Origin of the sequence: Lacinutrix gracilariae (genome assembly GCF_042684485.1) — a bacterium.
Taxonomy (GTDB): domain Bacteria; phylum Bacteroidota; class Bacteroidia; order Flavobacteriales; family Flavobacteriaceae; genus Oceanihabitans; species Oceanihabitans gracilariae.
In genome coordinates this window covers 115344-173014 of the sequence record NZ_JBHULM010000004.1, presented here as the reverse complement: position 1 = coordinate 173014, position 57671 = coordinate 115344, and the positions used below count along the sequence as shown (strand labels likewise).

Genomic DNA, 57671 nt, shown 5'->3' with positions numbered 1-57671 from the left:
ACTAATAGCCTTAAAAAAGAGCTATTTAAGCCTGCTTTACAAACAAAAATTCACAGAATACAAGCAGACAACTATTTATCCATGTATGTTGCTTTAGAATATTTCTATGCAGAAATATTAAAAACAGATTTTACTAATGTAGATTTTAACAGAACAGAAACTGCTAAAACGCAAACAAAAATCAATGTAGATAATAATAAAAAAGTAGATTTTAATAAGCGTCCAAGAAAACAATAAACTCGATTCATGCGCAAGAACATTCAACATATTACGTTAAAAAAGGAAGCTAAAAGCCAAAAGCCAGAAGCTAATACCCTTTTTAAAACAGCCGAAGATATTATTGTAAAATCTAATTACAGTAAAGAAGATATACAAGATGTAGAACACCTTAATTTTGTTGCTGGTCTTGCACCAAATCTTCGCGGACCATATTCTACAATGTATGTAAGAAGACCATGGACTATTAGGCAATATGCAGGATTTTCTACCGCAGAAGAAAGTAACGCTTTTTACAGACGTAATTTAAAAGCAGGACAAAAAGGACTCTCTGTAGCTTTTGATTTAGCAACACATAGAGGCTATGACTCAGACCATGAACGCGTTGTTGGTGACGTTGGTAAAGCAGGAGTAGCTATTGACTCTGTTGAAGATATGAAAGTACTCTTTAACCAGATTCCTTTAGATAAAATGAGTGTTTCTATGACTATGAATGGTGCTGTTTTACCCATCATGGCATTTTATATTGTTGCTGCTGAAGAACAAGGAGTACAACCAGAACAACTTGCAGGTACCATTCAAAATGATATCTTAAAAGAGTTTATGGTGCGTAACACCTATATCTTTCCTCCTACACCATCCATGAAAATTATTTCAGATATTTTTGAATACACAAGTAAGAACATGCCTAAGTTTAATAGCATTAGTATTTCTGGATACCACATGCAAGAAGCAGGAGCCACTTGTGATATTGAATTAGCATATACTTTGGCAGATGGTTTAGAATACATACGTAAAGGCTTAGCTGCAGGAATGGATATTGACACCTTTGCTCCTAGACTTTCATTCTTTTGGGCTATTGGTATGAACCACTTTATGGAAATTGCCAAAATGCGAGCTGCAAGAATGCTTTGGGCTAAATTAGTAAAACAATTCAATCCTAAAAACGAAAAATCTTTAGCCTTACGTACACATTGCCAAACTTCTGGATGGAGCTTAACAGAACAAGATCCTTTTAACAACGTAGCTAGAACAACCATAGAAGCTGCTGCTGCTGCTTTTGGTGGTACGCAATCTCTACATACCAATGCTTTAGATGAAGCCATTGCATTACCAACAGATTTTTCTGCTCGTATTGCAAGAAATACCCAAATATTTTTACAAGAAGAAACCAACATAACAAAAACAGTAGACCCCTGGGCAGGAAGTTATTATGTTGAAAAACTAACTCAAGATATTGCACAAAAAGCATGGTCTTTAATTGAAGAAGTAGAAGAACTTGGTGGTATGACAAAAGCTATTGAAGCTGGAATACCAAAAATACGTATTGAAGAAGCTGCTGCACGTAAACAAGCACGTATAGACTCTGGTCAAGATATTATTGTTGGTGTAAATCAATACAGACTGGAAGAAGAAGATGCCATTGCAACTTTAGAGGTAGACAACCAAACCGTACGTTTACAACAAATAGAAGGTTTAAATAAAATTAAAGCCGAAAGAAATACAGAAAAAGTAAACCAAGCTTTAGCTAATTTAACTAAAGCAGCTAAAACAGGTGAAAATAATTTACTAGCTTTAGCAGTAATTGCAGCTCGAGAAAGAGCTACTTTAGGTGAAATTAGCGATGCTTTAGAAGCCGAATTTGGCAGATATAAAGCACAAATAAAATCCTTTTCTGGCGTGTATAGTAAAGAAATTAAAGACGATAAATCTTTTGCAAAAGCAAAAGAACTTGCAGATAAGTTTGCAGAACAAGATGGTAGACGTCCACGAATTATGATTGCAAAAATGGGACAAGATGGTCATGATCGTGGTGCAAAAGTAGTTGCTACAGGTTATGCAGATGTTGGTTTTGATGTAGATATAGGACCACTTTTTCAAACACCACAAGAAGCTGCAAAACAAGCAGTAGAAAATGATGTACACATTCTTGGTGTATCTTCGTTAGCAGCAGGACATAAAACACTTGTTCCGCAAGTTATTGAAGAACTTAAAAAATATGGTCGTGAAGACATCATGGTTATTGTTGGTGGTGTAATTCCTAAACAAGACTATCAATATTTATTTGATGCTGGTGCAGTAGCTGTATTTGGTCCTGGTACTAAAATTAGTGACGCTGCTATTCAAATATTAGAGATATTGATTGATTAATACTACAAACTCTAAACAAAATTTCATTTACTTCCTATAACAATTCGTATAGCACAGGTTTAAATACTTCCTTACGATTATCTGTAGTAAAAAAACGATGCTATTGGTATGTAAATAATTTTGATGCTAATACAAATAAGACACACCTAGTTTATGGTAAAATAAAAAATCATAAACAAGTGTTTTTTTTTTTTTAAATAACGCAACAATTAAAACCATTAAAACCAGTGGTTTCACAAACATTTTGTCCTTTTTTTCTTACTATTTATTTTGTGTATTTAAAATAAAAAAAATACATTTGGCTTCTTAAAAAAAACAATCAAACCCCTTATTATGAAACAATTATTATTCGCTTTTCTTTTATTTTTTGCAACACAATCTTTTAGTCAAAATTTAAAAATCACCTATACAAATGGTACTACTACTAGTATAGAAGGTAAATTAAAAGCAGATAAGTATGGGTTTTATAATGAAATCATTACAAAAGACAACAATAACATTAACGTAAACACTTTAACTACTATTATTAGTAAAAAGAAAAAATATGTAGTTAAAAGATTTGGTCTTAAGTATTTTGCTTTTGAAAGCATTATAGAAAATGATAACATGTCTTTATATAAAAGTAAAAACAAATACTTTATAGAAAGCTTAGATTATGAGCTATCAGAAATACCTTTTAAAGAAAAAAACGGTTATACTTTTAGTGTTTTTGATGCTGGAATTTTAGGAGTGTATGTAAATAAATGTCAAGCTACACAAAATTACATTCATGATAACTTTTACACCATGAGAGTTTCTAATCTAAAAAAAGTAATAAAAAGCTACAACGCATGTAACCTTGAAACTACATCTACGGTTTCTGAAAAAGCCATAATAGAAGCCAACAAACCAGGTGAGATCGTTGATTTAGGTATTACTATAGGAAATTCATTTTTAAGCATGGATTATAATGGAGCTTATGTAAACCATAAAGAAAATTATAGTTTGTTCCAGCTTGGTGCAATAATAACTTTTAAACCAAATATTTTAAAAAGAAAACTAAACTATAGCTTTACATTAAACTACATGTTTAGTAAAGAAAATGATTTTTTTGCAGATAATAAAAACACAAGTGTTAAACATGGATATATAGAAACTCTTCTTGGTGTAAATTATTTGTTTTTAGATCCAGAAAGTAAAACAAACCCTTACATTGGTGTAGCTGGAGGTTTATTAATCAACAATGGTAGTTTTATAAATATTAAACCAGAAACCTCAGGAGCTTCAGGTGTAAATTATAAAGGATATACAGAACTTATGTTCAATATTAATGCTGGTGTTTTAGTTAATATCTTAGATGAAAAATTTAATGTTAACCTTTCTTATATTCCTAAAACAAAATTAGGATTAGAATCTTATCGTAATTTAGAAGAAGATTATCCCAACTACAATTTATCAGGAATTAACTTAAGAGTATCCTATTATTTTTAAGAAATAATTACAAGTATTTACTTTTAACCAACTGTTAACAACTTCCATTTTATAAACCCATAAATAATCGTATTTTTACGGTGAATCAATTTTGGTTTTTAGGATAAAATTAAAAGCAAAAATTTTGTTTTAAAAAGAGGGCTTTTTGCGTTTTATAATAAAATTAGAAACAAATAAAAGACTAAAAATTAAAGCAAAACCAAGCATTACAGCCTATGCCAAAAAATTAAAACGGTTTCACAAACAAATAACCAAATTAAATTAATGGGTAAAATAATAGCAATTGCTAATCAAAAAGGTGGTGTAGGTAAAACAACAACCTCTATAAATTTAGCAGCTTCACTAGGTGTACTTGAAAAAAAAGTACTCCTTATAGATGCAGATCCACAAGCCAATGCGACTTCTGGTCTTGGTATTGATGTAGAAACGGTAGAAATTGGTACATACCAACTTTTAGAACATACAAACACTGCTAAAGAAGCCATTGTTAAAACAGAAACTCCTAATCTTGATATTATTCCTGCACATATTGATCTTGTTGCAATTGAAATTGAGCTTGTAGATAAAGAGTCTAGAGAGTATATGCTTAAAAACGCAATACAGGAAATAAAAGACGATTACGATTATATATTAATTGACTGTGCTCCTTCTCTTGGTTTATTAACTTTAAATGCACTTACCACTGCAGATGCTGTTATTATTCCTATTCAATGCGAATATTTTGCATTAGAAGGTTTAGGTAAATTATTAAACACTATAAAAAGTGTACAAAAAATTCATAACCCAGAACTAGATATTGAAGGCTTACTACTTACCATGTATGATTCGCGTTTAAGATTATCTAATCAAGTGGTAGAAGAAGTGCAAAAGCATTTTAACGATATGGTTTTTAAAACCATTATACAACGTAACGTGCGTTTAAGTGAAGCTCCTAGTTATGGAGAGAGCATCATTAATTATGATGCTGCTAGTAAAGGAGCGAGTAATTATTTAAGTTTAGCAAAAGAAATTATTACAAAAAACTCTTAGTTTATGGCGAAGGCAACCAAGAAACAAGCTTTAGGTAGAGGGCTTTCTGCTCTTTTAAAAGATCCTACCAACGATATACAAAATGCAGAAGATAAAAATGCAGATAAAGTAATTGGTAATATTGTAGAATTAGAATTGGAATTCATTGAAATGAATCCCTTTCAACCACGTACTAATTTTAATGAAGAATCACTTCGTGAACTTGCTTCTTCTATTAAAGAGTTAGGTGTAATACAACCAATAACAGTTAGAAAACTAGGCTTTGAAAAATACCAACTGGTTTCTGGTGAACGTCGTTTTCGCGCTTCTAAACTAATAGGATTAGAAACAGTTCCTGCATACATACGTATTGCTAACGACCAAGAAAGCCTTGAAATGGCCTTGGTAGAAAACATTCAACGTCAAGATTTAGACCCAATAGAAATTGCATTGTCTTACCAACGTCTTATTGATGAAATTCAATTAACGCAAGAACAAATGAGTGAGCGTGTTGGTAAAAAAAGATCTACTATTGCTAATTATTTACGTTTATTAAAACTAGATCCTATCATTCAAACAGGAATGCGTGACGGATTTATATCTATGGGTCATGGTCGTGCAATTATTAATATTGAAGACCAATCTATTCAATTAGATATTTACGAAAAAATATTACAAAATAAACTATCTGTTAGAGATACAGAAACTCTTGTAAGAAACTATAATTCTACCCAAGAAGTAAACGTTCCTAAAAAAACAAAAGCAGAAATGCCAAAGTTTGTTAAAAAAGGAATTCAAGATTTCTCTGAATACTTTGGTAATAAAATAGACGTTAAAGTTTCTAGTAATGGTAAAGGAAAAATTACAATTCCTTTTCATTCTGAAGAAGATTTTAATAGAATTAAAAAGTTAGTACAACGTGAAAAATAAACTTTTCATATCTATAGTATTAAGCATTTGTTTTAGTTTTCTTACTGTAGCTCAAGAAAAAGAGCTCAATAAAGAACAACAACAAGCTGCAGATGAAGGGATCATTATTGATGGTGAAATAAACCAAAGTAAAACCATAGACCCTTTAACTCCTGCTCGCGCTGCCTTTTACTCTGCCATTTTACCTGGTTTAGGGCATATACACCTTAAGCAATACTGGAAAGTTCCTGTTATTTATGCAGGATTAGGTGCTGGAATGTATTTTTATCTAGACAACCAAAATACCTACAATCGCTATCGTGATGCCTACAAACGCAGATTAGCAGGTTATACAGATGATGAGTTTTATGGCTCAATTTCAGATGATGGTTTACAAGAAGCACAAAGTACACTACAAAGAAATAAAGAATTATCGCTTTTAGTTACTGCTGGAATTTATATACTTAATATTGTTTGGGCGAATGTAGATGCCCATTTATTACAATTTAATGTAGATGAAAACCTAACTTTTATGCCACATTATAAAATTAACGAATTTGACAATACAGGAGATTTAGGTCTCACTCTTAATTTTAAATTTTAACTAATGAAGATTGCACTTCTTGGCTACGGAAAAATGGGAAAAACCATTGAGCAAATAGCTTTACAACGCGGCCACACTATTGTTATAAAAGCAAAAAACAATAATTATACTATTACCGAAGCAGATATTGCTATAGATTTTAGTACTCCTTCTGCTGCTTATAATAATATTTCTAATTGTATAGAAAATAACGTTCCTGTTATTTCTGGAACCACTGGTTGGTTAGAAGATTATGATAAAACGGTAGCTTTATGCCAAGAAAAAAAAGGAGCATTTATCTATGCTTCTAATTTTAGTTTAGGGGTTAATGTTTTTTTTGAACTAAATAGCTACTTAGCCAAAATGATGAATACTTTAAAAGACTATAAAGTGTCTATGGAAGAAATTCATCATACCCAAAAACTAGATGCTCCTAGCGGAACAGCAATTACATTAGCTAATGATATTATTAAAGAACATACTAGCTATAATTCTTGGAGTCTAGAGCAGGAAAAAGAAAAAGCATTGCCTATTACTGCCAAAAGAACAGAAGATGTTCCTGGTACACACAGCATTACCTACAAAAGTGATGTAGACACTATAGATATAACACATACAGCACACAACAGACAAGGTTTTGCGCTTGGAGCTGTAATAGCAGCAGAATGGCTTTATGGCAAAACAGGCGTTTTTACCATGAAAGACGTGTTAAATATTAGTTAACCAATTATTTAATTGTAACATTTAAACGCTAGTAACAACTAACTAAAAAACAATAAATTGCTATAGGCAATTAGCACCTTACAGATTATGACGTTTACGCAACTATTTATATTATTCTTTATAATTCAAATTATTCACGGATTAGGAACTTGGAAACTATATATAAAAGCTGGAAGGCAAGCCTGGGAAGCTTTTATACCTGTTTACAACGCAGTTGTTTTAATGAAAATTATTAACAGACCTTGGTACTATACCATACTGCTGTTTTTACCTATTGTTAATCTTATCATGTTTCCTGTAATTTGGGTAGAAACTTCTAGAAGCTTTGGTAAAAACCAATATTTAGACACTTTTTTAGCCATTGCTTCTTTAGGATTTTACAATTATTATCTTAATTATTTTACAGATGTAACCTATGTAACAGACAGAAGTTTACATCCTAAATCTGCTTCAGGAGACTGGGTAAGTTCTATATTATTTGCTATTGTTGCTGCAACCGTTGTACACACGTATTTTATGCAACCTTATACCATTCCTACTTCATCTTTAGAAAAATCCCTTTTAGTTGGTGACTTTCTATTTGTTAGTAAGTTTCACTATGGAGCAAGAGTACCAATGACTACTGTTGCTGCTCCTATGGTTCATGATACAATTCCTTTTATAAATAAGAAATCGTATTTATATGATGATAAGGTAGAAAACAAAAACACTTCGTTTATTAACAAATTATCTTTACCATATCTTAGACTTCCAGGTTTACAAAAGGTAAAACGCAATGATATTGTAGTATTTAACTGGCCTATAGATACCTCTTACAGCATGACTGTTCCTAAACCAGACAGAAACTACTACAAGCCAATTGATAAGAAAACAAACTACGTAAAACGTTGTGTTGGTTTACCAGGAGATTCCTTATCTGTTCGTGATGGTTATGTTTATATTAACGGAAAACAAAACGAATTACCTGATAGAGCTAAACTGCAGTTCTCTTATTTAGTAAAAACCAAAAACAATCAAGATTTTAACCTACAATATCTACATGATAGATATGATATGAACCCAAATAGAGTTGGTAAAGTAGATCATGATGTGTATAAATTTATGGGAATTTATAAAGGGGATTTAGAAAAATTTAAAAACAATCCTAAAATAGCGCAAATTATACCTGTAAAAGCCCAAGAAGGAGAGCGTGACCCAAGTGTTTTTCCGCATGACTCTAACTACAACTGGAATAACGATTATTTTGGTGATTTATACATTCCAGAAAAAGGAGCTACTGTAGATATTAATTTAGAAGTATTACCTATTTACAAACGTATTATTACAGAATACGAAAACAACACCTTACAAGTAAAAGGAAACCAAATATTTATTAATGGTGCTCTTGCTACAAACTATACGTTTAAACAAGATTATTATTGGTTAATGGGAGACAACAGACATGACTCTCAAGACTCTAGAACATGGGGATTTGTTCCTTTTGATCACGTAGTTGGTAAACCTGTTTTTATATGGTTTAGTTGGGATGCTAATGGTCAAGGCCTAAAAAATAAAATACGTTTTGATCGTTTATTTACTACTGTAGGTGGTAGCGGAGAACGTGTTTCTTATCTAATTCCTTTTTTAATTGTACTACTTGGTTGGTATGGTTATGGTAAATTTAAAAAGAGAAAAGAAGCAAATAGCTAATTGCGAATTTATTTGTTTGTCATTCCTGAAAGAGCTGGAATTTTCCAACAATTAACTTTTAATAACTAGAATAGATTCCTGCTTTTTACAGGTTTACATAACAACTAATGAACATTCTTATTCATCCTACATACTTCCCAAACATAGCACACTTTGCTGCCATGCTTCAAGGTAAAGAAGTAGTATTTGAAATGCATGATAATTACCAAAAGCAAACCTATAGAAATAGAACATTTATTTATGGTGCCAATGGTAAATTACAATTAAGCGTACCTGTAGTTTATTCGCAAAAAGAAAGACAAAAGTATCAGGATATTAAAATTCATAATACCGAAAAATGGCAATCTCTACATTGGAAATCTTTAGAATCTGCCTACAGAACTTCGCCTTATTTTGAATTTTATGAATACGAACTTCAACCCTTATTTTCACAAAAAACAGAATACCTTTTAGATTTTAATTTAAAATGTTTTGAAACTATTCTAGAGTGCTTACAGCTAGACTTAAACATCTCTGAAACCAAAGAGTTTCAAAAAGAAACTACAGATATAACAGACTTTAGATATTTGGTAAATTCCAGAAAGGAGCCCAACTTTAACTTAGATACATACACACAAGTATTTGGTGAAAAACATGGCTTTATAGGCAACCTAAGTATTTTAGATTTACTTTTTAATGAAGGTACAAATGCTTTAAGCTATTTAGAAAATCAGTTTAAACATTTATAATGCTACAAAATATTCTTCATTATGGCATTCACTTTGGATTACCTTTACTAGTAGCACTACTCTTTTTTAAAAATAATTGGAAAATAGCCTATGTAATCATGGCTTCTGCTATTTTAATAGATATAGACCATCTTCTTGCTACACCAATGTTTGATGCTTCAAGATGCAGTATTAACTTTCATCCTTTACATACCTATTATGCCATGGTGGTTTATGTGTTATTATTACTTCCTAAAAAAACAAGATTAATAGGTCTTGGTTTATGCATACACATGCTTGCAGATTATACAGATTGTGCTTTTATGTAAAAAAAAACACAAAATACACGCAACCAATCCGCATATTTCACATCTAAAAAATAAATAACCAACACATTAAACATGAAACTCCACAAGCTAATTGTATTTATTTTTAGTTGTTTTACTTTGGTAAATTGTTGTAATGATGAAGATAATAGCACACAAGAAACTACACAAAACCATGCTATTCATGGCTCTTGGAATCTTACAAATGTAAGTGGTGGTTTTGTAGGAATAGATATAGATTATACGCTTGGTGAAGTTATTTATACTTTTAATGACACCAACCAACAATTACATATTGAAAATAATATACTAACAACAGGACCAGAAGATATTTATGCTGGTTTAGATAGCGGAACCTACACCTATAAAATTGAAAATAATGGAGAAACAGAAATGCTTTACATTAACCAAACATTAAAAGGTACTATACTAATCTTTGAGAATACCTTATCTATAGATGAAGACATAAGTGCTGATGGCTTTTTATACACGTTTAATAGATAAAAAAACGAGAAACCATGAAAATCAAAGCTTTAATCCTTGTACTATCTATCTTGACCTTTAATTGCAATTCAGATAATACCACTACAAATAGCGAAGAAGAAGTTGCGTCAACATTAATTTCTAAAGACAATCTTTATGGTAATGGAGATGAAGGAATTGCAGAACAAAACATGGTAATACAAAACCAAACCGATTGGAATAATTTACTAACACAAATAGATGCTGTAAACACCACATCACACACTTTTACCGAAACAGATATTGATTTTTCAGAATACACTATAATAGCTGTATTTGATCAAATAAGAGGTAATGGAGGTCATAGCATAGATTTAAATATAACTTCTAATCAAGAAGTTATTACAGTTACTGTAACGCATATAAATCCTGCAGGAAATGCAGCCACTGTAATTACGCAACCGTATCATATTGTTAAAATAGAAAAAAGTAATCTACCTATATATTTTGAATAATATAAGGGTTAATTTTCTAAAAAGGAAAGTGTAGCCATTACAGGAAAATGATCTGAATAATGCACATCAAAGGTTTTAAAAGCTTCTACAACAAAACTTTTATCTACTAGAATAAAGTCTATTCGTGTAGGGAAAAATTTAAAATCAAAGGTTCTACCAAAACCATTACCTGCTACTTTAAAAGCATCTTGTAAGCCTTCTTTTATTTCTTTATAAACATAAGAAAATGCAGTATTATTAAAATCGCCAGTAACTACCACTTTATACTTACATTCTTTTTTATGCTTTAAAAACAACTCGGTTTGTTTTTGCTGCATGATAAAAGACTTACCAATACGTTTTACCAATCGTTCTGATTCTTCTTGTGAAATAGTTTCTACTTTGGTATCTAATTTTAAAGATTGTAAATGCACGTTATAAATACGAATAGTATCTTTTTGCTTTACAATATCTACAAAAATGGCATTGTTTGAAGTGTTTGGAAAAGCAACCGATCCTGAATTTATTATTGGATATTGAGAAAAAATTGCTTGTCCGAATTTAATTTTATTCCCTGTTAGCTTTTCAAATTTGTATTTAAAAAAAGATAAATCTATATTTTTATTTGGATGATATTCTTGAAAACTCACAACATCTGGTGCTTTTTCTTTAATAAAATCAATGAGTTTTATATTGGTATTAGCTTCTTCAATCCAATTATATAAATTAAAAAGTCTAACATTATAATTCATAACAGTTAGACTATTCGCTTTGCTTACCTCTTTTTTACTTGAAAACTTATATAAAGAACCAAAAGACAAATAACCAATGGTTAAAACAACAAAAGATAAAAAAAACTGCTTTTTAATTTTTAATAGCCAATACAGAAAAAACAATACGTTTATTATAATTAAAAACGGAACGCCTAAACTTAAAACCGATAAAATAGAGAAGTTTTTTGGAGCAACAAATGGCAATATATAAGAAAGCAATAAAATAGTAGCTGCAATAGAATTGAAGAAGAATACTATTTTATTTAAAAAACTTAATTTTTTCATGCTTTGTGCTAGATGACTAATTACAGAAGACTACATACAATGTCTACTATGTACTATAACCACGCTTTACTTACTTTTATTAATATTTTATTCAACCTACTACCTACTCCTACTTCCCTGCTCTAAACAACAATTCTTTTTCTTCTTTGGTTAAACTTTCATAACCGCTTTTACTTATTTTATCAAGAATAATATCAATTTGTTTTTGATTGTTAAACTCTTTAAATTCTTCTTTAGTATAACCAGCAACTTTACTTTTTCTTTTATGTACTGTTTTTAAGTTAGATGGTTTCTTTTTAAAAAGTGTGGTTAAGCTATCCATAAAACGCTCAAAACCTTTACCAATATCTGTTCCTTTAGTTAATTGTGTTGCGTAAAAATAACCAAGAAGAGCGCCTCCTAAATGCGCAAGGTTTCCACCTGCATTTCCGCCAAAAAGACCTATAAAATCAATAATTACAATAGCAATACCAATATGTTTTAGTTTAATATTAAAGGTAAAAAAACGCAAATCCATATTAGGCATATAAGCACACATAAAAATTAGTAGCGCTCTAACAGCTGCAGAAGCACCAACTAGTCTATGGCCAGAACTAAAAATATTTGGCAGCAATGCATAGCATAATAAAAAAACCAATGCACCAGAAATAGCACCTAGAAAATATACATTTAATGCCAACTTGGTATTAAATAAATTAATAAACATTCTACCTATAAAGTATAGCCAAAGCATATTAAAAAGCATATGTATAAAATCATAATGCACAAACGCATAGCTAATAATACTCCAAGGTTGCATAATAAATGCAAAAAAATCACTAGGCAATTCTAACCAAGATAAACTAGAACTTGTTTTTAGAACAAACCTTAATATTTGTGCTATTATAAAAACAAGCACATTAACAGCAATAAGCTTTTCAAACACATTAAGCTGTGTTAGTTTTTGTTTAATATCTTGATTTAGATTTGTCATTAATCCCAACGGTTTTGATTAAACTGATTTCTTTTCCAATACCACATGATTATAAACCCTGTAATTGCACCACCTACGTGTGCCATATACGCTGTATTACTTGGACTAAAGAAAGATTGACCAGATAACGCAGAAATAACATCTAATAATATAATTCCTGGTATAAAATACTTCGCCTTTATAGGAATTGGTAAAAAGATCATCATCAATTTAGCTTCTGGATTCATCATACCAAATGCAGCTAAAATACCCATAATGCAACCGGAAGCTCCAACCATAGATGCATTATATATAGGAAAAGCTTCTTTAAGGTTTATTAATTGTGCTTCTGTAATACCTGAAATCGTTTGATTAGAGGTAAACATATGTACCAATTGCTCATTAGTTAAACCAGAACTTATAAGCTCATCATATAAAGGTATATAATTAAAATAATAATAACCAAGCTGAAATAATACAGCACCTAAACCTGCAGAAATATAGATAAACAAAAACTTTTTACTCCCTAAAACCTGTTCTACAGAGGTACCAAACATCCATAAGGCAAACATATTAAAAAGTATATGTGTAACACTTCCATGCATAAACATATGCGTAATAATTTGCCAAGGTTGAAATGCTTCGTTTTTAGGAAAATACAAAGCAAACCATTCATAAAAAGATTGTCCGCCTCCAATAGTTAAAGTACCAATAAACATAATCACGTTTATAATGATTAAATGTTTTACTGTGTCTGTTATTCTATTCATTGAGAAACTTATTTTTTCATTCCCTAAAAAAGGGAATCTTTATTTATATTTTTTATAAAAATTTTCTATCCAATTCATCCATTGTCATAGTAACAAAAGTAGGTCTGTTAGTTGGTGAAACATTAGGTTCTTTACAAGCAAAAAGCTTATTTACCAAATGCTCTTGTTCTTGTAAACTTAAGCTTTGCCCTGTTTTAATGGCTAAACTTTTAGACATAGATTTTGCTAATAAATCGGTAGCACTAAAATTGCTGTCAGGCACTTCATTTTCAACATCGCTAATCAATTGTTCTAAAATAATAGAAACCTCACTTTCTGGCACACTAACAGGAACTCCTGTAATTTCAATACTATCATTATTAATAGAAGCAAACATAAAACCTGTATGTTCTAAATCTTCTTTAACTTGATGTATGATAGTAATTTCTTGTGATGAAAAATGCAATTGTAACGGAAACAGTAATTGTTGGCTCATGGCTTCTTTTACTGTTAGGTTTTTCAAGAAATCTTCGTATAAAATACGTTGGTGTGCTCTATGTTGATCTATAAGCAGCATTCCTGATTTTACCTTACTAATAATATATTTATTATTTAATTGGTAGGTAGATTGCTGCTGTTCAATTTCGTTTTCATTAGTAAATATAGAAGCTGTTTCTTCATCACTTTCAAATTGTACTTCGCTATAATCTTGTTGGGTTTTGGTGCTTTTAGACTCTAAACCTACATACAGACTTTCCCAACTTCCTGCTGGTTCTTTTTTATAACTAGTACTTTGTGGTTTTGCTACAGGTATTTTTTCTTCTTCAAAAGGATTAAAACTTCTATCTACTTCAATAGTTGGTGTGCTTGCACCTTTATTTTTAAATCCATAAGGCGTATCAAGATTAGCGTCACGATCAAAATCTATAACAGGAGCTATATTAAATTGCCCTAAACTGTGTTTTACCGCAGAACGTAAAATGGCATACAAGGTATGCTCATCATCAAATTTAATTTCGGTTTTTGTTGGATGAATGTTAATATCAATAGTTTGCGGATCTACTTGTAAGTTTAAAAAGTAACTAGGATGTGCTCCATCTTTTAACAACCCTTCAAAAGCAGAAGCTATAGCATGATTTAAATAGGCACTTTTAATAAACCTATCGTTTACAAAAAAGAATTGCTCTCCTCTAGATTTTTTAGCGTATTCTGGCTTACCTACAAATCCTGAAATTTTTAATACTTCGGTATCTTCATCAACAGGAACTAGTTTTTCATTGGTTTTATTACCAAATATATTAACTATACGTTGTCTGTAATTACTTTCTGGTAACTGAAAAGATTCTGAACCATTGTGATACATAGCAAAAGAAATATTAGGATGCGCTAATGTTACACGATGAAACTCATCAATAATATGACGTAGTTCTACAGCATTTGATTTTAAAAAATTGCGTCTTGCAGGTATATTAAAAAATAAATTTTTAACTGCAATAGAGGTTCCTTTAGGGGTTACAACAACCTCTTGCGATACAATTTCACTACCTTCTATAACAATACTAGTACCAACTTCTTCTTGCTCTTGTTTGGTTTTTAACTCTACATGAGCAATAGCCGCAATACTTGCTAAAGCTTCACCACGAAAGCCTTTAGTATTTAATTTAAAAAGGTCATCTGCACTTTTAATTTTTGAAGTTGCATGACGTTCAAAGCTTAAACGAGCATCTGTTGTGCTCATTCCTTTTCCGTCATCAATAACCTGAATTAAGGTTTTACCAGCCTCTTTTACTAGTAGTTTAATGCTTGTTGCTTGTGCATCAATAGCATTTTCTAATAACTCTTTTACTACAGAAGCAGGGCGTTGCACTACCTCACCAGCTGCTATCTGGTTAGCAACATGATCTGGTAAAAGTTGAATAATGTCTGCCATAAATTATTTTGAAAAGAAAATAGATAAATCAAAATCTATAATAAACAAAAATACAAAGATGAGTATAGCAAGAATAATTAAAACGCGTTTATTTGCGGTTCTATCTTGATTATTTTTATAGTCATTTAATGCCGAAACTAGCTTGGTTTTTATTCCTCCTTGACTACCAACAGTTTGTCTGTGTTCATCAAATTTATGTTTAATTTCAAAAGGGTTTCCTTCTCCTTTATAAAAACGAGGTTCATAACCAAACTTTTTATTTTTTCTTGTTTTAAAAATGCCCATAATCTCTTGCTTTATTGATAACTACCTAAAATATATAACAGTACTAATACAGCTATCAAAAATAACACCATTATAGGTAAGCTTGAAAAAATACTTGCTTTTCGTTTAGAGGTACCTCTTATTTCATCCCATTTTGAAGACAAGTCTTCTTTTTTAGGTTGCTCCTGATCTTTTTGGTGTCTAGGAGTGTAATTAAACGATTTGTTTTTGCGCTGTTTAAATAAATTCACTGTAAATATTAAAAGTGTGTGTTACCCTCAAATTTACTTAATTTACGAGGAAATACAGGCTTTTAAGTGCTAAAAATTGTTAACATTTTGCTTGTAAAGCCTAAAGACTAAAACCTTTGTTATAAAGTCTTACCAATTAAGTTTGGGTAAAAAAAATATCCTCTTAGTACAAATTTGAACTAAAAGGATACTGTAGATTGTTTATTAGAAACAAAAAACGCTTACACCTACGTAAAAACGTAAGGTTGTACTACTTGAAAGTAACTAGATATTCCTGAAGAGTCTAGCTTACAAAAAATTAAAGCGTATTTAAGTGTGCCATTTTAATTGCAGCAACAGCTGCTTCGGTTCCTTTATTACCATGAATACCTCCAGAACGCTCAATACCTTGTTGCATATTCATATCTGTAAGCACACAAAAAATAACAGGAACATCATGTAAAACATTTAAATCCTTAATTCCTTGTGAAACTGCTTCGCAAACAAAGTCAAAATGTTTGGTTTCTCCTTGAATAACACTACCTATTGCAATTACAGCATCTACTTTGTATTGCTGCATTTTTTTGCTTCCAAAAATAAGTTCGTAACTACCAGGAACATTCCAACGTAGAATGTTGTCTTCTTCTACACCATTTTCAATAAGTGTATCAAAAGCGCCTTTAAATAAGCCTTCGGTAATATTATCGTTCCATTCAGAAACAACAATCCCAAACCGAAAGTTTTTCGCGTTTGGGATTGTGTCTTTATCGTAATGTGATAAATTTTTATTTACTGTTGCCATATTTCTTTCCGCGAAAGCGGTAATTTATTTATTAGCCAGTACTTCTGCTTTTCCTATAAATACATCAATATTTGTAGCTTCTGTTGCAGAAGGGTATTCTTCTTTAATTGTAGTAAAATATTTTAACGCTTCACCTGCTTTACCTAAATCTAAAGCTATAATTCCTGCTTTGTATAAGTACATTGGTGTAGTTAATTCATTTTTACGCATTTCTGCTGCTTGCACATAATAACCTAAAGCATCTTCTTTTTGGTTTAATTGTACAAAAGCATCACCTATAGCACCTTTAGCTATTGGTCCTGTAGCTTCATCTTCACCTGTATAATCACTTAAATACGAAACTGCATTTTTGTAATCTTTCATGTTTAAGTAAGCCATTCCTGTATAATAGTTTGCAAGGTTGGCAGCTTCAGTTCCGCTGTGTTCAGATATAATATCTAACATACCATACTTACCTTCTCCTCCATTTAATGCTAGATTAAATAAAGAATCTTTATCTGTTCCTGTTACCGCTTCGTTGTAGTACTTTTGCGCTTGAAACATATCGTTCATTGCTTCTGTTTGTGCTGGTTTAGCTACAAATTCTTTGTATCCTAAATATCCTAAAACACCAACAGCTACTACTCCAATAATTACAAAAATGTATTTTTGGTTCTTAACAACCCAGTCTTCTGTTTTGGAAGCTGTTTCGTCTAATGTATTAAAAACTTCTGCAGTTGTTGAGTTTTCATCTTCAACATGCTCTACTTCTTCTTTCGTTTTCGGTTTATATCCTCTTTTTTTGTACGTTGCCATATATTCTTGATTATTGCGTGGCAAAAATAAAATTTTTCTTCAGAAATAAGGATTATTTATTTGTTATTTTTCAATATTTTGCAAGACAATTTAAGAAAACAACTTCTAGAATTACGTTTATCTCACTTTTTTATGATTTTAAAATCACTTTCTTTACTCAATTACAAGAATTTTGACAGCATTTCTTTCACTTTTAATGAAAAGATTAATTGTATTGTTGGTAATAATGGTATAGGAAAAACCAATGTGCTTGATGCTATTTATCATCTATCTTTTGGTAAAAGCTACTTTAATCCTGTGGCTTCTCAAAATATAAAGCACAACGAAGAATTTTTTGTAATTAATGGCGATTATGAAAAGGAAAATAACACCGAAAAAATTGCTATTAGCTTAAAAAGAGGTCAAAAAAAGGTTATTAAACGAAATAATAAGGCTTACGAAAAATTTAGCGAGCATATTGGCTTTTTACCTTTGGTAATTATTTCGCCAGCAGATAGAGATTTAATTACCGAAGGAAGCGACACTAGACGTAAATTTATTGATAGTGTGATCTCGCAAAGCAATAAAACCTATTTAGACGATTTAATTAAATACAATAAAATTTTAGCGCAACGTAACTCGCTATTAAAGTATTTTGCGCTTAACAATACTTTTAATAAAGATACTCTTGAAATTTACAACAACCAATTAACCGAATACGGAACGCGAATTTTTAAATCTAGAGACGCTTTTTTACAAGAGTTTATTCCTATTTTTAAATCGCGTTATGAAGCCATTAGTAACAATAATGAAGCTGTAAATTTAGTTTATAAAAGTGATTTATTTCAAGCAGACCTCAACACCCTTTTAATGCAAGCCATTAATAAAGATAAGGCTTTACAATACACGAGCACAGGAATTCATAAAGACGATTTAATTTTTAATATTGAAGAGCATCCTATTAAAAAGTTTGGAAGCCAAGGACAGCAAAAATCTTTTTTAATAGCCTTAAAATTAGCACAGTTTGATTTTATAAAAAAACAAAGTGGTGTAAACCCTATTTTACTTTTAGATGATATTTTTGATAAGCTAGATGAACAACGTGTTGCACAGATTATTAAGTTGGTAGATGATGAAAACTTTGGGCAACTATTTATTAGTGATACACATGCAGAACGTACAGAAAATGCTGTAAAACAAGTACACCAATCTTTTGAAATTTTTAAGCTATGATTTTTACAAACAACACCTCTTATAACAAGAAACAAAACAAATCCTTAATGCGCTTTTTTCCTTTTAAAAAGCTAAACTTATCTGTTGCGCTATTAAGCCTTTTTGTCTTTAGCTGTTCTCCAAATCCTGAAACGTTTATAACACATATAAATGGGTATTGGGAAATTGATGAAGTAACCCTTCATGACGGAAACAAAAAAGACTATAACTACAATGACACTATTGATTATTTTGAAATAAAGGATAGCCTTACTGGTTTTAGAACAAAGTTAAAACCTAATTTTTCTGGTACTTTTGAAACCTCTAAAGACACCGAAACGATTAAATTAGCGATAGAAAATGACACGCTAAACATATACTACACAACCGCATTTAATACCTGGAAAGAAAGTATTTTGTTAGCAACTAAAGAGCAACTTAAAATAATAAACCAAAATAAGGACGTATATTTATACAAACGCTATCAACCTTTAGACTTAGAAGGATTAAAATAAAAAATAATTAAAAAGAGATTTTCGCTTTCGCGGAATACGAAACATGGCAAAACGTAATAATGAAAATTTAAGCATTTCTGATGCTTTAAAAGAATTTGTAGAAACCAACAAATTAGAACGTGGCTTAGACAAGGTTAATGTAGAAGATGCTTGGGCTAAATTAATGGGAAACGGAGTAAACAACTATACAACAGCAGTACAATTAGACAGAGAAACTTTATATATACAATTAAGTTCTAGCGTTTTAAGAGAAGAACTAAGCTATGGTAAAGAAAAAATCATTAAAATGCTTAATGAAAGCCTAGGAAAAGAGGTTATTAAAAAACTAATTTTAAGATAAAACTCAAATAAATACAACTTATTCAATTAATTGGCACTATATTTGTCCTAACATAAATAATTAATATTTAATATTTTAACAATGAGTAAAGGAACAGTTAAGTTCTTCAACGATACCAAAGGATTTGGTTTTATCACAGAAGAAGGTTCAAACAAAGAACATTTTGTACACATTTCGGGATTAATCGATGAAATTCGTGAAGGCGATGAAGTTGAGTTCGAATTAACAGAAGGTAAAAAAGGATTAAACGCAATAAACGTAAAAGTTATCTAATATATACGCTTATCTTTTTAGGACAAAAACGCAACCAATTTGGTTGCGTTTTTTTGTTATAACCCTTTTGCTTTAACCCTTTTGCTTTAACCCTTTTGCTTTAACCACTATTTAGCATAAAATATAAAGCAAAGTAAATACAGAAATAAACACCCATAATATTACAGCAAACAAAAAAGGTTTAGCTCCTGAGGCTTTTATATCTTTTACAGATATGCTAGAACCAACAAGAAATAGCGTAAGTACTAATAAACGTTTAGCTAAAAGCACAATAAGACTTGTAACCGAAACAGGAAACACAGCATAACTATTTATAATAATGGCTATTATAAACAAAATAATAAAATAAGGAATCTTTATTTTTTCACCTTTTGTTTTAAATAAAAACATTGAAAAAATAGACAAAGGTATAATCCATAAAGTTCTAGAAAGCTTAACTGTAGTTGCAATTCTTAAAGCCTCGTCTCCATAACCTAAAGCTGCTCCTACTACAGAACTTGTATCATGTATTGCAATAGCACACCACAAACCAAATTGTTGTTGTGTTAAATGTAACAAATGACCCACTGTAGGAAAAACAAACAAAGCAATAGCATTTAATAAAAACACAATACCTAAGGCAATACTTATAGTTTTACTTTTTGCTTTAATTACTGGTGATATTGCTGCTATAGCACTACCACCACAAATAGCTGTTCCCGAAGTAATAAGATGTCCTAACTTTAAATCTAATTTTAAAATTCTTGCTAAAAAATAGCCTAAAGTTAGCGTTAAAAAAATAGAAAGCATGGTTAGCACCAAACCATCTTTACTGGTTTCAATGGTTTCATTTATGTACATACCAAAACCCAAACCAACAACCGATATTTTTAAGAATAACTGAAACGCTTTCTGACTATAAGCTACATAAGGATTCTTAAAAAGTAATGTAAATACAAAACCCAACACCAATGCTGTTGGACTATTTATTACACCTAAAAGCGCAATAGCAATTATAAAGAAGTAAGTGATTTTTGAAAAAAGGGCTTTCATATCATGTATTATTATGAATACAAAAGTAATCTTAAGAAATAACCTTTAAGCAAACCAATTTGTTATCTGTAATAACTATAAGTTATAACTAGTGCGAATGAATTTTTCTAAATAATCTATAGTTTTAGATTGGTAACCCGTTCTTTTTATAAAGTAAAACCATCTTTCTATACTTAAATCTTTAATATCAATAATCTTTAATTTATTATTAATTAAATCATTCTGTATAGCATGAATAGACAATAAAGCATAATGGTCTGAGTGGTACAGATAGTTTTTAATAGCTTCTGTACTATTTAAAGAAACTACGCTATTTAATGCTTTAATATTATTTTTTAACAAAAACCTGTCTATAATCTCCTTGGTACCAGAGCCTTTTTCACGTTCTATTATTGGTATTTCTTGTAGTGTTTGTATATCTATACTTCCTTTTTTAAAAAGCTGGTTATGCACGTTGGTTACCAATACAATTTCATCTTTTATAAATTTATCAAAATGTAATTTAGGATTAGATACACTACCTTCTGTTATACCAAAATCAAGCTCTTCATTTAATATAAAATCTTCAATATGCTCAGAATTATCACTAATAATATTGAATTTTATTTTTGGATATTGCTCTCTAAATTTTGCAATAATTTTAGGTATAATATAATTAGATAATGTGGTACTAACACCCAAGTTAATTACTTCTGGAAAAACATCTTTTTTATGTAAAAACTGTTCATCCATTTCAGAAAAGACCGCTAGTATTCTGTTGGTATATAATAGAAAAGCCTTTCCTTCTTGAGTAAGTTCTATAGAGTTTCGTTTTCTTGTAAAGAAGGTTGTTTTATATTCTTCTTCTAATTTTTTTATAGATTTAGATATTGCTGGTTGCGAAATAAACAATTGCTCAGCAGCTTTAGTAAAACTTAAATGCTTAGCAACAACTTTAAATATCTGTAACTTGGTTTTCATTATCTATAGAATCTATAAAACATAAAAGCACAACTAGTTTCTGTTGTGCTTTTATATCTTATTTTATTTATACTTACTCTTTAATAAGTTTTATAACGGTTTTACTCTCAGCTGAAGTAATCGTCATAAAATAAATACCTGAAGCAAAACTAGTAATATCTAACTGTTTTTTTGCTTGCATTGTTTTTAAATCCATTTGCTTAATAAACCTTCCATTAATATCATGAATACGCGCTGTTTGTAAATCTATATTTTCAGTTTTTAAGATAGTAAACAAACCGTTTGAAGGATTAGGATATACTTTTATGCTGCTATTTAAAGTTTCAAAAGCAGTAACAGATAAAACTCTTGAGCAGTTATAAATTACAACATCATCTAAATACCAACCATCTAAACCATTACAGCCATCTGTACCAATTTCCCATTTAAACTTTACAGTACTATTGGCTCCTAGACCAATGACAGATAAATCAATAACACTTTTTCCCCAACTACCAGTAACAGCACCACCATCTGATCCTGTAAAAGCTTCTTCTCCTTGCATAGGATTATCATTACCATCTGCACTCGTGTTTAAGGTATTATTATAAGCATTATAGGTAAACGCAGAGCTAGGTACTATATTCCAGAAAAGACCATTGGTAACACTGTACTTTAAGTTACCTCCATCCCATTGAGACTCTGTTGCCACATAATGATCAAAAGCCATTTCAAAAACACCTTCTGTAAAATCTGGTAATGTAATTAACGGACTTTCTAAACTAATGATTCCGTTTTGTAAATCGGTAATACAATCTCCATTAACAGGATCTGTACCAAAAACTCCTTGTCCTTCTCTACCATCTGGCAGATTTGCTTCTATAGCCCAAGGTCTAGACTCCCAAGTACTAGCATTGCTTGGTGTTTCAGTAACAATCCAATTTCCTAAACCAGATTCCCAATCTTCTAAAAACACAGGATTATTACTAGCTGCTTCACATAAAACTGGCGTTTCATTTAAAATAGCTACAAAATTACATTGATCTGGAGAAATACGTAATTCTACTGCTAAAAGCGCTTTTACCAACTCATTGTAATCTGAGTTTGTAATAATCTCACCTGAAACTCCTGCAGGAGTACTAGTAGTAGTAATTCCTTCAAGGTTCATTCCTATTAAATCGGTACAAGAAGTTTCTAAAGCATCTGCTAAATCTGCAAAATCACTTGTAGCTGTAAGGTATGTACTTTGTGCTCTCCAAAAAATATGAGCCGCTTTGGTAAAGCCAATTCCGCTGATGGTTTGTCCATTATAAGTACCTCCATCTACCAATAAAGCATAGGCATGATTTGGTATTCCAGAATTTACGTGTACACCACCAGAATCTCCATCACTGCAATAAAACTCGTTATCTGTAAGTTTTCCAGGATGACCATTACAAGTAGGATCCCAAAGGTCACGAATTGGCGCACTAAAAAAAGTAGCGTCTTCTCCCATTCGCCATCTATCAGAACTTCCACAACTAGTTCTTAAAGAAAAATCTTCGCCTGCATCTTCATAACTATTGATTAAATCAACGGTTTCTCCCCAAATATCAGAATAAGACTCATTAATTGCTCCTGGTTGCCATGCATAAACCAAACCACTAGTATACTCTGTATACGCGTGTCCCCATTCATGAGCAATAACATCATCTGCAGCAGTACCATCTCTATAATTTGTAGTGCTTCCGTTCCAGCTAGCATTTGCAACATTAGGATCATTATTAACCGTTCGCATTTGTGCTCCTGCTCCATCATAAGAGTCAAAGCCAAAAGTATTATTAAACATATGGTATACTTGTGCAGAAGTTTCTACTTCGTTTATTTGCCAACTGGTTAATGTTCCTGGCAAGGCATCACCTTCTTCCCAAACAATATTACTAGTATCATTTTCATACACAATTCTATGAAGCGCATGTGCAATACCTGTAAACTGTTCTACAATTTCTTGTGTGTGTGCATCTACAAAAACAAATTCTCTAACATCTTTATCGTTACGTACCTCAACTTCATACACGAGGTGTTTAGATGTAAAATCTCCTTGCACTAATCCTTTTTGAAAAACATACAAGGTACTTTTATTAACTTTTAAAGGCTTTCCTGAAACATTAATGTTTTGGCTAGCTACAACTTGCGTAGCTATACTATTTGCTTTTGAGACCGAAATACTTGGTGTAGCTGGCAGTTTAATAAAAGGAATATAGTTTCCGTTAATTGCAGTTAATTTATTATCTCTATTAAAATGAAATTTTAATTTACCATCATACACTGCAACACCATTATACACTTGATTTAAGGTAAGATGTTTAAATCCATAGGTATCTATTTGTAATCCTTCTACCTCAAAAGAGGTACTTACAACATGCATATTAAATAGATCTTTATACTTTTCTAGAAAAGAAAATGCTTTATCCTCTAAAGTCAGTCCGTCTACAGCTAAGGCATTATTAGCAGGAAATTTTATAAAATCAGGGATTTTAGTATTGGTATTAAGAGAAACAGTAGCACTAGTTTCTTTAATAAAAGAAGTTACTTTTTGCTGAGATTCTTGCGCATAAGTAGTAAGGGCAAACAAGAACATAACAAAGAAGATTTTGGTAGAATTTTTCATTATATTTTTTCTATAAATATACTACAGTTATTTTAATTGTGTTGCACCTTAGCAATAGAAACAAAAAAAGCCTGCAAATAGCAGGCTTTTAATATTTGATATTTTAGATGTTCTAGAACATTTCTCTTCCAGAAAAATGAAAAGCACCTTCAATAGCTGCATTTTCATCACTATCACTTCCGTGAACAGCATTTTCACCTATAGAAGCTGCATACAATTTACGTATAGTACCTTCTGCTGCATCTGCAGGATTAGTAGCGCCAATTAAAGTTCTAAAGTCTTCTACGGCATTGTCTTTTTCTAAGATTGCAGCTACAATTGGTCCACGTGTCATATACTCTACTAACTCCCCAAAGAAAGGACGTTCGCTGTGTATTGCATAAAATGCTTGCGCATCTGCAGTGGTCATTTGTGTTAATTTCATAGCTACAATTCTAAATCCTGAAGCTGTAATTTTTTCTAAAATTGCACCAATATTCCCTTTTTCAACAGAATCTGGTTTAAGCATTGTAAATGTTCTATTTGTTGCCATTTTTTTATTTTAAATTTTTGGCAAAAGTAATGTATTTCTTCTTAAAAACCATATAATCCAATATTAAAAAATTGTATCTTCGCTTCCTATGAAAAAACAAGATATTACCAACATAAAAACACTTTTACAATCGCCTAAAAAAATTGTGATTGTTCCACATAAAAATCCTGATGGAGATGCTATTGGCTCTACTTTAGGTTTATATTTTTATCTTTTAAAATATAAGCACCAAGTACGCGTTATTGCTCCTAATGATTATCCCGAATTTTTAAAATGGATGCCAAGCGAAGACACGGTTTTAAAATATGACATGCAAACCGAAGAAAGCGAAAGTTTAATTAATGCGGCTGAAATTATTTTTACTTTAGATTTTAATGCTTTAAATAGAACTGGAAACATGGAAACCATTCTAGAAAAAAGTGAAGCTGTAAAAATAATGATAGACCATCACCAGCAACCAGACGATTATGCATTATATACGTATAGCGATGTAAGCATGAGTTCTACCTGCGAAATGGTATATAATTTTATTGCTATGTTAAATGATGTAGATAAAATAGACGCTAATATAGCTACATGTTTATATACAGGAATCATGACAGACACAGGCTCTTTTAGGTTTTCTTCAACTACCTCTACAACGCATAAAGTAATTGCAGACTTAATAGATAAAGGTGCAGAAAACGATAAAATACATAATGCTGTACATGACACCAATAGCTACAACCGACTACAACTATTAGGCTGTGCCTTGAGTAATTTAAAAGTTTTACCAGAATACAGAACAGCATATATAACACTTACTCAAGAAGAATTAAATCGTTTTGATTTTAAAAAAGGAGATACCGAAGGCTTTGTTAACTATGCACTTTCTTTAGAAAATATCATCTTTGCCGCTATTTTTATTGAAGACCATAAACAAAATATCATTAAAATATCGCTTCGTTCTAAAGGTGATTTTTCTGTAAATGAATTTTCAAGAGCACATTTTTCTGGAGGAGGACATACAAATGCAGCTGGAGGAAAAAGTGATTTCGATTTAAATAAAACCGTTGAAAATTTTATTAGTATATTACCAAGCTATAAAAAAGCTTTAAACAATGAATAAGTTTTTAATTATACCTTGTACCTTATTATTACTAGCTTCTTGTAAATCACCAGAGGCAAGAAAACCTGTTTCTGCTACATCAGGATCTTTTATTAAAAAGTCTGTAGAACGAAACAAAGAACTTTATGCTAGAGAACAAACTAGTATTGAAGCTATAATGAACAAAAACCCAGAAAGAAACTACATCACTTCTCAAAGTGGTTTTTGGTATTATTACAACACAAAAATAGAAGACAGTTTAACAAAGCCTAATTTTGGTGACATTGTAAACTTTAATTACAATGTAAAATCGTTAAACGGAAACCTTATCTATTCTAAAAAAGAATTAAAAACCCAAAACTACGCTATGGATAAGCAAGAACTATTCACAGGATTACGTGAAGGTTTAAAACTTATGAAATCTGGTGAAACGGTTACCTTTCTTTTTCCTTCTCCTAAAGCCTATGGTTATTATGGAGACAACAATAAAATAGGTACAAACGTACCGCTAATATGCGAAGTTACCGTAAATTCAATAACTCAAAACCAATCTAATTAAAATGAATTTTTTAAAACAAACTATGAAAATTTTTATTCTAGCTCTTTTGTTAAGTGCTACTTCTTGTCAAGACAAATATCCTGACCTTGAAGATGGCCTTTATGCAGAATTTATAACCAACAAAGGTACTATGGTTGCTAAGTTATATTTTGAAAAAGCACCTGTTACTGTTGCAAATTTTGTAGCTCTTGCAGAAGGAACACACCCAAATGTTACAGACTCTTTAAAAGGAAAAAGATACTATAATGGTATTATTTTTCACAGAGTTATAGACAAGTTTATGATTCAAGGAGGAGACCCTACAGGAACAGGAACTGGTGATCCTGGTTATAAATTTACAGATGAGTTTAATGTAGAATTAAGACACAACAAACCAGGAATTTTATCTATGGCTAATTCTGGTGCTAACACAAATGGTAGTCAGTTTTTTATTACAGAAGTTGCTACTCCTAATTTAGATGCTTTTGATGCACAAGGAAACCTAAAAAAATGTGACAACCCTAGAATTGGTTGCCATGCTGTTTTTGGTGAAATTGTTTTAGGTTTAGACGTACAAGACACTATCTCTAACGTTGAAACACAAAAACCAAGCAACAAACCTGTAGAAGATGTAGTTATTAACGAACTAAATATTATTAGAAAAGGAAAAGCTGCAAAAGCGTTTAATGCTCCTAAAGTTTACACGGAAGAATTGCCTAAAATAGCTGAAAGAAATAAAGAATTAAAAGAAGAAGCAGAAGCAAAACTTAAAGAAGAAGCAAAACTTGCTACTAAAAATTTCTTAGATAAAAATAAAGATTTAGAAGGTACTGTTAAAGAATCACCTACTGGTCTAGTTATGATTATTAATGAAGCTAAAAACGGAGTAAAACCAACTTCTACAGATAAAGTATTAATTAATTACGCTGGTTATTTTGAAGATGGCAGATTGTTTGATACTAGTTGGGCTAGTGTTGCTAAAGAAAACGACCAATACAACGAGTCTCGTGACAAACAAAATGGCTACAAACCATTTGCAATGATTTATAACGAAACTGCTACTCTTGTTCCAGGATTTAGAGAAGCAATGCTTAATATGAATGTTGGAGATAAAGCACACGTTTTTATACCTAGTTACTTAGGATATGGTGCTAACGGAATGGGACCAATACCACCAAACACCAACTTAATTTTTGATTTAGAAATCATGGAAATTCAAAAGTAATTTTACATTACTTTGTATAAAAAAAGCAGCTCTAAGAGCTGCTTTTTTTATTTCTATTATAAGGTTTACTTTTTAGGTATCTCTTTTAAAATCTCTAAAACAAACTTCCAGTATTTTTGAGCAGAAGAAATACTTGCTCTCTCATCTGGAGAATGTGCTCCTTTAATGGTAGGTCCAAAACTAATCATTTCCATACCTGGATAATTACTTCCTAAAATACCACATTCTAATCCTGCATGACAAGCAGCAACATGTGCTTTTTCACCATTCAGTTTTTCATATAAACCATCTAATACTTTTAGTATAGAAGAATCCATATTAGGTGCCCAACCAGGATAATCTCCAGAAAGCTCTACCTCACAACCTGTAAGTTCAAAAGTTGCACGAAGCGTATTTGCTAAATCTATTTTAGAACTTTCAACAGAGCTACGTGTTAAACATCCTATTTTAATAGCACCATCTTTTATAATTACTCTTGCAATATTGTTTGATGTTTCTACTAAACCTTCAATATCTGCACTCATTCTGTATACACCATTACAAGCAGCATAAATAGCACGAGTTACTCCTTCTTGCACACCAAGATCCATTATCGTTTCTGGTGTATCTATTTTAGAAACCGTAATCTTTAAATCCGGTTCCATAGTTTTTAATTCGGTTTTAATGGTTTTTTCCATTTCTTCCATTTCAGCTATAAAAGCAGCTTCATGAACAGCATCAATAGCAACTATAGCTTTACTTTCTCTTGGTATTGCATTACGTAAGCTACCTCCATCAATTTCAGAAATACGTAAACCAAAGTTTTCAAAACCATCAAACAATACACGATTCATGATTTTGTTGGCATTACCTAAACCTTCATGAATTTGCATTCCAGAGTGACCTCCTTGCAAACCATTAACTGTAACAGCAAAACCTATTTTAAATTCTGGAGTTTCTTCTTCTGCATAAGTTCTTGTTGCAGTAATATCAATTCCTCCTGCACAACCAACACCAATTTCATCATCTTCTTCGGTATCTAGGTTTAATAAGATTCCGCCTTCTAGCAAACCTCCTTTTAATCCCATAGCACCTGTCATTCCTGTTTCTTCATCAATAGTAAACAAAGCTTCAATTGCAGGATGTGCAATATCGGTACTTTCTAAAATAGCCATAATAGTAGCAACACCTAAACCATTATCTGCTCCTAATGTGGTTCCTTTTGCTCTAACCCAATCACCATCAACATACATTTCAATTCCTTGTGTATCAAAATCAAAATCTGTATCGTTGTTTTTTTGGTGTACCATATCTAAATGCGACTGCATTACAATGGTTACTCTGTCTTCCATTCCTGCAGTTGCAGGTTTTTTTATAATTACATTACCAACTTCATCTTCTATAGTTTCTAAACCTAATTTGCTACCAAAGTCTTTCATAAACGCTATAACACGTTCTTCTTTTTTTGATGCTCGTGGCACTGCATTTAGGTCTGCAAACTTGTTCCAAAGTTGTTTTGGCTCTAATTGTCTTATTTCTGAATTCATTTGTATGTTTTATTTAAAGTGCAAAGATACAAATAGTCTTACTAGAAACCTTGCCAGTTTTTAAAACCTATACATAAAGTATTACAAACATTTGTTTACTTTTGAAATATGCTAAAAAACCCAAAACCTTATATTGCTTTTGCTATACTTCCGCTATACTTCATCGTTAGAATACTTTCTAAGTATCCTGAATTTGTAGAGCAATATTATAGTAATGGTTTGTATCCTATAATTTCAAATATTTTTAGATTCACTTTAGGATGGATTCCTTTTTCTTTTGGCGATTTATTTTATGCTTTTTCTATTATCTATATCATTAGATGGTTACTTAAAAACAGAAGAAGAATTATTAAAGACACTAAAAATTGGTTGATAGATATTTTAGCTGCTGTATCTATTATCTATTTTGCTTTTCATTTATTTTGGGGAATGAATTACCACAGGTTGCCTTTACACCATAACTTAAACTTACAAGCAGATTATACTACGCAACAACTTATTAAGGTAACAAAACAATTAATTGAAAAATCGAATACATTACATTTTCAAATTACAAAAAACGACACGCTAAAAGTGGTTATACCTTATGGTAAAACACAAATATTAAAGCAAGTACCTGATGGATATACTGCTTTAGAAAAAGACTTTCCACATTTAGCTTATCACACAAAAAGCATTAAAAAATCACTTTTTAGTATACCACTTACATATATGGGCTTTTCGGGTTATTTAAACCCAATGACTAATGAAGCACAAGTAGATGGATTAATCCCTAAATACAAGTTTCCTACAACAGCATCACATGAAGTAGCGCATCAATTAGGCTATGCAGCAGAAAACGAAGCCAATTTTATAGGTTTTTTAGCTGCTACAAACAATAAAGATATTTATTTTAACTATTCCGGATTCACCTTTGGCTTAAAGCATTGCCTCTTGGAGGTTTATAGAAGAGATCCTTTGCTTTACCAAGAATTATTAGTTAGTATAAATCCTGGTATTTTAAAAAACTACCAAGAAACACAAGCGTTCTGGAAAAGCTACGAAAACATTACAGAGCCTATTTTTGAAACCGTATATTCTAATTATTTAAAAGCCAATAAGCAAGAAGGAGGCATGGAAAGCTATAGTTACGTAGTTGCCTTATTGGTAAACTATTACAACAGTAAAACACTTTAAACCAATAAAAAGAGACACCAGAATCTATTTTAATCTAAAATATTCAGGGGATTAAATTTTACGTATAAAAAAAGCGAGCAAGAATTAATTCCTGCTCGCTTTTTTTTAATTATAATAGGTATTAATTTACAAATTCTCCTTTTTCAGGTTTTGCAAATGTACTAGATGGTAAAGCTGTTTTTGTAATTTGAACATCTATAAAATCGGTGCTCTTTGTAACTTCTGTTGGTTTGTCGTCTTTAAAACCATAATTTACACTTGTTTTAGGTAATAATAGACCGTTTACTTTTTGCCAATTACTATATCTTCTAAAGTGTAATTCTTTTTTATCTATTCCTGGTACAAAAGAAACGGTATAGCCTAACCATTCCATTTGGTAGGTTGTTGGGTTGTAATATAACACGTAACGATCTTCTGGTGTTTCACCAACTCCTGCATCATAAGTTACCTGTATTCCTGGGTAAGTAACACCTTCAAAAACTAAAGGTTCTGCTTCTGCATAGTTAATTCCGTCATCCGACAAGATAAAAGGCATTGCATAGAAATAAAACATTAAGTTGTATTTAAATTTTGCCATTTTCCCGTTGTATTCTCCTTCGGTTTTATTTAAAAACCATGCTTTTTCACCATCAAAACCTATGCTCTCTTTTGAGTTATCTACTAAGGCTTCTCTAGACATTAAGTTGGTGGTAATCACTTCTTTTCCGTCAGGCTTTTCCATTGTAAAAATTAAGGATTTCATGGATTTCCAAGTATCAATTCCACCATGTGCATCAAATACTTTAGTAAGGTTTTCTGGATAGCTAACTGCTGGAGTTTCAACTATTACTTCTTCTACACTTTCTGTAGCTTCTTCTGTTTTTGTGTTTTGTTTACATGCCGAAAAAGCAAATAATAACGTAATGGCAAAAATGTAATTTTTCATTAATTGATTTTTTTTGGTTTTTGGTTTTTGGTTTTGTCGAAATGTAAACATAGTCATTACATAAAAAGCTTCCGAAAAATAAAAGTTTTTATAACTTAATTTTAACGTCTACCTCTATTCGTTAACAATTTTACTATACTTTTTGGTTTTACTAAGCTTTTACTTAGAAACCTATAGATAGCTCCACGTCATTTTTCAGCTACAGCTGTATTAAACTAGCTATTTACTTTAATTTTTGTTTCATAATAACGTAACTTTGCATCTATAAACACAGGTAATTTAATGGCGTTCAAACAAATAACAAGCACACAAAATTCTTACATAAAAGAGCTGGTACTTTTAAAAGATAAATCTAAAAACAGAAAGAAGTCTGGGTTGTTTTTAATTGAAGGCGAACGTGAAATTTCTTTAGCGTTAAAAGGAAAGTATACCTTAGAAACCATACTTTTTTATCCAGATCTTTTCACTAAAGAACAACTAAACGAATTACCAATTTCTAATACTGAAATTATTGAAGTATCTAAAGAAGTCTACCAGAAATTAGCCTACAGAAGCACTACAGAAGGCATTATTGCAATAGCAAAAGCCAAACAGCATAGTATGGATAACCTAAAATTCAACATACCAAATCCGTTGCTTTTAATTGCTGAAGCTCCTGAAAAACCAGGAAATATTGGTGCTATTTTACGTACTGCAGATGCTGCCAATGTAGATGCTGTAATAATTGCAAACCCTAAAACAGACTTGTATAACCCTAATATTATTCGCTCTAGTGTTGGCTGTGTTTTTACCAATAAAATAGGCACAGGAACTACCGAAGAAATTATTAGTTTCTTAAAGCAAAACAATATTGCTATTTATAGTGCTATTTTACAAGAAGCGGTTAACTATCATGAGCAAGATTACACAAAAGCTTCGGCTATTGTGGTTGGCACAGAAGCCGTTGGTTTAAGTGAAGCCTGGAGAAAAGCCTCTAAACAAAACATTAAAATACCAATGCAAGGCGAAATTGACTCTATGAATGTTTCTGTTGCCGCAGGAATACTAATTTTTGAAGCGAAAAGACAACGAAATTTCCTTTAAAATTTTGCAAAAATCAAAACACAAATAACAAAATCCAATAACGTACTTTTGGTTTTTAGTTTTTTAATTTTTTAGAAAAATGTCAGCCTGAGCGCAGTCGAAGGCCATCTAAATCTAAATTAAAAATGTATTTCTACTATGTTTACATTCTAAAATGCTCTGATAATTCCTATTATACTGGAATAACAAATAATTTAGACAAACGCTATAAAGAGCATGTTTTTGGTAAATATCGCGATTGCTACACTTTTAAAAGAAGGCCTTTAGAAATTCAATTCCATGAATCTTTTAATGATGTTTTACAAGCAATTTATTTTGAAAAGAAAATTAAAAAATGGACTCGAGCTAAAAAAGAAGCATTAATAAATGGGGATTATAACAGGCTACAAATCTTATCCGAATGTAGAAATGCTACACATTACAAATACAAAGGTAAATAAGCACTTCGACTGCGCTCAGTATGACAAATAGTTACTATTTTTACAGAAATTATTAATTTGAAATTTCCTTTCATTTTTTATATGACACCTACTACACTATTCTACATTATATTAACCATTTTAATACTAGATTTTATAGTAGATAAAATTTTAGATGCACTAAACGCTAAACACTTTAAAGACAAAGTACCTCAAGAACTACAGGATGTTTATGATGCTACCGAATATAAAAAATCACAAGAGTACAAAACAACCAATTACAAGTTTGGTATTTTAACTTCCTCCTTCTCTATGATATTAACCCTTGGTTTTTTAATTTTTGATGGTTTTGAAGCAATAGACAACATAGCTAGAAGCTATACCGAAAACTCCATTATAATTGCATTAATTTTCTTTGGTATTATAATGATAGGTAGTGATATTCTTACCACACCTTTTAACTATTACAAAACATTTGTTATTGAAGAAAAATTCGGGTTCAACAAAACCACAAAAAAAACTTTTTGGTTAGACAAACTAAAAGGATGGTTTATGATGGCTTTTCTGGGTAGTATCATTCTTGCTGCAATTATTTGGTTTTATCAAACCACAGGAAAACACTTTTGGTTGTATACTTGGGCTTTGGTTACTGTATTTACAGTTTTTATAAATATGTTTTACGCCAAACTAATTGTACCCTTATTTAACAAACAAACACCTTTAGAAAACGGCACATTACGTGAAAAAATTTCGGCCTACGCCAAAACCGTTGGCTTTACTTTAGACAAAATTTTTGTTATTGATGGCTCTAAAAGAAGCACCAAAGCAAATGCCTATTTCTCCGGATTTGGTAGTGAAAAACGCGTTACACTTTATGATACTTTAATAAACGATTTAGAAGAAGAAGAAATAGTTGCTGTACTTGCCCATGAGGTTGGTCATTACAAAAAGAAACACATTATATTTAATTTAGCAGCTTCTATTCTAATAACAGGTTTTACACTTTTTATACTTTCTTTATTTATTTCAAAACCAATACTATCACAAGCTTTAGGTGTAGAAAAACCTAGTTTTCATATTGGCTTAATAGCTTTTGGTATTTTATATAGTCCGCTTTCCGAAATCACAGGACTACTAATGAACTGGTTTTCAAGAAAGTTTGAATATCAAGCAGATGATTATGCTAAAATAACCTACAAAGCAGAGCCTTTAATTACTTCCTTAAAAAAGCTATCTAAAAACAGCTTAAGCAATTTAACTCCGCATAAAGCCTATGTATTTATGCATTATTCGCATCCTACCTTATTAGAAAGAATTAAGAATTTGAGAAAATAATTCTTCCTATTAACTTTCTAAAATTTTAAACTAAAAAGGGTTGTACATTAATTTTCTTTATAGTATTTTTAATACTTATGACAGATGTAGAAATAGAACAAGAAAACGCAGCAATTACCAAGGCATATAAAGAACTATTAAAGGTTAGTTATAGAACGCTTTCTACCGAAGATAAAAAGCTAATTAGAAAAGCCTTTGAAGTCGCTGTAGATGCACACAAAGAACAACGCAGAAAATCTGGTGAAGCATATATTTTTCACCCAATAGCTGTTGCTAAAATTGTAGCCCAAGAAATCGGACTAGACGCAACCTCTATTGCTGCTGCTTTGCTTCATGATGTGGTAGAAGATAATGAAGATTACTCCATTCAAGATATAGAACAACTTTTTGGTGAAACCGTTGCAAGAATTGTAGACGGACTCACAAAAATTTCTTCGCTTAAAAAAGATATGGATGTGTCTTTGCAGGCAGAAAACTTTCGTAAAATGTTACTCACACTTAATGATGACGTTCGTGTTATCATTATTAAAATAGCAGATAGGTTGCATAATATGCAAACTATGGAGTCTATGCGTGCAGACAAGCAAGTAAAAATTGCAAGCGAAACCTTATACATTTACGCTCCTTTAGCTCACAGAATTGGACTATACAACATAAAAACAGAACTTGAAGATCTTGGCTTAAAATATACCGAACCAGAGGTATATAATGACATTTTGCACAAAATGAAAGAAAGCAAAGAAGAGCAAGATTTATATATTAAAGAGTTTAATGATGTTATAAAAAATTCACTAGATAAAGAAAATCTTAATTACGAAATAAAAGGAAGACCTAAGTCTATTTTTTCTATTCGAAGAAAAATGGTAAATCAAGGGGTTTCTTTTGATGAAGTGTATGATAAATTTGCGGTTCGTATTATTTATAAAAGTGATGCTGCAAACGAAAAATTTCTAGCATGGAAAATATACTCTATAGTAACAGACCATTTTAGACCCAATCCTACACGTCTTCGTGATTGGATTTCATCACCTAAATCTACAGGTTACGAAGCTCTACACATTACTGTAATGGGTCCTAAAGGACGCTGGGTAGAAGTACAAGTACGTAGTGAACGTATGAATGAAATTGCAGAAAAAGGATATGCTGCGCACTACAAATACAAAAACAAAGAAGATAAAGAAGATGATAGTTTAGACACTTGGATTAACAAACTGCAAGAGGCTTTAGAAAATCATGGCGCAAATGCAGTAGACTTTGTTGAGCAGTTTAAACTCAACCTCTACTCTAAAGAAATTTTTGTTTTTACACCAAAAGGAGATTTAAAATCCTTACCAAAAGGAGCAACACCTTTAGATTTTGCTTTTAATATTCATACAGAAGTTGGTATGAAAACTAGAGGAGCAAAAGTAAATGGTAAACTAGTTCCTTTAAGTCACGAACTAAAAAGTGGTGATCAGGTAGATATATTAACATCAGAAAGCGCAAAACCAAATGCCAACTGGCTAGATTATGCAACCACAGCAAGAGCTAGAAGCAAAATAAAAACGGCTTTAAAAGAAAGCACTAAATTAGTAGCAGAAGAAGGAAAAGAAATTTTAAGACGTAAATTAAAACAGCTTAAAATAACTTTAAATGAAAATTCTATTAACGAAATGGTAAATCATTTTAAACTTAAAACAAGTTTAGATTTATTTTTTCGCGTAGGTTCTGGTGCTATAGATAACATCATGCTTAAAGAATATGCTGCTTCTAGAAGCAATGCATTGGTAAGTTATTTAAAAAATAAAATATCAAGAAAAGCTACTTTAAGCAAAGAAGAGCTTGAAAAAGATGAAATAACCAACAAGTATGATTTACTTGTTTTTGGTAAAGAAGAAGAAAAACTAGATTATAAATTAGCTGTCTGCTGTAACCCTATTCCTGGAGATCCTGTTTTTGGATTTTTAACCGTTAACGAAGGAATTAAAGTACACAAAAAGAACTGTCCTAATGCGGTTAGCCTACAGTCTAACTATGCATACAGAATTTTATCTGCAAAATGGATTGACTCTAGTCAGCAAGAATTTTCAGCACAACTCATACTTTCAGGTATCGATAATTTAGGCTTAGTAAACGATATTACTAAATTGATTTCTGCAAATATGCATGTAAATATGAAAAGTATTAGCTTTCATAGTGATGACGGAATTTTTTCCGGAAAAATCAATGTAGTAGTAAAAAACAAAAACTTATTAACAAAACTTATGAATAACCTTAAAAAAATTAATGGAATTGATAAGGTTAGAAGAGTATAAAAAGTGTAAATTTACGCCGAAATTATGAGTGTAAAAACAGATACAAAAAACCAAGAAATTGTAAAAAATGTATTCACAAAATTTCTAGAAAGTAAAGGACATCGTAAAACGCCTGAGCGTTACGCCATTCTTCAAGAAATTTATAACAGTGATGAACATTTTGACATTGAGTCGCTATACCTAAACATGAAAAATAAAAAATATCGTGTTAGTAGAGCTACTCTTTATAATACAATAGAATTACTTCTAGAATGTGCATTGGTAAGAAAACACCAATTTGGACAAAGTCAAGCACACTATGAAAAATCTTATTTTGACAAGCAACACGATCACGTTATTCTTACAGATACAGGTGAAGTAATTGAGTTTTGCGATCCTAGAATTCAATCTATCAAAAAAACAATTGAAGAGGTTTTTGATATTGAAATCAATAATCATTCACTCTATTTTTACGGCACAAAAAAAGCAACTAAATAACTAAAATTACAATGGCAGTAGATTTACTACTAGGTTTACAATGGGGAGACGAAGGCAAAGGAAAAATTGTTGACGTTTTAACCGCAGACTACAACATTATTGCACGTTTTCAAGGTGGTCCAAACGCAGGACACACACTAGAATTTGATGGCATCAAACACGTTTTAAGAACCATTCCGTCAGGAATCTTTCATGAAGACTCTACCAATGTAATTGGTAATGGTGTTGTTATAGATCCTGTAGTTTTTGCAAAAGAACTAGAAGGTTTAGACCAATTTAATATAGATTACAAAAAGAAGCTTATCATCTCTAGAAAAGCACACGTAATTTTACCAACACACAGATTGTTAGATGCAGCTAGTGAAGCTTCTAAAGGTAAAGCTAAAATTGGATCTACCTTAAAAGGTATTGGTCCAACGTACATGGATAAAACGGGTAGAAACGGAATTCGTGTTGGTGATTTAGAATTAACCGATTGGAAAGAAAAATATAGAGCTTTAGCAGATAAGCATGAAGCTATGATTGCCTTTTACAATGTGGATGTGCAATATGATTTAGAAGAAATGGAAAAAGAGTTCTTTGAATCTGTAGAGGTTTTAAAATCTTTACAATTTATTGACTCCGAAGAATATTTATACCAAGCACAAAAATCAGGAAAAAGTATTCTTGCTGAAGGTGCTCAAGGTTCGCTTTTAGATATCGATTTTGGTACTTACCCATTTGTTACATCTAGTAACACTACAGCAGCAGGTGCTTGTACTGGTTTAGGTGTAGCACCAAACCAAATTGGTGATGTATATGGTATCTTTAAAGCATACACTACAAGAGTTGGTTCTGGTCCTTTCCCAACAGAACTTTTTGATAAAGTTGGTGAAGATATGGCTAGAATAGGTCATGAATTTGGTGCTGTTACAGGAAGAGCAAGACGTTGCGGATGGCTAGACTTAGTTGCCCTTAAATATGCTTGTCAAGTAAATGGTGTTACTAAATTAATGATGATGAAAGGCGATGTACTTTCTGGTTTTAAAACATTAAAGGTGTGTACTGCTTACAAATATAAAGGAGAAACGATTACACATTTACCTTATAATATTGAACCAGAAAACCTAGAACCTGTTTATACTGATTTTTCAGGATGGAAAGAAGATTTAACACAAATGACAGATAAAGCGCAATTCCCAAAAGAATTGAATGACTATATCGCATTTCTTGAAAAAGAACTAGAAATCCCTATTCATGTGGTTTCTGTTGGTCCAGATAGAAAACAGACTATTTTTATGTAATTCACATAAACAAAAAACTTAAAAGACCTGCCTTGTATCTACTCGGCAGGTTTTTTGGTATTAAAAAATTCATAAACCTATATAACACTTAATAATAATAGTTATTTTTACCACAAATTATAGATTTTCAAACATCCATACCATAAAATTGGTGCCAACCCTTAAAATACAATGGATGCTACATGTGAACCTTGAAAATCAATAAATACAAACACATGAAATTAAAGTACATTTATATACTTTTTTTGTTCTTTGCTTTTGCTTCTGCCCAAGCACAACAACAAATACAAATTAAATATTCTGGATTCTTAGAATTTAAAGAAGAAGAAGCTCCAGGATTAAAAATCATGACTCGTGATGATTCCGGACAAATACACGTAATTCATGAAGGAGTAGATATGTGGTGTGATCAAGCACTACTCTACTCTAACGAAAACTTTGTAGAAGCCTACGGAAACGTAAAAATGAAACAAGGAGACAGCATTAATATGACGTCTAAATATGTAGAATACAGCGGAAAAACCAAACTAGCCTTTGCTAGTGGTGACGTTATTTTAAAAGAACCTGCTTCTACCTTAACTACAGACACCTTATATTTTGATCGCGCGAAACAACAAGCCTTTTATAAAAGCAACGGAAGAGTAGTTCGTGATTCTTCAGGAACCATTACTAGTCAAATTGGACGTTATTACATGAATGCTCAAAAATACCAGTTTGTAAAAAATGTAAAACTGGTAAATCCTGACTATACCATAAATACAGATCGATTAGATTTTTATACCGAAACAGGATATGCATTTCTATATGGTCCTTCCACTATTGTAACCGAAGAAAGTAAAATATACTGCGAAAAAGGTTTTTATAATACAGAAACCAAACAAGGATACGCTGTTAAAAAATCTAAAATAGATTATGAAAACAGAATTTTTGAAGGAGACAGTATGTTCTTTGACAATAACAGGAGTTTTGCTTCTGCAACCAATAATATAAAAGTGACAGACACCATAAATAACAGTATTGTAAAAGGGCACTATGCAGAAATTTACAAACTTAAAGATTCTGTTTTTATTACCAAACGCGCTTTAGCTATTTCGTTACAAGAAAGAGACTCGCTTTATCTTCATGCAGACACTTTAATGGTTACAGGAAAAGCAGAAAACAGAATTACAAGAGCCTTTAAAAATGCTAAGTTTTATAAAACAGACATGAGCGGAAAAGCAGATTCTATTCACGTCAATCATAAAACAGGATTAACAGAACTTATCAATCTTGCTAATGTAAATTCAAAAGATGCTTTTGTAACAAAAAGACAACCTATACTTTGGAATCTTGGTAACCAAATGACTGGTGATACCATTCATATAAAATCAAACCCTAAAACCGAAAAACTAGATTCTTTAATTGTTTTTGATAACGCTTTCATTATTAGTAAAGACACATTAGGAGCTGGCTACAACCAAATTACAGGAAAAACACTTGTTGGTTTATTTAACGAAGACAACACCCTAAAACAAGTAGATATTGATAAAAATGCGGAATCTATTTATTTTGCTAGAAACGAAAAAAATGAACTTGTAGGAATAGATAAATCTAAATCTGGAAGCATTAAGATGCTTTTTGCTGACAGCGAAATTATTGAACTACGAAAAATTAGACAAGTAGACGGAAAAACATATCCAGAATCTGAATTTCCAAAAAACGTAAGAAAATTAAAAGGTTTTGATTGGAGAGAAGAAGAAAGACCAAAAAGCGTAGAAGATTTATTTAGTGATGACCCTCCTCTAAACCTACCAGTAATAAAAGGCTTAGAAGATTATGTGCCGCAAGAAGAATTCTTTGACAATGAAATGCTAGAACGCATAGAAAAAGCAGATGATGACGAAGCTAAAAAGGCCAACAAAACTATTACTAACCCTAAAGCATCTAGAAACGTACCAAAAAAGAACCTAACCAAACCCAACGTTACACGTTCTTCTGCAGTACTAAAAGCCAAACCTCAATTAATAGAACCTAAAAAAGAGTAGTCATTAAAAAAGATTTTTTAACATATCAAGCCCAAACTTCTCCGCATCCATTAGCAATGGAAATTTCACATGCAGAAGGATCCTATATTTATGACGCTAACAATAAAGCCTATTTAGATTTTGTTGCAGGAGTTTCAGCATGTACACTTGGCCATAAACACCCAAAAGTAGTTACTGCTTTAAAAACACAAATAGACAGTTATTTACATGTCATGGTTTATGGTGAGTACATACAAAAACCTGCTGTAGAACTAACCAAGTTATTAGCTAAACACTTACCAAAATCTTTAGAAAAAACATACTTAACCAATTCAGGTACAGAAGCTATTGAAGGTGCTTTAAAATTGGCTAAACGTGCAACCGGAAGAAGCCAAATTATTGCTGCTAAAAAAGCATACCATGGTAATACTATGGGATCTATGAGTGTCATGGGGTTTGAAGAACGCAAACAAGTATTTAGACCTTTGGTTCCTGATGTTTCTTTTATTGCATTTAATAACGAGGCAGATATACAACATATTACCAATAAAACTGCTGCTGTTATTTTAGAAACCATTCAAGGTGGTGCAGGCTTTATAGAACCTACAAACAATTATTTACAAAAGGTTGCTACGCGCTGTAAAGAAGTTGGCGCTCTTTTAATTTTAGACGAAATACAACCAGGTTTCGGACGTACAGGAAAACTCTTTGGTTTTGAAAATTACAACTGTATTCCAGATATTCTAGTAACAGGAAAAGGCCTTGGTGGTGGTATGCCTATTGGTGCTTTTACAGCTTCAGGCAAACTTATGGACTTACTACAAGACAATCCTAAATTGGGACACATCACTACCTTTGGTGGTCATCCTGTTATTGCTGCTGCTGCTTTAGCCACTTTAAAAGAAGTTACAGAAAGTAATTTAATAACCCAAACATTAGAAAAAGAAGCGCTTTTTAGAAAACATTTAGTACACCCACTAATTACAGAAATTAGAGGAAAAGGCTTAATGCTTGCCGCAATGACTCCTTCTGCAGATATAACAAATCAAGTAATTTTGCGTTCTCAAGAAGCTGGACTTATTCTTTTTTGGCTGCTTTTTGAACCAAAAGCAATTAGAATTACTCCTCCACTAACCATCTCTAACCAAGAAATCATTAAAGGTTGTGGCATTATTATTGCCATACTAAATAGTATAGAGACTAATTAACAAACTTTAATTAACTGATTTTCAATTTATTAACAAAACCAAATGCTGTTCATTACTTTGTTAAAAACATTTAAGCGTTTTTATTTTACAAGCAATTTAGAATAGTACATTTAATATTGTAGAACCATTCCCATTGCCTATGGAGTTCAGTCACAACGACAATAACAATTTACCTCTTTCTAAATTTGAATCGATGTTAAAAACAAACAATGTATTGTTTTTCGATTCGAATGAGTTTGAGAACATTATACATTATTACCTTAATCAAGGTAAAGTTGCTTTAGCAAAAAAAGCCATTAAATTAGGATTAGAACAACATCCTACTTCTGTAAATTTAAAATTATTTAAAGTAGAAGTTTATATTTTTGAAAATGAGCTTCCTAAAGCAGATAAACTTTTAAATGAGCTTCATAATTTAGAACCTCAAAACGAAGAAATATATATTCAGAAAGCAAATATATTTTCCAAACAAGACAATCATGCTAAAGCTGTAGATGTACTAAAAAGTGCATTAAAATTTGCCGATGATACTACAGACCTGTATTCCTTAATAGGAATGGAATACTTATTTTTAGATAAATTTGAAGAAGCAAAACAAAACTTTATTAAATGTCTTGAGCAAGATCTTGAAGATTATTCTGCTCTATACAATATGATTTATTGTTTTGATTTTTTAGATCAAAACGAAGAAGCTATTGAATACTTAAACAACTATTTAAACAACAATCCGTATTGTGAAGTTGCATGGCATCAATTAGGTAAACAATATTATACCATAAAAGATTACAAAAAAGCACTTGCTGCTTATGATTATGCCATTATATCTGATGATACTTTTGTTGGTGCATATTTAGAAAAAGGTAAAGTCTTAGAAAAATTAAAAAAATACGAAGAAGCTATAGAAAGCTACACCTTAACTTTACAGTTAGAAGACCCAACATCTTTTGCCTTGCTACGCATAGCACAGTGTTATGAAAAATTAGGAAAAGACGATTTAGCGGTTCAGTATTTTTACCAAACAGTTCATGAAGATCCTTTATTAGATAAAGGTTGGATAGCTATTACAAAGTTTTATAACAAGAAAAAAAACTACCAAAAAGCCTTATACTATATCAATAAAGCTATTAACATAGACACAGAAAATGTTGTTTATTGGAAACTTTATGCACAAATAAATCATCGTTTAAACTTTTTAGAAGAAGCAGAACGTGGTTATAAAAAAGCTTTAGAATTAGGAAACTACGAGATTGAAACATGGATTGCTCGTGGTGATATTTTATTAAAAATAGGCGAAACAGAAGCTGCTATTTATAACTTTTTACAAGCAGCAGAATTTCATCCAGAAAATGCAGAATTAGAATACAGACTTGGTGGTTTGTACTTTTTACAACACGAAATAGAAAAAGGAACTTTTCACTTAAAAAACGCTGTTCGTTCTAACCAAGAATACGCTTTTATTATTGAAGAACTTTTTCCTAATGTTTTTGTTAAACCACAAGTTAAAAAGCTACTAAATGTAAAATAAAGCACATTTGTTTTACAAAAATATTACCTTTGGTTTGAGTAAAAAAAATCAAAGTATGCAAAGACGTTTTATAGACTACTTAATCATTTCCTTTAAAGGAATTGCAATGGGAGCTGCAGATGCTGTTCCAGGTGTTTCAGGTGGTACAATAGCTTTTATTTCTGGTATATATGAAGAGTTAATTACTACCATAAGTAATGTAAACCTAAACACGCTAAAAGTTTTAAAAACCGAAGGTATAAATGCTTTTTGGAAAAAAATAAACGGTAATTTTCTATTAGCCTTGTTAATTGGTATGATCATTAGCTTTGCTTCTTTTATGAAGCTTGCTAAATACCTTATCGAGCAACATCCTATTTTAATATGGTCTTTCTTTTTTGGGTTAATTATTGCTAGTATTTTATTTATTGGTAAACAAATTACCAAGTGGAATCTAGCAACTATTCTAGCCGTAATTTTTGGTGCTGTACTTGCCTATTATATAACCTCATTGCCTTCTATGGCAAGCAATAACAACCCTTACTTTTTATTTATTGCAGGAGCAATAGCTATTTGTGCCATGATTTTACCTGGTATTTCGGGTTCCTTTATATTAGTCATTTTAGGTGCTTATAAAACATTAAGCAACGCAATAGATAGTTTAGACATAAAAAAAATAGCCATATTTGCTTTAGGTGCTATTGTTGGTTTGTTAAGCTTTTCAAGAGTTTTAAAATGGTTATTTAAACATTACCACAATATTACACTAGCCGTTTTAACTGGTTTTATTTTTGGTTCGCTGAATAAAATTTGGCCCTGGAAAAAAACAATAACTGTTATGAGTGATGCTACAGGAGATGTAATACCTTTTGCCAATATTACCAACTTAGGTACGCTCTCTGTTTACCAAAAAACAATTCAAGATTTTGAAAGCTATAAAACCATTGTAGAAAAAAGCATACTACCTTCCAGATTTACAGAACTAAACCTAATAGATGCACAAGTACTAATTGCTATTGCCTTAATGGTTATAGGGTTTTTAACTATATTCATTCTAGAAAAAATAGGAAACAAAGTGCATTAATGGAAAATACCAGAACATTAACAGACAAAATATTTCTAGTCTTAAAAGGATTAGGAATGGGTGCTGCTAACAAAGTTCCTGGTATTTCTGGTGGTGTTGTAGCTTTTGTTGCTGGATTTTATGAAGAGTTTATTTATTCGCTTCAAAAAATTAATGGCAAAGCCTTTATGCTTTTGGTTAACCGAAGATTTAAAAGCTTTTTTCAATATATAAATGGTCGTTTTTTAAGCTTATTGTTCTTCGGAATGCTAATTAGTTATTTTAGTGTTTCTAAAATTTTAGACTATTTAATTATACACTATGAGCTTTATGTTTGGAGTGTTTTCTTCGGAATGATTATAGGTTCTATCTACCAAATAAGTAAAGATTTTAAAGACTGGAAATACCAAACCTACCTTGCTCTTTTTATAGGTATTGCCATTGGTGTAAGCATTAGCTTTTTAGATCCTGCCAAAGAAAACGATAACCTTTGGTTTGTCTTTTTTTGTGGTATTATTAGTGTTTCTGGTATGACGCTTCCTGGATTTTCAGGATCGTTTATTTTAATTCTTTTAGGTAACTATGTATTGCTTTTAGTAGATTCTGTAAATGCGCTATACAATTGTTTTTCAGATATCATTAAAGGCGATTTTTCATTTATACACAATGTAGAACGTATAAGAATGTTAAAAATACTAAGCGTTTTTACTATAGGCTCTTTAACTGGTTTGGTTACCTTTTCTCATATATTAAGCTATATACTAAAAAACTATAAAAGCATAACTACTGCTTCTATTATTGGCTTTATTATAGGTTCTTTAGGTGTGGTTTGGCCTTTTAAACAAACCATTTATAAACTAAATGAAGATGGTAGCTTTTTAATAGATTCTACCGGAAAAAAAGTAATAGAAAACTATAAACGGTTTATACCAGAACTAAACCAAGAAACATACTTTGCTATTTTTTGTATTATTATTGGTATAGCAATTGTTTTAGCTTTAGAATTTTATGGACAAAAAACAAGAAAGACACATGCGTAAATTTGGATTAATAGGAAAAAACATAGACTACTCATTCTCTCAATCTTATTTTGCAAAAAAATTTAAAACAGAAGAAATTACAGATGCTAGCTATCAAAATTTTGATTTAGAAAGCATCTCAGACTTCCCTTTGCTTTTAAAAGACACTAGTATTAAAGGCTTTAATATTACTATTCCGTATAAAGAATTAATAATTCCGTATGTAGATAAGTTAGACAAAAATGCTGAAAAAATAGGTGCTATAAACACTATAAAGTTCACCAAAAAAGGAAAACTAAAAGGCTACAATACAGATTATTATGGCTTTAAAAAATCTTTAACACCGCATTTAAAACCACATCATAAAACGGCCTTAATTTTAGGCACAGGAGGCGCAAGTAAAGCCATAGCTTTTGCTTTGCAAAAACTAGATATTACATATACTTATGTATCTAGAAATGCAACTAAAGAAAATCAAATTTCTTACCAACAGCTTACTCCAGAAATTATAGCCAACAACACCATAATAATTAACTGTACGCCTTTAGGTACCTATCCAGACGTAAAAGCTTGTCCTAACATTCCGTATCAAGCAATAACCCAGAAACACCTGCTTTTTGACCTTATTTACAATCCGGAAGAATCTACCTTTTTAAACTACGGAAAACAGAAAAAAGCAACCATAATAAATGGTTATAGAATGCTAGAATTACAAGCAGAAAAATCATGGAGTATTTGGAATAAATAGCAAATACCTATAAACTTTTAAATTCATTTTGTTATTACTCATGACTTTTTTGAAAATTTAAGCCTTGTTTAGTATCTTTAACGCTACAGTACAATCACAAATCAACCATTTTTACAATGTCAGAGCAAGATAACCTGCTGCAAGCAGACGGAAAACCAGAAAATCAGAAAACTGAAAATTCTAACCTAACGGAAGAAAACCAAGTAACTGAACAACAAGAAAATCATGAAGAACATGATGAAGCTGTTAATGAAATTGAAGCAGTAAATGCGGAAGATGCGGAAGATGAAGGTACAAAAGAAAGGCATGAAATAGATGTAAAAGACTATCATGCTATGGAGTTAGAAGACTTAGCTGCAGAGCTTGAAAAATTGGTGAATTACGAAAAACCACAAGCCATTAAGTCGCATGTAGAAGATATAAGAGCGGAATTTAAAGCTAAATTTAGTGCGCTACTAGAAGAAAAAAAGGAAGAGTTTTTAAACGAAGGTGGTAATGAAATAGATTTTTATTACTCCAGTCCGCTTCAAAAACAATTTAAAGAAACCTACTTTGTATATCGTGACAAATTAAATACGCACTACAAAACCATAGAAAAAAGTCACAAAGAAAATCTTGAAGAACGCTTACGCATAATTGAAGAAATAAAAGGTTTAATTAATGTTGAAGAAAACATTAACACAACCTATAAACACTTTAAAGATCTGCAAGAACAATGGCGAAATGCTGGTGCAATACCAAGAGATAAATACAATAATACTTGGAACACATACCACCATCATGTAGAAATTTTTTACGACTTTTTACATTTAAATAGAGATTTAAGAGATTTAGACTTTAAACATAATTTAGAGCAAAAACTAAAAATTATTGAAAGAGCAGAAGAATTAGCTCAAGATGATAATTTAAATCGTGCCTTTAGAGAATTGCAAGTATTGCATAAGCTTTGGAAAGAAGACCTTGGTCCTGTTGCTAAAGAAAAAAGAGATGAAATCTGGAATAGATTTAAAGCAGCTACCAAAATTATTCATGACAAACGTCAAGAATACTTTAAAGACCTAGACAAGATTTACGAACTAAATCTACAAACCAAACAAGCTATAATTGCTAAAATTGAAGCCGTTTCTAAAAAACCAGGAAACACACATAGTGCTTGGCAAAACAAGATAAAAGAAGTAGAAGCCTTACGTAAAGAGTTTTTTAGTGCAGGTAAAGTTCCTGTAAAAGTAAACGAAGCCACTTGGTCTAAATTTAAAAATGTAGTTAGAGAGTTTAACCGAAATAAAAACGCTTTTTACAAGAACCTTAAAAAGGAACAACACACTAATCTTGAAAAAAAATTAGAATTAATTAAAATTGCCGAAGACAATAAGGACAATGAAGATTTTGAAACCACTACTCCTTTAATGAAAAAAATCCAGGAGGAATGGAAAAATATTGGTCACGTACCAAGAAGAGATAGTGATAAAATCTGGAAACAATTTAAAAGCGCTTGCAACCATTATTTTAACAAATTTCACGCTATAAAAGATGCTGAAAACAAAGAAGAGTTTGAAGTATACAACAAGAAGAAAGAATTGTTAGAAACCATGAAAACACTAGAAATGACTGGTGATAATGATGTAGATTTAAAACTAATTAAAGAACATATTGCGCAATGGAAAGCCTTAGGTAGCGTACCAAGAAACAAACGCTATATTGAAGGTAAGTTTAATAAAACCTTAGACGTTTTATTTGATAGCCTTAAAATGAATAAGGACGAAGCAGAAATGCTTAAGTTTGAAAACAAGTTAGAATCTTTAAGCAACGCTAAAGACAGTAGACTTTTAGATAATGAGTATACTTATATTAAAAAGAAAATTAGCGAAGTAAAAGGAGAAATAAATCAATTAGAAAACAATCTTCAGTTTTTTACTAATGTAAAAAAGGACAATCCGCTTGTAAAAGAAGTGCATAAAAACATTGATAAACACAAAGCGTCTTTAGAAAACTGGAAAACCAAACTGAGTAAGCTAAGGAGCTTTATGAAGTAATAAAGCTTAACGATATAAAATACCAAATCCTATTTGAATAACTAAACTCAAATAGGATTTGTTCTAACTAAACTAACTAAATTGTTATTTTTTTAACTAAAAAAAACAACCCTTATATTAATGACACTGAAAAGATTTAACTATGCTATTAATCTACTCATTTAAGAAATAGTGTCATTTAATAGTATATACGCAAGAAAATTAATTTTGGATTTCAGGAAATAAAAAAAAATGTTTTTTTTTATTCGTTATAAATTCTTTCCTGCTTATCCTACTCCTTTTTACAAGTCAAATACAAGTATCAGCTTAAACATTAGAAGCGTATAATAACGTTTCAGGAACAGTTACAAGATTGTCTTTACATTAGTTTAATCCTTTGTAAAATGCTTCGTTTTAAATAATAAATCTGGATTAAACTCTAGTAGATAAGTTTTATTTTTATTTATTGTTTTGGTAAACGCTTTGCTTCTTCCCAAAAAACATCCATTTCTGCTAAAGTCATATCTTTTAAATTTTTATTTAAAGATTTTGCCTTTTCCTCTAAATATTGAAAACGATTAATAAACTTTTTGTTAGTACGTTCCAAGGCATTTTCTGGGTTTATTTTTAAAAATCTAGCATAATTTATCATAGAAAATAAAACATCACCAAACTCACTCTCCATAGCTTCTTGATTTTTTGCCTTTACTTCATCTTGAAACTCTTGAAGTTCTTCTTCTACTTTTAGCCAAACTTGTTGTGGTTCTTCCCAATCAAAACCTACTCCAGCAACTTTATCTTGAATTCTATTGGCTTTTACTAAAGCTGGTAAACTTTTAGGTACACCTTCAAGCACACTTTTTTTACCTTCTTTTAGTTTTAAGTTCTCCCAGTTACGTTTTACATCTGCTTCATTTTCTACCTTAACATCGCTATAAATATGAGGATGTCTGTGTATTAATTTATCGCAAATACTATTACATACATCTGCTATATCAAAGTCTTTGGTTTCGCTTCCTATTTTGGAATAAAAAACAATATGCAGCAATACATCACCAAGTTCTTTTTTTACTTCTTCTAAATCTTGATCTAAAATAGCGTCACCAAGTTCATAGGTTTCTTCTATGGTTAAATGACGTAGAGTTTCCATAGTTTGTTTTTTATCCCAAGGACACTGCTCACGAAGCTCATCCATAATGGTTAACAATCTATCAAATGCTTTTAGTTGGTTTTCTCTAGAATTCATACTTTGTATTTTGGTAAATTTACAAACAAAAAATCCAACTGCTAGAGTTGGATTTTTAAAATATTATACTTGAAATTGTTATTCTTCTTCATCTGATTTTTCTTCAGCTACATCAAAGTCTAACATATTGTGTTTTTCTAACAAGTTATACCACTGAATGATTTTTTTAATATCACTAGCATATACTCTATCTTCATCATAATTTGGTAAAATTTCAAAAAAGTATTCTTCTAATTTGTCTTTACTTTCTTTGTGACTAATAGAGGTTGGTTTACCATCTTCTTTAGCTTTTATTTTACTAAAAACTTCTCTTAAAGGTAATTCTTCTTGAAGTGTGTAAATAGCAATTTCACTTAAAATGCTAACATTATGTTGCATGTTTACAGATATCTTTTTTTTATCAATTAAAGATTCTGCTATAAAACCACCACGTGTTTGTGCTACTAATTTATATAATCCTGGTCTTCCAGAAATGGATAATACTTTTTCTAAGCTCATATACTTATTTTTTTAAAGAAGGCAAATATCTAGTGTTTGCAATTGCTAAACAAATTTTATCGTTTCTTTTTTTGGTTAGGAAAACGCATTTTATAATCAATGTTAATTTTTCCTTTAGATATGTTAGCTAGTTTACCCTTAATTAAACGCTTTTTTAAAGAAGATAGTTTATCTGTAAACAATATACCTTCAATATGGTCATACTCATGTTGTATCACTCTAGCAATTAAACCATCATAGGTTTCGGTATGTTTTTTGAAATTTTCATCAAAATATTCAATGGTAATTTCAGGTTTTCTAAAGACATCTTCTCTTACATCTGGAATGCTTAAGCATCCTTCGCTAAAAGGCCATTCGTCTCCTTTTTCATCTAAAATTCTAGCATTAATAAAGGTTTTTTTAAATCCTTTAAAAGCTTCTTGCTCTTCTTTTGTGTACGTATCATCTTCTGCAAAAGGTTCTGCATCAACTATAAACAAACGTATTGGCAATCCAATTTGTGGTGCTGCTAAACCAAGACCGAAAGCGCCATACATAGTTTCGTACATATTTGCAATTAGCTCGTCTAGTTTAGGGTAATCTTTAGTAATGTCTGCTCCTACTTTTTTTAAAACAGGATCTCCATAAGCTACAATAGGTAATATCATGTGGTATTTTAAATGATTTCATGCAAAAATACAATACTTAGTTAATTTGTTGGCTAAAAAGCATAAAAAAACTCCTTAAAAATTAAGGAGTTCTTTATATATATTATACTATGTTTAGTGTAACACAATTACTTTTCTTGTTATTGTAGCTAAATCTGTTATAATTTGAGCAATATAAATACCGTTTTCTAAATGAGATACATCTACACTTACAGTATTTAAATTAGAAGTTGCTGTGCTTAACATTTTTTTACCTGTAACGTTATACAACTCTACTTTTACAGAGGTATTAATGCCTAAGTTTATATTTAAATTACTATCTGTAGTTACAGGGTTAGGATACACTTTTACTAAAGATTTAAATAGAATGTCAAAATCTTCAGCAGATAAAGTTCCGTTGTTTGCATATTCACAAATTGAAAACCCGAAATCTACTGCTACATTAGTGGTTTCTGCTAATGGAGCTCCTGAAGTTAACTCATATATAGACAACTGATCTTCACAAATATATTGTGTAAAAACAGAAGAGCCAACGCTTACTGTTGTTGGTCTATCTGCACAGTTAGAAGTTCCTGCTTCATAAATAAAAAACAAATCGGAATCTTGAATATATCCTGTTGGAGGACAAAATTGTGCTTGAATTTGTGTGAACGAGAATAATGCTAACACTAGCATTGCAAAGTAGTGATTTTTCATATTTTATATATTTGGGTTATAACAAATATAGTCGTACAATTATATAACCCGTTAATTATTAGACCAATGTACATAAATTCTCGTTGTGAGGAATTTTACTACATATTTTAACGACTAATTACCTTAATTTCAAATACTAAAAGCAAAAAAACTATTTAGAGTACAAATAACTTTGAAGAATAATGGTTGCACTAATCTCATCTACTAGTGCTTTATTTTTACGTTGCTTTTTAGATAAGCCAGAATCTATCATAGTTTGAAACGCCATTTTAGAAGTAAAACGCTCATCTACACGATGCATTGGCATTTCAGGAAAAGCAATGGTGAATTTTTTAATAAAACCTTGAATAGCAGCTTCACTTTCAGACGCCTCATTATTCATTTGTTTTGGCTCACCAACAACTACTAATGCTACTTGTTCTTTTTCAAAATAATCCTTTAAAAAAGGAATTAATTCTTTGGTATTTACTGTGGTTAAACCAGAAGCAATAATCTGTAACTCATCGGTTACAGCAATTCCTGTTCTTTTAGTACCAAAGTCTAATGCTAATATTCTTTTCATTGCTGCAAATTTAAACTTAATTTTTAAGCTTTAATAGCTATCTTATATTTTTTAGGTAACCATTTACTTTATTCAATTATAGATTTATCTTTGCATCTATAAAAAAGATAAAATAAGCTTTCTGCTTTTGTAGAAACAAAAACAAAAAATTGCGATGAAAGAATTACAACAGCTCATAGAACAAGCTTGGGAAAATAGAGACTTATTAAAAGAGCAGCAAACCATTACAGCTATTAAAGAAGTTGTAAATTTATTAGACTTAGGAAAACTACGTGTAGCAGAACCTACAAATGATGGTTGGCAAGTAAACGAATGGGTGAAAAAAGCTGTGGTTTTATATTTCCCAATTCAAAAAATGGAAACGCTTGAAGTTGGTATTTTTGAGTATCACGATAAAATTCCGTTAAAAACAGGATATGCTGAAAAAGGAATTCGTGTGGTACCAAATGCAGTAGCAAGACATGGTGCTTATATTTCTGCAGGTACTATACTAATGCCTAGTTACGTAAATATAGGTGCATATGTAGATGAAGGTACTATGGTAGATACTTGGGCTACTGTTGGTAGTTGTGCACAAATTGGTAAAAACGTACATCTTTCTGGAGGTGTTGGTATTGGTGGTGTTTTAGAACCTTTACAAGCTGCTCCTGTGATTATTGAAGATGGAGCATTTATAGGCTCTCGTTGTATTGTTGTAGAAGGTGTTCGCGTAGAAAAAGAAGCCGTTCTAGGTGCTAATGTGGTATTAACCATGAGTACTAAAATTATAGATGTTACTGGAGATGAACCTGTAGAAATGAAAGGTATTGTACCTTCTCGTTCTGTAGTAATTCCTGGTAGTTACACTAAAAAGTTTGCCGCTGGTGAGTTTCAAGTACCTTGTGCATTAATTATAGGAAAACGTAAAGAAAGTACAGATAAAAAAACATCTTTAAACGATGCATTACGTGAATATGATGTAGCTGTTTAAAAATTAGCAATGTACAGTAGCAGTAATTACTCCTGCTTAATGAATAATAAAATAACGCTTAGAGTTTGAAGATACTAGTTGTGCAACAAAAAATGATTGGAGACGTACTTACAAGCAGTATTCTGTTTGAAGCATTACGCACAAAATATCCTGATGCACAACTAGATTATCTTATTAACTCTCATACCTATCCTGTTGTAGAAAACAACCCTTTTATAGATAACTTTGTATTTTTTACTCCTGAAATAGAAAAGAGTAAAATGGCATTTTACCGTTTCTTAAAATCACTAAAAAAAGAAAAATACGATGTGGTTATTGATGTGTATGGCAAATTAAGCAGTACACTTATTAGTTACTTTACTCATGCAAAAACAAAAATAGCATACTATAAAAAACATACTTCTTTTGTTTTTACGCATCCTATTAAGCGATTAAAAAAACCAGAAAACCATGCTAGTTTAGCTATTGAGAATAGATTAAAACTTCTAGAACCATTAGCTATTTCGTTTCAAAATATTGTTCCTAAAATTTATTTAAAACCAGAAGAAATTACTACTGCTAAAAAGTATTTAGAAACTGCCAACATACAAAGTAACAAACCTTTGTTTATGATTAGCGTTTTAGGTAGTAGTGCTATTAAAACCTATCCTGCAAAATACATGGCTGCTTTATTAGACAGCTTAGTTGAAAATAATAAGGACGCACAAATACTGTTTAATTACATACCTAAACAGAAAGAAGAAGCTAAAGAAATCTATGACTATTGCTTAGCAAAAACCCAAAAACATATTTATTTTGATGTCTTTGGTAAAAGTTTAAGAGCATTTTTAGCCATAACACAACAATGCGATGCTTTAATAGGAAATGAAGGTGGAGCAAATAATATGGCAAAGGCTCTAAACATTCCTACCTTTACTATTTTTTCGCCTTATTTAAACAAAGCGAATTGGTTTAGTGAAAACGAACCTGGAAACAATGTAGCTATTCACCTATCGGATTATATAGCATATAATGAAACCGATAAAACGGAAGCTAAAAAAGATCCTGAAACGTATTACCTAAAACTAAAACCAGAATTTATAAAACCAGAACTTAAAAACTTTTTAAGTACCTTATAATCATGAATTATAAATTTTTAATTTATATATCGTACAGTTATGCACTACCAATTGGTACGCCTTTAGAAACTGAAATTACCCAACGTGGTTATACCGTAAAGTGGTTTGCAGATATTGAAGACGGAAAAAAAGCAATACAACAAAAAAACAATGCTTTACAGACCATACAAGAGGTTTTAGATTACAAACCAGATGTGGTATTAACAGCAACAGATAGTGTTCCTGATTTTATTACAGGATTAAAAGTGCAAATTTTTCATGGTTTTAATGCTCAAAAAAGACCTTCAAAAAAAAATACGTTTAGCCATTTTAGACTTCGTGGTTTTTTTGATTTGTATTGCACACAAGGTCCATCTACCACAAAAGGTTTTCTAGCGCAACAAAAAAAACATCCTTATTTTGAAGTTGTAGAAACAGGATGGAGCAAAGTAGACCCTTTATTTCCTATTGAAAAAAGAGAAAAAAATCATACTATTATGATAGCTTCTACTTTTACAGAAAGTTTAAGTTTAGCGTATAAAGATTCGGTTTTTCAAGAAATTAAAAGGCTATCTACTGCAGGAACTTTTAATTTTATAATGGTATTGCACCCAAAATTACCAGAAGCTATTGTTAGTAAATGGAAATCTATAAACAATGCCAACTTTAAATTTTATAATACCACAGATTTAATTCCGCTTTACAAACAAGCAGATATTATGTTTGCAGATACTACCTCTGCTATTCAAGAATTTTTATTGCAAAAAAAGCCTATAGTTACCTTTAATCATACTTTTAATCACAACTACTTACTACACGTACATCAAGCAGAAGAATTAGAAAAAGCTTTTCAAGAAGCCTTATTATATCCAGAAAGCTTGTTACAAAATATAGAAAACTTTATACTTGACTTACATCCTTATTTTGACGGAAAATCAAGCAAACGTGTTATAGATGCTACTATTTCTTTTTTACATAAAGATAAAAGCCATTTAAAACAAAAACCCTTAAATTTGATACGAAAGTATAAAATGCGAAAACGCTTAAATTACTTTACTTTAAAAAGCTATAACCAAGCATATACGTTACCTAAAACCAATGCATAAACTCACTGCTATTATTCCTACGGGAAATGAAATTCATAATATAGAAGCTGTTATTGCCTCTGTAAGTTTTGCGGATGAAATTCTAGTTGTAGACAGCTTAAGTACAGATGGTACTTTTGAAAAAGCACAAGAATTAGCAACCAAAGTAATTAAACGTGAGTACCAATATTCGGCATCGCAAAAAAATTGGGCCATTCCGCAAGCAAAACACGAATGGATTTTACTAGTAGATGCAGATGAGCGTGTTACACCAGAATTAAAAGAAGAAATACAAGCTTTATTAAAGCAACCTGAAATAGAACATACTGCTTATTGGATTGGTAGAATGAACCATTTTATGGGAGAACGTGTGCATTATAGTGGATGGCGAAACGATAAGGTAATTCGTCTTTTTAAACGCGATTTTTGTACATACGAAGACAAACATGTGCATGCAGAAATTAAGGTAGATGGTACTGTTGGTAAATTAAAAAACAAGTTTTACCACAATACCTATATTACTTTTGATAAGTATTTAGAAAAAATGAATCGTTATGCGTGGTGGCAAGCTAAAGACTACGACAAAAAAACAGGCAAACTGACACCTTATCATTTTGTAATTAAGCCTTTTTACGGCTTTTTTAAACATTATATATTGCAAAGCGGTTTTAGAGATGGTCTTGTAGGTTTTACCATTGGTACCATACAAGCCTATGTAGTGTTTATGCGCTATTTAAAACTTTGGTTATTACGCAGAGGAAGAGAATAGCTCTTTTCTCTTTAATATTACTTTTTCCAGAATTTCAACTTCTTTTTCAAACGCTTTTTGCGCTTAAACTTATCTTGAAAAGCTTCGGTTTCTTTCCACATTAACTCAAAGACTTTGTTATAGTCTTCACCAGAAACTTTTGCATATTCATCACTCATGGTTTCAACAATAGATTGATGTACTGTAAGTCTAGCAAAGTTTTTTATTCTAGTTTCAAAAGACATAGGTTTAAATTCCATTCTATTTAAATCCACCAAATAAAACGCATACTTGTCTCCTACTTTTTTAATTAAGGTATTTCCTGGAGAGTGGTCTAAAAAGTTAATATTACTTTCATGTAATTTATAAGTAAACCTAGTAAAAGCTCTCAATATAGCCTCGTGATCTGGATAATTTAAATCTCGTGTAAGTTCTCTATAAGTTAAATCGCAGTCTAAATGCTCGCTAATATAAAAGCTCTTTTTAAACAAAAACGGCGTAGTAAACTCATAATATGCTATGGGTTTTGGTGTACCAATACCTAAATCTTTAAGCTTAGAAGCATACTCAAAAGAACGCTGTGCTTTGCTTTTTCTAAAAAACTTATAAGCTATTTGATTTACTATATTTGGCACTTTAAACGATTTAATATTAATCGTTTCACCTTCTAAATCAAATAATTTAATAGCATTTCTATCTGCTTTACCAAATTGCTCTCCTAAATCATTAAAATTATTAATGAAATGGTCTAATTTTTCTTGGTGCTTTTTATAGCTGTCTTGATATACCGTTTGCATCTTGCAATATTACAAATTTTACAGGTTATTAATCTAAAAAAACAAAGCGGTTATTAAATGTTTTTAATTACTTTGTACACTATACTATTGAAAACAACTATGAGATTATTACAGATTACTGCATCTGGCGTTTGGAGAGGTCATGAGCAAAAAATTATTTATTTATACGAAGCTTTTAAAGAAAAAAATTATGTAGAAGATCAATATATTGTTTGTGCCAACAATACTCCTGTTTATGATGTTGCTAAAGAAAAAAACATGCAAGTAATTGGTTTTGATTATAAGTCTGAGTATGATTTAGGCTTTGCTAAACAATTGGCTCAAATTGTAAAAGACAAAAAAATTGATGTGGTTTTTATTCATAATAGTAAAGCACATACTTTGGCTGTTTTAGCTCACTTATTTTACAAACTTCCTGCTCCTTTAGTATTATGCAGAACCTTAATAAGACGTGTAGACTCTAACATGCTTAGAAAATGGAAGTACAATTACAAAGGCATAAAAAAAATAATCTGTGTATCGCAACCTGTAGTAGACGTACTAAAATATGCGGTTAAAGACACTAGTAAAATGTGTGTAGTTGGTAGTGTTACAGATGTACACAAATTTACCAAACAAGAAAAAAACGGCTTATTACACAAAGAATATAATATTCCTTCAGACTATAAAATAATTGGAAATATTGCTGCTTTTTCAGGATTTAAAGACCATTACACTTGGGTAGATACTGTTGAAATTTTAGTAAAACGAAACAATATAAAAGCAAAATATATCTTAATAGGAGAAGGAAAACTAGAAGCAGAAATAAAGCAAATTGTTAGCGACAAAAACCTAAACGATCATATTATATTTTCTGGATTTAGAACAGACATTCCGCAAGTTTTACCAGAATTCGATTTGTTTATGTTTACCTCAAACAACGAACCTACAGGAGGTGTTTTATTAGAATCTTACGCTTGTAGAGTTCCTATTGTAGCAGCTAATGCAGGAGGAATTCCAGAAGTTATTGTAGATAATGAAACAGGCCTTTTAGCTGAAGTTGGTAATCCCGAAGATTTTGCAGATAAAGTAGAGTTATTACTAAATGACAAAGAGCTTCAAAATAAATTTACCACTAATGGACATCAATTTTTATTAGATAACTTTACCAAAGATGTTATTTCTAAAAAAATGTATGATGAATTACAAGAAGTAATTAATAATTATAAAAGATAATTTTCTCCTTTTTCATTTCCCTTAAAGGAAACAAAAAAAGGAACTCAATAGAAATAAAGTAATATTTTGGTTACTTATGAAAGACAAAAAAATACTTTTTATTACCTATGATTTAAGTGGTTATTATGATAGCATTCACAACCAACTTAACGCGCAATACAAACACGTAGATTATTACAATATAGCGTCTTTAAA

Annotated in this window: 59 protein-coding genes (2 of these 59 cut by a window edge); 39 read left to right on the top strand and 20 right to left on the bottom strand. The window is 31.0% G+C overall.

Translation table 11 applies throughout. The annotated features are described in order from the left end of the window. The 12 genes from ACFSSB_RS02605 to ACFSSB_RS02550 all read left to right on the top strand — a co-directional run. Positions 1 to 237, top strand: partial view of a hypothetical protein gene (locus ACFSSB_RS02605; protein ID WP_379900652.1) — the 3' portion only. 429 nt of this gene lie to the left of the window's left edge; only the last 237 of its 666 coding nucleotides appear in the window; the start codon falls outside the window, past its left edge; the stop codon is at positions 235 to 237. 9 nt (positions 238 to 246) lie between these two features. Then, the gene (scpA, locus tag ACFSSB_RS02600; protein WP_379900650.1) at positions 247 to 2367 is read left to right on the top strand and encodes a methylmalonyl-CoA mutase; all 2121 of its coding nucleotides are present in this window, start codon (positions 247 to 249) and stop codon (positions 2365 to 2367) included. Between the two features lie 333 nt (positions 2368 to 2700). Further along, entirely contained in the window at positions 2701 to 3837 is a 1137-nt protein-coding gene (locus tag ACFSSB_RS02595) for a hypothetical protein (RefSeq protein WP_379900648.1), read from the top strand. Between the two features lie 264 nt (positions 3838 to 4101). Next, the gene (locus ACFSSB_RS02590) at positions 4102 to 4866 is read left to right on the top strand and encodes a ParA family protein (RefSeq protein ID WP_379900646.1); all 765 of its coding nucleotides are present in this window, start codon (positions 4102 to 4104) and stop codon (positions 4864 to 4866) included. Positions 4867 to 4869: 3 nt separating this feature from the next. Further along, positions 4870 to 5775, top strand: coding sequence for a ParB/RepB/Spo0J family partition protein (locus ACFSSB_RS02585; RefSeq protein ID WP_379900644.1), 906 nt, complete (start codon positions 4870 to 4872; stop codon positions 5773 to 5775). Continuing rightward, the gene (locus tag ACFSSB_RS02580; RefSeq protein WP_379900642.1) at positions 5765 to 6358 is read left to right on the top strand and encodes a DUF5683 domain-containing protein; all 594 of its coding nucleotides are present in this window, start codon (positions 5765 to 5767) and stop codon (positions 6356 to 6358) included. The genes ACFSSB_RS02585 and ACFSSB_RS02580 overlap by 11 nt, the downstream gene beginning before the upstream one ends. A 3-nt stretch (positions 6359 to 6361) precedes the next feature. Continuing rightward, positions 6362 to 7060, top strand: coding sequence for a 4-hydroxy-tetrahydrodipicolinate reductase (gene dapB, locus ACFSSB_RS02575; RefSeq protein WP_379900640.1), 699 nt, complete (start codon positions 6362 to 6364; stop codon positions 7058 to 7060). Positions 7061 to 7147: 87 nt separating this feature from the next. Continuing rightward, positions 7148 to 8749, top strand: a complete 1602-nt coding sequence (lepB, locus tag ACFSSB_RS02570; protein WP_379900638.1) for a signal peptidase I — start codon at positions 7148 to 7150, stop codon at positions 8747 to 8749. 107 nt (positions 8750 to 8856) lie between these two features. After that, positions 8857 to 9477: a WbqC family protein gene (locus ACFSSB_RS02565; RefSeq protein ID WP_379900636.1), complete on the top strand. Its 621-nt coding sequence runs from the start codon at positions 8857 to 8859 to the stop codon at positions 9475 to 9477. Next, positions 9477 to 9785, top strand: a complete 309-nt coding sequence (locus ACFSSB_RS02560) for a DUF6122 family protein (RefSeq protein WP_379900633.1) — start codon at positions 9477 to 9479, stop codon at positions 9783 to 9785. Before ACFSSB_RS02565 ends, ACFSSB_RS02560 begins: the two co-directional genes overlap by 1 nt. A 72-nt stretch (positions 9786 to 9857) precedes the next feature. Further along, the gene (locus tag ACFSSB_RS02555; protein ID WP_379900631.1) at positions 9858 to 10286 is read left to right on the top strand and encodes a hypothetical protein; all 429 of its coding nucleotides are present in this window, start codon (positions 9858 to 9860) and stop codon (positions 10284 to 10286) included. Positions 10287 to 10300: 14 nt separating this feature from the next. Next, a complete protein-coding gene (locus ACFSSB_RS02550) occupies positions 10301 to 10759 on the top strand; it encodes a protease complex subunit PrcB family protein (RefSeq protein WP_379900629.1) in 459 nt (152 codons plus the stop codon). 8 nt (positions 10760 to 10767) lie between these two features. On the opposite strand, the gene ACFSSB_RS02545 is transcribed toward ACFSSB_RS02550, so the two are convergent. The 8 genes from ACFSSB_RS02545 to ACFSSB_RS02510 all read right to left on the bottom strand — a co-directional run bounded on the left by ACFSSB_RS02545 (position 10768) and on the right by ACFSSB_RS02510 (position 17518). Beyond that, positions 10768 to 11796: an endonuclease/exonuclease/phosphatase family protein gene (locus tag ACFSSB_RS02545; RefSeq protein ID WP_379900627.1), complete on the bottom strand. Its 1029-nt coding sequence runs from the start codon at positions 11794 to 11796 to the stop codon at positions 10768 to 10770. Between the two features lie 109 nt (positions 11797 to 11905). After that, complete coding sequence (locus ACFSSB_RS02540) at positions 11906 to 12769, bottom strand: rhomboid family intramembrane serine protease (RefSeq protein WP_379900625.1); 864 nt, start codon at positions 12767 to 12769, stop codon at positions 11906 to 11908. Further along, entirely contained in the window at positions 12769 to 13518 is a 750-nt protein-coding gene (locus ACFSSB_RS02535; RefSeq protein ID WP_379900623.1) for a rhomboid family intramembrane serine protease, read from the bottom strand. Before ACFSSB_RS02535 ends, ACFSSB_RS02540 begins: the two co-directional genes overlap by 1 nt. A 52-nt stretch (positions 13519 to 13570) precedes the next feature. After that, on the bottom strand, positions 13571 to 15427 hold the full coding sequence (gene mutL / locus ACFSSB_RS02530) for a DNA mismatch repair endonuclease MutL (RefSeq protein ID WP_379900621.1): 1857 nt from the start codon (positions 15425 to 15427) through the stop codon (positions 13571 to 13573). A 3-nt stretch (positions 15428 to 15430) separates the two neighbouring features. Next, positions 15431 to 15712 carry a riboflavin synthase subunit beta gene (locus ACFSSB_RS02525; RefSeq protein ID WP_379900619.1) on the bottom strand — a complete coding sequence of 94 codons (282 nt, stop codon included), beginning with the start codon at positions 15710 to 15712 and terminating at the stop codon, positions 15431 to 15433. 11 nt (positions 15713 to 15723) lie between these two features. Beyond that, positions 15724 to 15942, bottom strand: coding sequence for a hypothetical protein (locus ACFSSB_RS02520; protein WP_379900617.1), 219 nt, complete (start codon positions 15940 to 15942; stop codon positions 15724 to 15726). 298 nt (positions 15943 to 16240) lie between these two features. Then, positions 16241 to 16723, bottom strand: a complete 483-nt coding sequence (gene ribH / locus ACFSSB_RS02515; protein ID WP_379900614.1) for a 6,7-dimethyl-8-ribityllumazine synthase — start codon at positions 16721 to 16723, stop codon at positions 16241 to 16243. A gap of 24 nt (positions 16724 to 16747) precedes the next feature. Continuing rightward, positions 16748 to 17518 (bottom strand): tetratricopeptide repeat protein, encoded by a 771-nt coding sequence (locus ACFSSB_RS02510; protein ID WP_379900611.1) that lies wholly within the window; start codon positions 17516 to 17518, stop codon positions 16748 to 16750. Positions 17519 to 17650: 132 nt separating this feature from the next. Here ACFSSB_RS02510 and recF point away from each other — a divergent pair, with 132 nt between their 5' ends. The 4 genes from recF (at position 17651) to ACFSSB_RS02490 (ending at position 19837) form a co-directional block, all read left to right on the top strand. After that, positions 17651 to 18730, top strand: coding sequence for a DNA replication/repair protein RecF (gene recF, locus ACFSSB_RS02505; RefSeq protein WP_379900609.1), 1080 nt, complete (start codon positions 17651 to 17653; stop codon positions 18728 to 18730). Then, the gene (locus ACFSSB_RS02500) at positions 18727 to 19224 is read left to right on the top strand and encodes a hypothetical protein (protein ID WP_379900607.1); all 498 of its coding nucleotides are present in this window, start codon (positions 18727 to 18729) and stop codon (positions 19222 to 19224) included. Before recF ends, ACFSSB_RS02500 begins: the two co-directional genes overlap by 4 nt. A gap of 43 nt (positions 19225 to 19267) precedes the next feature. After that, positions 19268 to 19564: a DUF721 domain-containing protein gene (locus ACFSSB_RS02495; RefSeq protein WP_379900605.1), complete on the top strand. Its 297-nt coding sequence runs from the start codon at positions 19268 to 19270 to the stop codon at positions 19562 to 19564. 81 nt (positions 19565 to 19645) lie between these two features. Further along, positions 19646 to 19837 carry a cold-shock protein gene (locus tag ACFSSB_RS02490; RefSeq protein ID WP_183488476.1) on the top strand — a complete coding sequence of 64 codons (192 nt, stop codon included), beginning with the start codon at positions 19646 to 19648 and terminating at the stop codon, positions 19835 to 19837. Between the two features lie 111 nt (positions 19838 to 19948). On the opposite strand, the gene ACFSSB_RS02485 is transcribed toward ACFSSB_RS02490, so the two are convergent. The 4 genes from ACFSSB_RS02485 to ACFSSB_RS02470 form a co-directional block, all read right to left on the bottom strand. Next, positions 19949 to 20869, bottom strand: a complete 921-nt coding sequence (locus ACFSSB_RS02485) for a YeiH family protein (protein WP_379900603.1) — start codon at positions 20867 to 20869, stop codon at positions 19949 to 19951. A 75-nt stretch (positions 20870 to 20944) separates the two neighbouring features. After that, the gene (locus tag ACFSSB_RS02480) at positions 20945 to 21829 is read right to left on the bottom strand and encodes a LysR substrate-binding domain-containing protein (protein ID WP_379900601.1); all 885 of its coding nucleotides are present in this window, start codon (positions 21827 to 21829) and stop codon (positions 20945 to 20947) included. A 73-nt stretch (positions 21830 to 21902) separates the two neighbouring features. After that, the gene (locus ACFSSB_RS02475; protein ID WP_379900599.1) at positions 21903 to 24458 is read right to left on the bottom strand and encodes a M4 family metallopeptidase; all 2556 of its coding nucleotides are present in this window, start codon (positions 24456 to 24458) and stop codon (positions 21903 to 21905) included. A gap of 112 nt (positions 24459 to 24570) precedes the next feature. Continuing rightward, positions 24571 to 24990, bottom strand: a complete 420-nt coding sequence (locus tag ACFSSB_RS02470; protein WP_215968300.1) for a nucleoside-diphosphate kinase — start codon at positions 24988 to 24990, stop codon at positions 24571 to 24573. Positions 24991 to 25078: 88 nt separating this feature from the next. Between ACFSSB_RS02470 and ACFSSB_RS02465 the strand changes: the two genes are divergently transcribed. The 3 genes from ACFSSB_RS02465 to ACFSSB_RS02455 are packed head-to-tail and all read left to right on the top strand — an operon-like array spanning position 25079 to position 27840. Next, positions 25079 to 26098: a DHH family phosphoesterase gene (locus tag ACFSSB_RS02465; protein ID WP_379900596.1), complete on the top strand. Its 1020-nt coding sequence runs from the start codon at positions 25079 to 25081 to the stop codon at positions 26096 to 26098. After that, a complete protein-coding gene (gldI, locus tag ACFSSB_RS02460) occupies positions 26091 to 26636 on the top strand; it encodes a gliding motility-associated peptidyl-prolyl isomerase GldI (protein ID WP_379900594.1) in 546 nt (181 codons plus the stop codon). Before ACFSSB_RS02465 ends, gldI begins: the two co-directional genes overlap by 8 nt. 22 nt (positions 26637 to 26658) lie before the next feature. Further along, complete coding sequence (locus ACFSSB_RS02455; RefSeq protein ID WP_379900592.1) at positions 26659 to 27840, top strand: peptidylprolyl isomerase; 1182 nt, start codon at positions 26659 to 26661, stop codon at positions 27838 to 27840. A gap of 65 nt (positions 27841 to 27905) precedes the next feature. On the opposite strand, the gene ACFSSB_RS02450 is transcribed toward ACFSSB_RS02455, so the two are convergent. Beyond that, a complete protein-coding gene (locus ACFSSB_RS02450) occupies positions 27906 to 29366 on the bottom strand; it encodes an aminoacyl-histidine dipeptidase (protein ID WP_379900590.1) in 1461 nt (486 codons plus the stop codon). A gap of 108 nt (positions 29367 to 29474) precedes the next feature. Here ACFSSB_RS02450 and ACFSSB_RS02445 point away from each other — a divergent pair, with 108 nt between their 5' ends. After that, positions 29475 to 30542, top strand: a complete 1068-nt coding sequence (locus ACFSSB_RS02445; protein ID WP_379900588.1) for a DUF3810 domain-containing protein — start codon at positions 29475 to 29477, stop codon at positions 30540 to 30542. A 121-nt stretch (positions 30543 to 30663) separates the two neighbouring features. Here ACFSSB_RS02445 and ACFSSB_RS02440 read toward each other — a convergent pair whose 3' ends face one another. Next, positions 30664 to 31467: a DUF6503 family protein gene (locus ACFSSB_RS02440; protein WP_379900586.1), complete on the bottom strand. Its 804-nt coding sequence runs from the start codon at positions 31465 to 31467 to the stop codon at positions 30664 to 30666. Positions 31468 to 31749: 282 nt separating this feature from the next. Here ACFSSB_RS02440 and ACFSSB_RS02435 point away from each other — a divergent pair, with 282 nt between their 5' ends. The 13 genes from ACFSSB_RS02435 to ACFSSB_RS02375 all read left to right on the top strand — a co-directional run bounded on the left by ACFSSB_RS02435 (position 31750) and on the right by ACFSSB_RS02375 (position 47936). Beyond that, positions 31750 to 32550: a TrmH family RNA methyltransferase gene (locus tag ACFSSB_RS02435; protein WP_379900584.1), complete on the top strand. Its 801-nt coding sequence runs from the start codon at positions 31750 to 31752 to the stop codon at positions 32548 to 32550. A 125-nt stretch (positions 32551 to 32675) separates the two neighbouring features. After that, positions 32676 to 32990, top strand: coding sequence for a GIY-YIG nuclease family protein (locus tag ACFSSB_RS02430; protein ID WP_379900582.1), 315 nt, complete (start codon positions 32676 to 32678; stop codon positions 32988 to 32990). A gap of 81 nt (positions 32991 to 33071) precedes the next feature. Next, positions 33072 to 34304, top strand: a complete 1233-nt coding sequence (locus tag ACFSSB_RS02425) for a M48 family metallopeptidase (protein ID WP_379900773.1) — start codon at positions 33072 to 33074, stop codon at positions 34302 to 34304. Positions 34305 to 34381: 77 nt separating this feature from the next. Then, positions 34382 to 36598: a RelA/SpoT family protein gene (locus ACFSSB_RS02420; protein ID WP_379900580.1), complete on the top strand. Its 2217-nt coding sequence runs from the start codon at positions 34382 to 34384 to the stop codon at positions 36596 to 36598. 24 nt (positions 36599 to 36622) lie between these two features. Beyond that, on the top strand, positions 36623 to 37075 hold the full coding sequence (locus tag ACFSSB_RS02415; protein ID WP_379900578.1) for a Fur family transcriptional regulator: 453 nt from the start codon (positions 36623 to 36625) through the stop codon (positions 37073 to 37075). Positions 37076 to 37086: 11 nt separating this feature from the next. Next, positions 37087 to 38358, top strand: a complete 1272-nt coding sequence (locus ACFSSB_RS02410; protein ID WP_379900576.1) for an adenylosuccinate synthase — start codon at positions 37087 to 37089, stop codon at positions 38356 to 38358. Positions 38359 to 38573: 215 nt separating this feature from the next. Beyond that, complete coding sequence (locus ACFSSB_RS02405; RefSeq protein ID WP_379900574.1) at positions 38574 to 40382, top strand: OstA-like protein; 1809 nt, start codon at positions 38574 to 38576, stop codon at positions 40380 to 40382. 56 nt (positions 40383 to 40438) lie between these two features. Next, complete coding sequence (locus tag ACFSSB_RS02400) at positions 40439 to 41569, top strand: aspartate aminotransferase family protein (RefSeq protein WP_379900572.1); 1131 nt, start codon at positions 40439 to 40441, stop codon at positions 41567 to 41569. A gap of 139 nt (positions 41570 to 41708) precedes the next feature. Continuing rightward, the gene (locus tag ACFSSB_RS02395) at positions 41709 to 43094 is read left to right on the top strand and encodes a tetratricopeptide repeat protein (protein WP_379900570.1); all 1386 of its coding nucleotides are present in this window, start codon (positions 41709 to 41711) and stop codon (positions 43092 to 43094) included. 55 nt (positions 43095 to 43149) lie between these two features. Continuing rightward, a complete protein-coding gene (locus ACFSSB_RS02390) occupies positions 43150 to 44157 on the top strand; it encodes a DUF368 domain-containing protein (protein ID WP_379900568.1) in 1008 nt (335 codons plus the stop codon). Beyond that, positions 44157 to 45176, top strand: coding sequence for a DUF368 domain-containing protein (locus ACFSSB_RS02385; protein WP_379900566.1), 1020 nt, complete (start codon positions 44157 to 44159; stop codon positions 45174 to 45176). The genes ACFSSB_RS02390 and ACFSSB_RS02385 overlap by 1 nt, the downstream gene beginning before the upstream one ends. Then, positions 45145 to 45903, top strand: coding sequence for a shikimate dehydrogenase family protein (locus ACFSSB_RS02380; protein ID WP_379900564.1), 759 nt, complete (start codon positions 45145 to 45147; stop codon positions 45901 to 45903). Before ACFSSB_RS02385 ends, ACFSSB_RS02380 begins: the two co-directional genes overlap by 32 nt. Before the next feature lie 116 nt (positions 45904 to 46019). After that, positions 46020 to 47936: a DUF349 domain-containing protein gene (locus ACFSSB_RS02375; RefSeq protein ID WP_379900562.1), complete on the top strand. Its 1917-nt coding sequence runs from the start codon at positions 46020 to 46022 to the stop codon at positions 47934 to 47936. Between the two features lie 442 nt (positions 47937 to 48378). Here the strand turns inward: ACFSSB_RS02375 and mazG are convergent, their stop codons facing one another. The 5 genes from mazG to ruvX form a co-directional block, all read right to left on the bottom strand. Beyond that, positions 48379 to 49161 (bottom strand): nucleoside triphosphate pyrophosphohydrolase, encoded by a 783-nt coding sequence (mazG, locus tag ACFSSB_RS02370; RefSeq protein WP_379900560.1) that lies wholly within the window; start codon positions 49159 to 49161, stop codon positions 48379 to 48381. Between the two features lie 78 nt (positions 49162 to 49239). Beyond that, positions 49240 to 49659 (bottom strand): DUF5606 family protein, encoded by a 420-nt coding sequence (locus ACFSSB_RS02365; RefSeq protein ID WP_379900558.1) that lies wholly within the window; start codon positions 49657 to 49659, stop codon positions 49240 to 49242. Positions 49660 to 49715: 56 nt separating this feature from the next. Continuing rightward, on the bottom strand, positions 49716 to 50306 hold the full coding sequence (def, locus tag ACFSSB_RS02360) for a peptide deformylase (protein WP_379900556.1): 591 nt from the start codon (positions 50304 to 50306) through the stop codon (positions 49716 to 49718). A 114-nt stretch (positions 50307 to 50420) separates the two neighbouring features. Further along, positions 50421 to 51002 (bottom strand): T9SS type A sorting domain-containing protein, encoded by a 582-nt coding sequence (locus ACFSSB_RS02355; protein WP_379900554.1) that lies wholly within the window; start codon positions 51000 to 51002, stop codon positions 50421 to 50423. 151 nt (positions 51003 to 51153) lie between these two features. Next, a complete protein-coding gene (gene ruvX, locus ACFSSB_RS02350; protein ID WP_379900552.1) occupies positions 51154 to 51564 on the bottom strand; it encodes a Holliday junction resolvase RuvX in 411 nt (136 codons plus the stop codon). A gap of 154 nt (positions 51565 to 51718) precedes the next feature. On the opposite strand from ruvX, the gene ACFSSB_RS02345 reads away from it, so the two are divergent. From ACFSSB_RS02345 to ACFSSB_RS02330, 4 genes are all read left to right on the top strand, one after another. Further along, positions 51719 to 52534, top strand: coding sequence for a 2,3,4,5-tetrahydropyridine-2,6-dicarboxylate N-succinyltransferase (locus ACFSSB_RS02345; protein WP_379900550.1), 816 nt, complete (start codon positions 51719 to 51721; stop codon positions 52532 to 52534). A gap of 92 nt (positions 52535 to 52626) precedes the next feature. After that, the gene (locus ACFSSB_RS02340) at positions 52627 to 53652 is read left to right on the top strand and encodes a glycosyltransferase family 9 protein (RefSeq protein WP_379900548.1); all 1026 of its coding nucleotides are present in this window, start codon (positions 52627 to 52629) and stop codon (positions 53650 to 53652) included. A 2-nt stretch (positions 53653 to 53654) separates the two neighbouring features. Continuing rightward, entirely contained in the window at positions 53655 to 54737 is a 1083-nt protein-coding gene (locus ACFSSB_RS02335) for a CDP-glycerol glycerophosphotransferase (RefSeq protein ID WP_379900546.1), read from the top strand. Next, positions 54730 to 55485: a glycosyltransferase family 2 protein gene (locus ACFSSB_RS02330; protein ID WP_379900544.1), complete on the top strand. Its 756-nt coding sequence runs from the start codon at positions 54730 to 54732 to the stop codon at positions 55483 to 55485. The genes ACFSSB_RS02335 and ACFSSB_RS02330 overlap by 8 nt, the downstream gene beginning before the upstream one ends. Before the next feature lie 17 nt (positions 55486 to 55502). Here ACFSSB_RS02330 and ACFSSB_RS02325 read toward each other — a convergent pair whose 3' ends face one another. Then, positions 55503 to 56261 (bottom strand): lipopolysaccharide kinase InaA family protein, encoded by a 759-nt coding sequence (locus ACFSSB_RS02325; RefSeq protein ID WP_379900542.1) that lies wholly within the window; start codon positions 56259 to 56261, stop codon positions 55503 to 55505. 99 nt (positions 56262 to 56360) lie between these two features. On the opposite strand from ACFSSB_RS02325, the gene ACFSSB_RS02320 reads away from it, so the two are divergent. Together ACFSSB_RS02320 and ACFSSB_RS02315 are read left to right on the top strand one after the other, a co-directional pair. After that, a complete protein-coding gene (locus ACFSSB_RS02320; RefSeq protein ID WP_379900540.1) occupies positions 56361 to 57476 on the top strand; it encodes a glycosyltransferase family 4 protein in 1116 nt (371 codons plus the stop codon). A 76-nt stretch (positions 57477 to 57552) separates the two neighbouring features. Further along, positions 57553 to 57671: the start of a hypothetical protein gene (locus tag ACFSSB_RS02315; protein ID WP_379900538.1), read on the top strand. 835 nt of this gene lie beyond the right edge of the window; only the first 119 of its 954 coding nucleotides appear in the window; the start codon lies at positions 57553 to 57555; its stop codon lies off the right edge, out of view.

Excerpts from the sequence above, each read along its gene's own strand:
- scpA (WP_379900650.1), top strand. The coding sequence starts at position 247 with ATGCGCAAGAACATTCAACATATTACGTTAAAAAAGGAAGCTAAAAGC.
- ACFSSB_RS02595 (WP_379900648.1), top strand. The coding sequence starts at position 2,701 with ATGAAACAATTATTATTCGCTTTTCTTTTATTTTTTGCAACACAATCT.
- ACFSSB_RS02590 (WP_379900646.1), top strand. The coding sequence starts at position 4,102 with ATGGGTAAAATAATAGCAATTGCTAATCAAAAAGGTGGTGTAGGTAAA.
- ACFSSB_RS02585 (WP_379900644.1), top strand. The coding sequence starts at position 4,870 with ATGGCGAAGGCAACCAAGAAACAAGCTTTAGGTAGAGGGCTTTCTGCT.
- dapB (WP_379900640.1), top strand. The coding sequence starts at position 6,362 with ATGAAGATTGCACTTCTTGGCTACGGAAAAATGGGAAAAACCATTGAG.
- lepB (WP_379900638.1), top strand. The coding sequence starts at position 7,148 with ATGACGTTTACGCAACTATTTATATTATTCTTTATAATTCAAATTATT.
- ACFSSB_RS02565 (WP_379900636.1), top strand. The coding sequence starts at position 8,857 with ATGAACATTCTTATTCATCCTACATACTTCCCAAACATAGCACACTTT.
- ACFSSB_RS02560 (WP_379900633.1), top strand. The coding sequence starts at position 9,477 with ATGCTACAAAATATTCTTCATTATGGCATTCACTTTGGATTACCTTTA.
- ACFSSB_RS02555 (WP_379900631.1), top strand. The coding sequence starts at position 9,858 with ATGAAACTCCACAAGCTAATTGTATTTATTTTTAGTTGTTTTACTTTG.
- ACFSSB_RS02550 (WP_379900629.1), top strand. The coding sequence starts at position 10,301 with ATGAAAATCAAAGCTTTAATCCTTGTACTATCTATCTTGACCTTTAAT.
- ACFSSB_RS02545 (WP_379900627.1), bottom strand. The coding sequence starts at position 11,796 with ATGAAAAAATTAAGTTTTTTAAATAAAATAGTATTCTTCTTCAATTCT.
- ACFSSB_RS02540 (WP_379900625.1), bottom strand. The coding sequence starts at position 12,769 with ATGACAAATCTAAATCAAGATATTAAACAAAAACTAACACAGCTTAAT.
- ACFSSB_RS02535 (WP_379900623.1), bottom strand. The coding sequence starts at position 13,518 with ATGAATAGAATAACAGACACAGTAAAACATTTAATCATTATAAACGTG.
- mutL (WP_379900621.1), bottom strand. The coding sequence starts at position 15,427 with ATGGCAGACATTATTCAACTTTTACCAGATCATGTTGCTAACCAGATA.
- ACFSSB_RS02525 (WP_379900619.1), bottom strand. The coding sequence starts at position 15,712 with ATGGGCATTTTTAAAACAAGAAAAAATAAAAAGTTTGGTTATGAACCT.
- ribH (WP_379900614.1), bottom strand. The coding sequence starts at position 16,723 with ATGGCAACAGTAAATAAAAATTTATCACATTACGATAAAGACACAATC.
- ACFSSB_RS02510 (WP_379900611.1), bottom strand. The coding sequence starts at position 17,518 with ATGGCAACGTACAAAAAAAGAGGATATAAACCGAAAACGAAAGAAGAA.
- recF (WP_379900609.1), top strand. The coding sequence starts at position 17,651 with ATGATTTTAAAATCACTTTCTTTACTCAATTACAAGAATTTTGACAGC.
- ACFSSB_RS02500 (WP_379900607.1), top strand. The coding sequence starts at position 18,727 with ATGATTTTTACAAACAACACCTCTTATAACAAGAAACAAAACAAATCC.
- ACFSSB_RS02495 (WP_379900605.1), top strand. The coding sequence starts at position 19,268 with ATGGCAAAACGTAATAATGAAAATTTAAGCATTTCTGATGCTTTAAAA.
- ACFSSB_RS02490 (WP_183488476.1), top strand. The coding sequence starts at position 19,646 with ATGAGTAAAGGAACAGTTAAGTTCTTCAACGATACCAAAGGATTTGGT.
- ACFSSB_RS02485 (WP_379900603.1), bottom strand. The coding sequence starts at position 20,869 with ATGAAAGCCCTTTTTTCAAAAATCACTTACTTCTTTATAATTGCTATT.
- ACFSSB_RS02480 (WP_379900601.1), bottom strand. The coding sequence starts at position 21,829 with ATGAAAACCAAGTTACAGATATTTAAAGTTGTTGCTAAGCATTTAAGT.
- ACFSSB_RS02475 (WP_379900599.1), bottom strand. The coding sequence starts at position 24,458 with ATGAAAAATTCTACCAAAATCTTCTTTGTTATGTTCTTGTTTGCCCTT.
- ACFSSB_RS02470 (WP_215968300.1), bottom strand. The coding sequence starts at position 24,990 with ATGGCAACAAATAGAACATTTACAATGCTTAAACCAGATTCTGTTGAA.
- ACFSSB_RS02465 (WP_379900596.1), top strand. The coding sequence starts at position 25,079 with ATGAAAAAACAAGATATTACCAACATAAAAACACTTTTACAATCGCCT.
- gldI (WP_379900594.1), top strand. The coding sequence starts at position 26,091 with ATGAATAAGTTTTTAATTATACCTTGTACCTTATTATTACTAGCTTCT.
- ACFSSB_RS02455 (WP_379900592.1), top strand. The coding sequence starts at position 26,659 with ATGAAAATTTTTATTCTAGCTCTTTTGTTAAGTGCTACTTCTTGTCAA.
- ACFSSB_RS02450 (WP_379900590.1), bottom strand. The coding sequence starts at position 29,366 with ATGAATTCAGAAATAAGACAATTAGAGCCAAAACAACTTTGGAACAAG.
- ACFSSB_RS02445 (WP_379900588.1), top strand. The coding sequence starts at position 29,475 with ATGCTAAAAAACCCAAAACCTTATATTGCTTTTGCTATACTTCCGCTA.
- ACFSSB_RS02440 (WP_379900586.1), bottom strand. The coding sequence starts at position 31,467 with ATGAAAAATTACATTTTTGCCATTACGTTATTATTTGCTTTTTCGGCA.
- ACFSSB_RS02435 (WP_379900584.1), top strand. The coding sequence starts at position 31,750 with ATGGCGTTCAAACAAATAACAAGCACACAAAATTCTTACATAAAAGAG.
- ACFSSB_RS02430 (WP_379900582.1), top strand. The coding sequence starts at position 32,676 with ATGTATTTCTACTATGTTTACATTCTAAAATGCTCTGATAATTCCTAT.
- ACFSSB_RS02425 (WP_379900773.1), top strand. The coding sequence starts at position 33,072 with ATGACACCTACTACACTATTCTACATTATATTAACCATTTTAATACTA.
- ACFSSB_RS02420 (WP_379900580.1), top strand. The coding sequence starts at position 34,382 with ATGACAGATGTAGAAATAGAACAAGAAAACGCAGCAATTACCAAGGCA.
- ACFSSB_RS02415 (WP_379900578.1), top strand. The coding sequence starts at position 36,623 with ATGAGTGTAAAAACAGATACAAAAAACCAAGAAATTGTAAAAAATGTA.
- ACFSSB_RS02410 (WP_379900576.1), top strand. The coding sequence starts at position 37,087 with ATGGCAGTAGATTTACTACTAGGTTTACAATGGGGAGACGAAGGCAAA.
- ACFSSB_RS02405 (WP_379900574.1), top strand. The coding sequence starts at position 38,574 with ATGAAATTAAAGTACATTTATATACTTTTTTTGTTCTTTGCTTTTGCT.
- ACFSSB_RS02400 (WP_379900572.1), top strand. The coding sequence starts at position 40,439 with ATGGAAATTTCACATGCAGAAGGATCCTATATTTATGACGCTAACAAT.
- ACFSSB_RS02395 (WP_379900570.1), top strand. The coding sequence starts at position 41,709 with ATGGAGTTCAGTCACAACGACAATAACAATTTACCTCTTTCTAAATTT.
- ACFSSB_RS02390 (WP_379900568.1), top strand. The coding sequence starts at position 43,150 with ATGCAAAGACGTTTTATAGACTACTTAATCATTTCCTTTAAAGGAATT.
- ACFSSB_RS02385 (WP_379900566.1), top strand. The coding sequence starts at position 44,157 with ATGGAAAATACCAGAACATTAACAGACAAAATATTTCTAGTCTTAAAA.
- ACFSSB_RS02380 (WP_379900564.1), top strand. The coding sequence starts at position 45,145 with ATGGACAAAAAACAAGAAAGACACATGCGTAAATTTGGATTAATAGGA.
- ACFSSB_RS02375 (WP_379900562.1), top strand. The coding sequence starts at position 46,020 with ATGTCAGAGCAAGATAACCTGCTGCAAGCAGACGGAAAACCAGAAAAT.
- mazG (WP_379900560.1), bottom strand. The coding sequence starts at position 49,161 with ATGAATTCTAGAGAAAACCAACTAAAAGCATTTGATAGATTGTTAACC.
- ACFSSB_RS02365 (WP_379900558.1), bottom strand. The coding sequence starts at position 49,659 with ATGAGCTTAGAAAAAGTATTATCCATTTCTGGAAGACCAGGATTATAT.
- def (WP_379900556.1), bottom strand. The coding sequence starts at position 50,306 with ATGATATTACCTATTGTAGCTTATGGAGATCCTGTTTTAAAAAAAGTA.
- ACFSSB_RS02355 (WP_379900554.1), bottom strand. The coding sequence starts at position 51,002 with ATGAAAAATCACTACTTTGCAATGCTAGTGTTAGCATTATTCTCGTTC.
- ruvX (WP_379900552.1), bottom strand. The coding sequence starts at position 51,564 with ATGAAAAGAATATTAGCATTAGACTTTGGTACTAAAAGAACAGGAATT.
- ACFSSB_RS02345 (WP_379900550.1), top strand. The coding sequence starts at position 51,719 with ATGAAAGAATTACAACAGCTCATAGAACAAGCTTGGGAAAATAGAGAC.
- ACFSSB_RS02340 (WP_379900548.1), top strand. The coding sequence starts at position 52,627 with ATGATTGGAGACGTACTTACAAGCAGTATTCTGTTTGAAGCATTACGC.
- ACFSSB_RS02335 (WP_379900546.1), top strand. The coding sequence starts at position 53,655 with ATGAATTATAAATTTTTAATTTATATATCGTACAGTTATGCACTACCA.
- ACFSSB_RS02330 (WP_379900544.1), top strand. The coding sequence starts at position 54,730 with ATGCATAAACTCACTGCTATTATTCCTACGGGAAATGAAATTCATAAT.
- ACFSSB_RS02325 (WP_379900542.1), bottom strand. The coding sequence starts at position 56,261 with ATGCAAACGGTATATCAAGACAGCTATAAAAAGCACCAAGAAAAATTA.
- ACFSSB_RS02320 (WP_379900540.1), top strand. The coding sequence starts at position 56,361 with ATGAGATTATTACAGATTACTGCATCTGGCGTTTGGAGAGGTCATGAG.